At 69.4% G+C, this 56,654-nt stretch carries 55 protein-coding genes (1 of these 55 running past the window's edge); 25 read left to right on the top strand and 30 right to left on the bottom strand.

Going from position 1 to position 56,654, the window contains the following annotated elements; genetic code table 11:
• From FB560_RS14580 to pyrE, 3 genes are all read right to left on the bottom strand, one after another.
• Positions 1-370, bottom strand: a 370-nt coding sequence (locus FB560_RS14580; RefSeq protein WP_211349993.1) for an anhydro-N-acetylmuramic acid kinase, incomplete at its 3' end; no start/stop codon positions are given.
• A 116-nt stretch (positions 371-486) separates the two neighbouring features.
• Positions 487-1,359, bottom strand: a complete 873-nt coding sequence (locus FB560_RS14585; RefSeq protein WP_233444108.1) for an ROK family protein — start codon at positions 1,357-1,359, stop codon at positions 487-489.
• Positions 1,356-1,916, bottom strand: coding sequence for an orotate phosphoribosyltransferase (pyrE, locus tag FB560_RS14590; protein WP_141870484.1), 561 nt, complete (start codon positions 1,914-1,916; stop codon positions 1,356-1,358). Before pyrE ends, FB560_RS14585 begins: the two co-directional genes overlap by 4 nt.
• Before the next feature lie 156 nt (positions 1,917-2,072).
• Between pyrE and FB560_RS14595 the strand changes: the two genes are divergently transcribed.
• A complete protein-coding gene (locus FB560_RS14595; RefSeq protein ID WP_141870483.1) occupies positions 2,073-2,933 on the top strand; it encodes an exodeoxyribonuclease III in 861 nt (286 codons plus the stop codon).
• Between the two features lie 24 nt (positions 2,934-2,957).
• On the top strand, positions 2,958-3,767 hold the full coding sequence (locus FB560_RS14600) for a Cof-type HAD-IIB family hydrolase (protein WP_141870482.1): 810 nt from the start codon (positions 2,958-2,960) through the stop codon (positions 3,765-3,767).
• Between the two features lie 9 nt (positions 3,768-3,776).
• Here the strand turns inward: FB560_RS14600 and FB560_RS14605 are convergent, their stop codons facing one another.
• Genes FB560_RS14605 through FB560_RS14615 form a run of 3 tightly spaced genes read right to left on the bottom strand, consistent with a single transcriptional unit; the run spans position 3,777 to position 5,588 of the window.
• On the bottom strand, positions 3,777-4,424 hold the full coding sequence (locus FB560_RS14605; protein WP_141870481.1) for a dihydrofolate reductase family protein: 648 nt from the start codon (positions 4,422-4,424) through the stop codon (positions 3,777-3,779).
• A 35-nt stretch (positions 4,425-4,459) separates the two neighbouring features.
• Positions 4,460-5,146 (bottom strand): winged helix-turn-helix transcriptional regulator, encoded by a 687-nt coding sequence (locus FB560_RS14610; protein WP_141870480.1) that lies wholly within the window; start codon positions 5,144-5,146, stop codon positions 4,460-4,462.
• A 1-nt stretch (position 5,147) separates the two neighbouring features.
• Positions 5,148-5,588, bottom strand: a complete 441-nt coding sequence (locus FB560_RS14615; RefSeq protein ID WP_141873044.1) for a VOC family protein — start codon at positions 5,586-5,588, stop codon at positions 5,148-5,150.
• 169 nt (positions 5,589-5,757) lie between these two features.
• Here FB560_RS14615 and FB560_RS14620 point away from each other — a divergent pair, with 169 nt between their 5' ends.
• The 5 genes from FB560_RS14620 (at position 5,758) to FB560_RS14640 (ending at position 11,031) form a co-directional block, all read left to right on the top strand.
• Positions 5,758-7,014: a sensor histidine kinase gene (locus FB560_RS14620; protein ID WP_229673349.1), complete on the top strand. Its 1,257-nt coding sequence runs from the start codon at positions 5,758-5,760 to the stop codon at positions 7,012-7,014.
• Positions 7,011-7,709, top strand: a complete 699-nt coding sequence (locus FB560_RS14625) for a response regulator (RefSeq protein WP_141870478.1) — start codon at positions 7,011-7,013, stop codon at positions 7,707-7,709. The genes FB560_RS14620 and FB560_RS14625 overlap by 4 nt, the downstream gene beginning before the upstream one ends.
• A 29-nt stretch (positions 7,710-7,738) precedes the next feature.
• Positions 7,739-8,947 (top strand): benzoate/H(+) symporter BenE family transporter, encoded by a 1,209-nt coding sequence (locus tag FB560_RS14630; protein WP_141873269.1) that lies wholly within the window; start codon positions 7,739-7,741, stop codon positions 8,945-8,947.
• 96 nt (positions 8,948-9,043) lie between these two features.
• The gene (locus FB560_RS14635; protein ID WP_141873270.1) at positions 9,044-9,940 is read left to right on the top strand and encodes an ABC transporter ATP-binding protein; all 897 of its coding nucleotides are present in this window, start codon (positions 9,044-9,046) and stop codon (positions 9,938-9,940) included.
• Positions 9,937-11,031, top strand: coding sequence for an ABC transporter permease (locus tag FB560_RS14640; protein WP_141873271.1), 1,095 nt, complete (start codon positions 9,937-9,939; stop codon positions 11,029-11,031). Before FB560_RS14635 ends, FB560_RS14640 begins: the two co-directional genes overlap by 4 nt.
• 157 nt (positions 11,032-11,188) lie before the next feature.
• Here the strand turns inward: FB560_RS14640 and FB560_RS14645 are convergent, their stop codons facing one another.
• A complete protein-coding gene (locus tag FB560_RS14645; protein ID WP_141873272.1) occupies positions 11,189-14,650 on the bottom strand; it encodes a proline dehydrogenase family protein in 3,462 nt (1,153 codons plus the stop codon).
• A gap of 156 nt (positions 14,651-14,806) precedes the next feature.
• Here FB560_RS14645 and FB560_RS14650 point away from each other — a divergent pair, with 156 nt between their 5' ends.
• The 3 genes from FB560_RS14650 to FB560_RS14660 all read left to right on the top strand — a co-directional run bounded on the left by FB560_RS14650 (position 14,807) and on the right by FB560_RS14660 (position 18,062).
• The gene (locus tag FB560_RS14650) at positions 14,807-15,715 is read left to right on the top strand and encodes a LysR substrate-binding domain-containing protein (RefSeq protein ID WP_141873273.1); all 909 of its coding nucleotides are present in this window, start codon (positions 14,807-14,809) and stop codon (positions 15,713-15,715) included.
• 119 nt (positions 15,716-15,834) lie between these two features.
• Positions 15,835-16,422, top strand: coding sequence for a nitroreductase family protein (locus FB560_RS14655; RefSeq protein WP_141873274.1), 588 nt, complete (start codon positions 15,835-15,837; stop codon positions 16,420-16,422).
• A 128-nt stretch (positions 16,423-16,550) separates the two neighbouring features.
• The gene (locus FB560_RS14660; protein WP_141873275.1) at positions 16,551-18,062 is read left to right on the top strand and encodes an APC family permease; all 1,512 of its coding nucleotides are present in this window, start codon (positions 16,551-16,553) and stop codon (positions 18,060-18,062) included.
• 71 nt (positions 18,063-18,133) lie between these two features.
• Here the strand turns inward: FB560_RS14660 and FB560_RS14665 are convergent, their stop codons facing one another.
• Positions 18,134-20,341, bottom strand: a complete 2,208-nt coding sequence (locus tag FB560_RS14665; RefSeq protein WP_141873276.1) for an ATP-dependent Clp protease ATP-binding subunit — start codon at positions 20,339-20,341, stop codon at positions 18,134-18,136.
• A gap of 122 nt (positions 20,342-20,463) precedes the next feature.
• Entirely contained in the window at positions 20,464-21,678 is a 1,215-nt protein-coding gene (gene coaBC, locus FB560_RS14670) for a bifunctional phosphopantothenoylcysteine decarboxylase/phosphopantothenate--cysteine ligase CoaBC (protein ID WP_141873277.1), read from the bottom strand.
• Between the two features lie 67 nt (positions 21,679-21,745).
• Between coaBC and FB560_RS14675 the strand changes: the two genes are divergently transcribed.
• Together FB560_RS14675 and FB560_RS14680 are read left to right on the top strand one after the other, a co-directional pair.
• Positions 21,746-22,447, top strand: a complete 702-nt coding sequence (locus tag FB560_RS14675; protein ID WP_141873278.1) for an NRDE family protein — start codon at positions 21,746-21,748, stop codon at positions 22,445-22,447.
• A gap of 99 nt (positions 22,448-22,546) precedes the next feature.
• Positions 22,547-23,605, top strand: a complete 1,059-nt coding sequence (locus tag FB560_RS14680) for a LacI family DNA-binding transcriptional regulator (protein WP_141873279.1) — start codon at positions 22,547-22,549, stop codon at positions 23,603-23,605.
• On the opposite strand, the gene FB560_RS14685 is transcribed toward FB560_RS14680, so the two are convergent.
• On the bottom strand, positions 23,563-24,528 hold the full coding sequence (locus FB560_RS14685; RefSeq protein WP_141873280.1) for a GlxA family transcriptional regulator: 966 nt from the start codon (positions 24,526-24,528) through the stop codon (positions 23,563-23,565). The genes FB560_RS14680 and FB560_RS14685 overlap by 43 nt on opposite strands.
• A gap of 87 nt (positions 24,529-24,615) precedes the next feature.
• Between FB560_RS14685 and FB560_RS21060 the strand changes: the two genes are divergently transcribed.
• Genes FB560_RS21060 through FB560_RS14695 form a run of 3 tightly spaced genes read left to right on the top strand, consistent with a single transcriptional unit; the run spans position 24,616 to position 26,012 of the window.
• Positions 24,616-24,750, top strand: coding sequence for a hypothetical protein (locus FB560_RS21060; RefSeq protein WP_267901914.1), 135 nt, complete (start codon positions 24,616-24,618; stop codon positions 24,748-24,750).
• Between the two features lie 9 nt (positions 24,751-24,759).
• Complete coding sequence (locus tag FB560_RS14690) at positions 24,760-25,392, top strand: LysE family translocator (protein ID WP_141873281.1); 633 nt, start codon at positions 24,760-24,762, stop codon at positions 25,390-25,392.
• A gap of 41 nt (positions 25,393-25,433) precedes the next feature.
• Entirely contained in the window at positions 25,434-26,012 is a 579-nt protein-coding gene (locus FB560_RS14695) for a hypothetical protein (RefSeq protein WP_141873282.1), read from the top strand.
• A 28-nt stretch (positions 26,013-26,040) separates the two neighbouring features.
• Here FB560_RS14695 and FB560_RS14700 read toward each other — a convergent pair whose 3' ends face one another.
• Both FB560_RS14700 and FB560_RS14705 read right to left on the bottom strand, forming a co-directional pair.
• On the bottom strand, positions 26,041-27,276 hold the full coding sequence (locus tag FB560_RS14700) for a glycosyltransferase (RefSeq protein WP_141874559.1): 1,236 nt from the start codon (positions 27,274-27,276) through the stop codon (positions 26,041-26,043).
• A 2-nt stretch (positions 27,277-27,278) separates the two neighbouring features.
• On the bottom strand, positions 27,279-28,490 hold the full coding sequence (locus tag FB560_RS14705; protein ID WP_141873283.1) for a glycosyltransferase: 1,212 nt from the start codon (positions 28,488-28,490) through the stop codon (positions 27,279-27,281).
• A gap of 123 nt (positions 28,491-28,613) precedes the next feature.
• Between FB560_RS14705 and FB560_RS14710 the strand changes: the two genes are divergently transcribed.
• From FB560_RS14710 to FB560_RS14730, 5 genes are read left to right on the top strand one after another with little or no spacing between them, the layout of a single operon-like run.
• Positions 28,614-29,201, top strand: coding sequence for a hypothetical protein (locus tag FB560_RS14710; RefSeq protein ID WP_141873284.1), 588 nt, complete (start codon positions 28,614-28,616; stop codon positions 29,199-29,201).
• Positions 29,202-29,256: 55 nt separating this feature from the next.
• On the top strand, positions 29,257-29,826 hold the full coding sequence (locus FB560_RS14715; protein WP_211349994.1) for an RNA polymerase sigma factor: 570 nt from the start codon (positions 29,257-29,259) through the stop codon (positions 29,824-29,826).
• Positions 29,823-30,731 carry a hypothetical protein gene (locus FB560_RS14720; RefSeq protein WP_141873285.1) on the top strand — a complete coding sequence of 303 codons (909 nt, stop codon included), beginning with the start codon at positions 29,823-29,825 and terminating at the stop codon, positions 30,729-30,731. The genes FB560_RS14715 and FB560_RS14720 overlap by 4 nt, the downstream gene beginning before the upstream one ends.
• A gap of 59 nt (positions 30,732-30,790) precedes the next feature.
• Positions 30,791-31,222: a MarR family winged helix-turn-helix transcriptional regulator gene (locus FB560_RS14725; protein WP_141873286.1), complete on the top strand. Its 432-nt coding sequence runs from the start codon at positions 30,791-30,793 to the stop codon at positions 31,220-31,222.
• Positions 31,219-31,881, top strand: coding sequence for a hypothetical protein (locus tag FB560_RS14730; protein ID WP_141873287.1), 663 nt, complete (start codon positions 31,219-31,221; stop codon positions 31,879-31,881). The genes FB560_RS14725 and FB560_RS14730 overlap by 4 nt, the downstream gene beginning before the upstream one ends.
• Before the next feature lie 26 nt (positions 31,882-31,907).
• Here the strand turns inward: FB560_RS14730 and FB560_RS14735 are convergent, their stop codons facing one another.
• On the bottom strand, positions 31,908-32,318 hold the full coding sequence (locus tag FB560_RS14735; RefSeq protein ID WP_170198167.1) for an MmcQ/YjbR family DNA-binding protein: 411 nt from the start codon (positions 32,316-32,318) through the stop codon (positions 31,908-31,910).
• Positions 32,319-32,360: 42 nt separating this feature from the next.
• Here FB560_RS14735 and FB560_RS14740 point away from each other — a divergent pair, with 42 nt between their 5' ends.
• The gene (locus FB560_RS14740; protein WP_141873289.1) at positions 32,361-33,713 is read left to right on the top strand and encodes a DUF2252 domain-containing protein; all 1,353 of its coding nucleotides are present in this window, start codon (positions 32,361-32,363) and stop codon (positions 33,711-33,713) included.
• A gap of 31 nt (positions 33,714-33,744) precedes the next feature.
• Complete coding sequence (locus FB560_RS14745) at positions 33,745-35,037, top strand: glycoside hydrolase 5 family protein (protein WP_141873290.1); 1,293 nt, start codon at positions 33,745-33,747, stop codon at positions 35,035-35,037.
• On the opposite strand, the gene FB560_RS14750 is transcribed toward FB560_RS14745, so the two are convergent.
• The 4 genes from FB560_RS14750 to FB560_RS14765 form a co-directional block, all read right to left on the bottom strand.
• On the bottom strand, positions 35,034-36,071 hold the full coding sequence (locus FB560_RS14750) for a LacI family DNA-binding transcriptional regulator (protein WP_141873291.1): 1,038 nt from the start codon (positions 36,069-36,071) through the stop codon (positions 35,034-35,036). The two genes, FB560_RS14745 and FB560_RS14750, sit on opposite strands and share 4 nt — an antisense overlap.
• A 67-nt stretch (positions 36,072-36,138) precedes the next feature.
• Positions 36,139-37,770, bottom strand: a complete 1,632-nt coding sequence (locus FB560_RS14755; protein WP_170198168.1) for a fucose isomerase — start codon at positions 37,768-37,770, stop codon at positions 36,139-36,141.
• Positions 37,767-39,332, bottom strand: coding sequence for an FGGY-family carbohydrate kinase (locus FB560_RS14760; RefSeq protein WP_141873292.1), 1,566 nt, complete (start codon positions 39,330-39,332; stop codon positions 37,767-37,769). The genes FB560_RS14755 and FB560_RS14760 overlap by 4 nt, the downstream gene beginning before the upstream one ends.
• A gap of 103 nt (positions 39,333-39,435) precedes the next feature.
• Positions 39,436-40,422 carry a LacI family DNA-binding transcriptional regulator gene (locus FB560_RS14765; RefSeq protein ID WP_141873293.1) on the bottom strand — a complete coding sequence of 329 codons (987 nt, stop codon included), beginning with the start codon at positions 40,420-40,422 and terminating at the stop codon, positions 39,436-39,438.
• Between the two features lie 89 nt (positions 40,423-40,511).
• Between FB560_RS14765 and FB560_RS14770 the strand changes: the two genes are divergently transcribed.
• Positions 40,512-41,102, top strand: a complete 591-nt coding sequence (locus FB560_RS14770; RefSeq protein ID WP_141873294.1) for a hypothetical protein — start codon at positions 40,512-40,514, stop codon at positions 41,100-41,102.
• Between the two features lie 24 nt (positions 41,103-41,126).
• Here the strand turns inward: FB560_RS14770 and FB560_RS14775 are convergent, their stop codons facing one another.
• The 5 genes from FB560_RS14775 to FB560_RS14795 form a co-directional block, all read right to left on the bottom strand.
• Positions 41,127-42,047, bottom strand: a complete 921-nt coding sequence (locus FB560_RS14775; protein WP_141873295.1) for a dihydrodipicolinate synthase family protein — start codon at positions 42,045-42,047, stop codon at positions 41,127-41,129.
• Positions 42,041-42,874 (bottom strand): SDR family oxidoreductase, encoded by an 834-nt coding sequence (locus FB560_RS14780; RefSeq protein WP_141873296.1) that lies wholly within the window; start codon positions 42,872-42,874, stop codon positions 42,041-42,043. The genes FB560_RS14775 and FB560_RS14780 overlap by 7 nt, the downstream gene beginning before the upstream one ends.
• 27 nt (positions 42,875-42,901) lie before the next feature.
• Positions 42,902-43,774: a carbohydrate ABC transporter permease gene (locus tag FB560_RS14785; RefSeq protein ID WP_211349995.1), complete on the bottom strand. Its 873-nt coding sequence runs from the start codon at positions 43,772-43,774 to the stop codon at positions 42,902-42,904.
• Positions 43,771-44,736 carry a carbohydrate ABC transporter permease gene (locus FB560_RS14790; protein ID WP_141873297.1) on the bottom strand — a complete coding sequence of 322 codons (966 nt, stop codon included), beginning with the start codon at positions 44,734-44,736 and terminating at the stop codon, positions 43,771-43,773. The genes FB560_RS14785 and FB560_RS14790 overlap by 4 nt, the downstream gene beginning before the upstream one ends.
• 104 nt (positions 44,737-44,840) lie before the next feature.
• On the bottom strand, positions 44,841-46,133 hold the full coding sequence (locus FB560_RS14795; protein ID WP_141873298.1) for an ABC transporter substrate-binding protein: 1,293 nt from the start codon (positions 46,131-46,133) through the stop codon (positions 44,841-44,843).
• Positions 46,134-46,422: 289 nt separating this feature from the next.
• Here FB560_RS14795 and FB560_RS14800 point away from each other — a divergent pair, with 289 nt between their 5' ends.
• Together FB560_RS14800 and FB560_RS14805 are read left to right on the top strand one after the other, a co-directional pair.
• Positions 46,423-47,616 carry a hypothetical protein gene (locus FB560_RS14800; RefSeq protein WP_141873299.1) on the top strand — a complete coding sequence of 398 codons (1,194 nt, stop codon included), beginning with the start codon at positions 46,423-46,425 and terminating at the stop codon, positions 47,614-47,616.
• Between the two features lie 128 nt (positions 47,617-47,744).
• Positions 47,745-48,542, top strand: a complete 798-nt coding sequence (locus FB560_RS14805) for a DeoR/GlpR family DNA-binding transcription regulator (protein WP_141873300.1) — start codon at positions 47,745-47,747, stop codon at positions 48,540-48,542.
• Positions 48,543-48,561: 19 nt separating this feature from the next.
• On the opposite strand, the gene FB560_RS14810 is transcribed toward FB560_RS14805, so the two are convergent.
• From FB560_RS14810 to FB560_RS14845, 8 genes are all read right to left on the bottom strand, one after another.
• Positions 48,562-49,521 carry a ketose-bisphosphate aldolase gene (locus FB560_RS14810; protein WP_141873301.1) on the bottom strand — a complete coding sequence of 320 codons (960 nt, stop codon included), beginning with the start codon at positions 49,519-49,521 and terminating at the stop codon, positions 48,562-48,564.
• Positions 49,522-49,529: 8 nt separating this feature from the next.
• Positions 49,530-50,186, bottom strand: coding sequence for a class II aldolase/adducin family protein (locus FB560_RS14815; protein ID WP_141873302.1), 657 nt, complete (start codon positions 50,184-50,186; stop codon positions 49,530-49,532).
• Positions 50,183-51,685, bottom strand: a complete 1,503-nt coding sequence (locus FB560_RS14820) for an FGGY-family carbohydrate kinase (protein ID WP_141873303.1) — start codon at positions 51,683-51,685, stop codon at positions 50,183-50,185. Before FB560_RS14820 ends, FB560_RS14815 begins: the two co-directional genes overlap by 4 nt.
• Positions 51,682-52,572 carry a carbohydrate ABC transporter permease gene (locus FB560_RS14825; RefSeq protein WP_141873304.1) on the bottom strand — a complete coding sequence of 297 codons (891 nt, stop codon included), beginning with the start codon at positions 52,570-52,572 and terminating at the stop codon, positions 51,682-51,684. Before FB560_RS14825 ends, FB560_RS14820 begins: the two co-directional genes overlap by 4 nt.
• Positions 52,569-53,459, bottom strand: coding sequence for a carbohydrate ABC transporter permease (locus FB560_RS14830; protein WP_141873305.1), 891 nt, complete (start codon positions 53,457-53,459; stop codon positions 52,569-52,571). Before FB560_RS14830 ends, FB560_RS14825 begins: the two co-directional genes overlap by 4 nt.
• A 60-nt stretch (positions 53,460-53,519) precedes the next feature.
• A complete protein-coding gene (locus FB560_RS14835; protein ID WP_141873306.1) occupies positions 53,520-54,836 on the bottom strand; it encodes an ABC transporter substrate-binding protein in 1,317 nt (438 codons plus the stop codon).
• Between the two features lie 282 nt (positions 54,837-55,118).
• Positions 55,119-55,559, bottom strand: a complete 441-nt coding sequence (locus FB560_RS14840; RefSeq protein WP_141873307.1) for a DoxX family protein — start codon at positions 55,557-55,559, stop codon at positions 55,119-55,121.
• A gap of 172 nt (positions 55,560-55,731) precedes the next feature.
• A protein-coding gene (locus FB560_RS14845) for an exo-alpha-sialidase (protein WP_141873308.1) crosses the window boundary here: on the bottom strand, positions 55,732-56,654 show its 3' portion. 580 nt of this gene lie beyond the right edge of the window; 923 of the gene's 1,503 nt are visible here — the last part of the coding sequence; the start codon falls outside the window, past its right edge; the stop codon is at positions 55,732-55,734.

Below are 56,654 nucleotides of genomic sequence, written 5' to 3' on the forward strand. Positions count from 1 at the left end.
CGACGCGCTCGGCGATCCACGCCGGCTGCCCGATCTGCAGCGTGCCGAGCGCGTGCCCCGCGTCGACCCAGTGGTACACCGTCTGGCGTGGTGCAGACCGCGTCCACTCCCCCGACGGACGCGGGCGGGCGGTGGCGGCGACCTCGGCGAACGCCTGTCCGATCAGGGTGTCGAGTTCGCACACCTCGGCGAGGGTCGTCGGGGCGGGCGGAAGCGCGGCGACCAGACGTGCGCGGAGAGCGGGGGCGTAGGGGATGCTGTCCTCGAGCAGCACGGTGCCGCGGAGAGCGCCGTCGGTCTCGTCGAAGTCGACCACCGTGACGTCGATGCCGTCGTGTGAGGTGCCCGAGAGCAGGCCGAGTACGCGCATGCGCAGTCCTTCCGTCGTCTCCCACGAGCCTACGGCGTATTGTTAGGAGAGTGAACGGAATGACGGTCGTTCTTCGTACCGCCGTGCTCAGCGGATGACGAGCGCGGCGGCGCCGATCAGCGGCCCTTCGTCGCCGAGGCCCGAGCGCACGACGCGGGCACGCCGCGAATACTCGTGGGCCGCACTCGCGGTGAGCGCCTGCTGCCCAGGTCGATGTAGTCCGCGGAGACGCGCGAGAAACCGCCGCCGATCGCGACCATGTCGAGGTCCACGAGGGTCGCGGCATCCGCCAGCGCTTCTCCGACGGCCTTCGCCGAGCGTTCGATGGCCGCACGGGCGATCTCGTCACCGGCCGCGGCATCCTTCGCCAGATCCTCACCGGTCGCACCGGTCCAGCCCTGCTGCTGGGCCCAGGCGGCGCTGGCCGGACCCGAGGCGATCTCCTCGAGCGTCAGCCCGCCCTCACGGCGCACCTGTCCGAGGTGTCCGGCGTTGCCGGTGGCCCCGGGGATGTAGGCGCCGTTCGCCACGAAACCGCCGCCGACGCCGGTCGACACCACGATCGACAGCGAGGCGCCCGCCTCCTGCGTCGCGCCGAGCCAGGACTCCGCGAGCGCGAGCGCGCCGCCGTCATGGCCGAGAGTCGTGGGCACCTCGCGGCCCAGGATGTCGGATGCCGCCGTGCGCACCGCGTCCGCGAGGCCGAAGCCACGAGCGAGGGGCATGTTGACCGGCATGATGGCACCGGCCGCGCGGTCGATCGGGCCGGCACTGCCGACACCCGCACCGACGATGTCCGCTCCCACGGGAGCCGCGGCGAGCGCATGCGCGACGATCGCGCGCACCGCCGCGGTGAGCGAGTCGATCGTGGCCTCGCGCCCGGTGGCCTGCCTGCTGCGGCTGCCGTCCACGAGCGCGCCGTCCTCACTCACGAGGGCGGCCTCCATCTTCGTGCCGCCCACGTCGACGGCGAGTGCGTAGCGCGTCACTGCGGGTCGAGTCCGAGGTCGTCGAGGTCGAAGGCGGCGCGCCATTCGAGACCCTCGGCTTCGATCGCAGCCTGGGCCCCGGTCTTGCGGTCGACGATCACGGCGACGGCGACGATCTCGGCGCCTTCGCGACGCAGGGCCTCGACGGCCTTGAGTGCGGACTGTCCGGTCGTGGAGGTGTCTTCCAGCACCACGACCCGCTTGCCCTTGACGTCTGCACCCTCGATCTGACGGCCGCGGCCGTGGTCCTTCGGCTCCTTGCGCACGACGAACGCGTCGAGCGGGCGCTCGGTGGCGACCGAGGCGTGCAGCACCGAGTTCGCGATCGGGTCGGCTCCGAGCGTGAGCCCGCCGACCGCCACCACATCCAGGTCGCCGATCAGGTCGAGCATGATGCGGCCGATCGCGGGGGCGGCCCTGTGGTCGAGCGTGAGCTTGCGCATGTCGACGTAGTACGTCGCCTTCTTGCCACTGGAAAGGGTGAAGTCGCCGTGGAACACCGCCTCATCCTTGATGAGGTCGAGAAGTGTCTGGCGGTCTGCGTCGAGTGCGGTCACGACGTCCAGTGTAGAAGGCGCAGGCTCTGTGTTCCGCGGGAAGCGTGTTCTGCAGAAAGTCTGCGTGTCCGATGCCGCAACTCCGGTGTCCGATGCCGCAACTCCGGTGTCCGATGCCGCAACTCCGGTGTCCGATGCCGCAACTAGGCTGGAGGCATGCGCTTGGCCACCTGGAACGTCAACTCCATCCGCACCCGTGTCACCCGCACCGTCGAATTCGCCGTGCGCGAAGACATCGACGTGCTGGCGATGCAGGAGATCAAGTGCAAGCCCGAGCAGTTCCCCTACGGCCCGTTCGAAGAGGCCGGGTACCACGTCGAGGTGCACGGGTTGAACCAGTGGAACGGCGTCGCGATCGCGAGTCGCCTGCCGATCACCGACGTGCGCACGGCTTTCGACGGGATGCCGGGCTTCGCCAAGGGCCATGAGGGCCCGGATGCTCCGCTCGAGGCCCGTGCGCTCGGCGTGATGGTCGAGGGCGTGCGGGTGTGGAGCCTGTACGTGCCGAACGGCCGCTCTCTCGAGGACCCGCACTACGCCTACAAGCTGCACTGGCTCGAGGCGCTGCGCAATTCCACGGCCGCCGAGCTCTCGGCGAACCCCGACCTGCCGCTGGCCCTGGTCGGCGACTTCAACATCATCCCGTTCGACACCGACAACGGCGACCCCGACATCGTCGAGGGCGTGTCGACCCACGTCTCCCCCGCCGAGCGCCAGGCGTTCTTCGCCTTCCAGGACGCCGGGGTCACCGACGTCGTGCGCCCCCTCATCCCCGAGGGCTTCACCTACTGGGACTACCAGCGGCTCAAGTTCCCCCGCAACGAGGGGGTCCGCATCGACTTCGTCCTCGGCTCGCGCACGCTGTCCGACGCCGTGTCCGGCGCATCCATCCATCGCGAGGAGCGCAAGGGCGAGCAGCCGAGCGATCACGTGCCCGTGGTCGTCGACCTCGACGGCAGCCGTCTGGGGACCGGCGGCGCGGAGGACGACGACGATCTTCCGATGATCTTCTCGTGACCCTGATCTCGTGACCGTGCTCCCGTGACGCTCCGCCTGATCGCAACGGATCTCGACGGCACTCTCCTCGACCCGTCGTCCACGGTCACGCCGCGCACCCGCGCCGCGCTCGACGCCGCCCGCAGCCGCGGCATCCACGTCGTCCCCGTCACGGCGCGACAGCCGATCGGGCTGCGCACCATCGCCGCCGATGCCGCCTTCGACGGATGGGCGCTGTGCAGCAACGGCGCGTACGCGATCCACCTCACCGAAGGTCGGATGCTGTTCGCCGAGGAGCTCCCTGCCGAGACGATCCGCACGCTCGCCGCCGCGCTGCGCGCCAGCATCCCCGGACTGCTGTTCGCGAGCGTGCGCGAGGGCGGCGAGACCTTCGTCGCCCAGCACGGCTACGCCGAGATCGCGGACCTCTCCGACCACAAGCGCGACCCCGAGACGATGGGCGGCGTGCCGCTCGAGCAGGTGCTCGCGGCTCCGAGCCTGAAGTTCGTGATCCGTCACCCCGAGCTCGCGCCGGCCGCCCTGTTCGAGACGCTCAAGGATCTCGGTCTCACGGGCTTCGAGGCGACGCTCTCCGGCGCCCCGTTCGTCGAGGTCATGGCCGAAGGCGTCACCAAGGCCACCGGCCTCGCCCGCCTGTGCCGGCACCTCGATATCGACCGCTCCGAGGTCGTGGCGTTCGGCGATGCCCTCAACGACGTCGAGATGCTGCGCTGGGCAGGACGGGGCGTAGCCATGGCCGATGCGGAACCCGTGGTGCAGGACGCGGCAGACGAGACGACCGCGTCGAACGCCGACGACGGGGTGGCGCAGGTCATCGAGCGGCTGCTCGGCTAGGCGCGTCGCTCAGAACGTCCCGACCTCCGGCGTCCGGTCGGTGCGACCGTAGCGGAGCAGCGTCACGCCGCCCTCGTCGGTGATCGGGGGATGCAGCAGCCGGAGCACGGCGGGAAGCGCGTTGTCGTCGAAGACCTTCTTGCCTGCGCCGAGCAGCAGCGGGTAGACCCAGAGGTTGAGTTCGTCGAACAGCCCCTCCGCGAGCAGCGTGTGCACGAAGTCGAGGCTGCCGATCACGTGCACCTCGCGGTGCGACGCCCGCATCTGTGCGATCTCCGCGGCCAGGTCGCCGCCGACGCGCGTGCTGCCCTCCCAGTCCAGGGCGATGTCGGCATCCCGGGATGCCACGTACTTGGGCACCCGGTTGAAGAGCTGTCCGATGCCCCCCTCCGGCCCGTCGGTGTGGTGTGGCCAGTACCCCGCGAAGATGTCGTACGTGCGGCGGCCGAGCAGCAGTGCATCGAGCTGTCGCATCCCCTTGTCGATCTCGGATCCCACCCCCTCGGTCGGATAGCCGGCCTGCCAGCCGCTGAAGCGGAAGCCGCCCGAGGTGTCCTCATCGGTGCCGCCCGGCCCCTGGGCCACGCCGTCGAGAGAGGTGAACAGGTCGATCAGGATGCGGCCGGATGCGGGGGAGGTCGAAGCGTCAGTGCTCATGTCGTGCTCCTTGCGAAGGGATGCTGCCGTGCGGTTCAGCGCGCTGCCACCAGCGCCGGGATGTGGAAGGTCGTGGCGAACGAATCCAGCCACGCCTCCTCGCCGCGGACCACCGCGACGACGTCTTGTGCGAGCGCCTCGGCGGGAGTGAGCTCGCCGCCGATCAGCAGTCGGATGCCGGGACCCGCGACGATCACGGCATCCGGATCACCCGCGGGGGCGGTACCGCCCACGGGCGGGGCGGGCGGCGCGAGCTGTGCGACGCGGAGAGCGCCGCCGTGCACCGAGGCGCGCAGGGCGACATCGCCCACATGAAGCTCGTACTCGGCATCGGTCGCCGACTCCGCCCGGAAGGCGGTGCGCAGTGCCATCGTCAACGAGTCGGGGGTGACGACGTCGCCTTCTCTCGGGTCACCCATCGCCTGGAATCCCCAGCGTCCGATCGCGAGCATGATCGGCTCGAACGAGCGGCCGTACGGGGTGAGCTCGTAGACGAGTCCGCAGTTGTGCAGAGGAACCCGCCGCACGACCCCGCCCTCCTGCAGCTCCTTGAGCCGGGTGGAGAGGATGTTGGTCGGAATGCGCGGCAGGCCCAGCCGGAGGTCGGTGTAGCGGCGAGGGCCGACGAGCAGATCGCGCACGATGAGCAGCGCCCACCGCTCTCCGATCAACTCGACGGCCGTCGTCACACCGCAGTACTGGCCGTAGCTGCGCGCTGCCATGTCAGGAGCCGGTGCTCTGCTCCGCGACGTGCTCGGGTCCGTTCTCGACAGCCTCCTCGGTCATGAACAGGAAGCCGAGCGAGTTGCCGTCGGGGTCGTCCAGGTCGCGCGAGTACATGAAGCCGTAGTCCTGCGCCGGCTTGGGCTCGGTGCCACCGGCTGCGAGCCCCTTGGCGAGGATGTCGTCGACGTCTTCGCGGGAGTCGCGGCTGAAGGAGACGGACACCTGGGCGACCTCGTTCGGGTCGGCGATCGGCTTGTCGGTGAAGGTGGCGAAGAACTCGCGCTTGAGCACCATGAAGAAGATGTCCTCCGCCCAGACGACGCACGCGGCGTTCTCGTCGGTGAAGAGCGGATTGATCTCGCAGCCGAGTGCCGTGTAGAACGCCTTGCTGCGCTCGAGATCGGTGGTGGGCAGGTTGACGAAGACCTTGGTCACGATGACTCCTTTGTCGCTTCGCGGGCCGCGGAATGCGGCATCCGTCGATCGGGCACGAGACCCGTCGCCTGCATACTTGCAAAAAACAAGCACGCCGTCAACAGTCTGTTCCGGGGGAATCTCCCCCACGGGACGGATGCCGCGGCATCCCCCTCCGCCCTACGGTGGGAGGATGCCGTTCACCCGCACGCCGACCGCCCGCGAACGCCGCAACGATCTGCTGCTCGCCGCCGTGCTGTTCGCCGGAGCCGACATCAGCGCCGGACTGTCGTCGATCGCCCAGATCTACGGCGATCAGCAGGCGCCGTTGTGGACCGCTCTGGTCTACTCCGTCGTCGTGACCGCTCCCCTCGCATTCCGTCGCCGCTGGCCCGGCATCGTCGCCGTGGTGACCTCGACGGCCTACTTCGTCGCGGTGACCGTGAAGGTGCCGGAGCTCTACGTCGGCAACATCGCGATGTTCATCGGCCTGTACTCGGTGGGTGCCTGGATGAACGACCGCCGCCGCGCCATGATCGTGCGCATCGCGATCATCATCGGCATGTTCGCCTGGCTGCTGATCACCATGTACTACGAGGCCATCAAGCAGGCGGATGAGGCGGATGTCGTCGCCGGGGCGTTCTCCCCCTACATCGCCTTCATGATGATCCAGATCATGTTGAACGCGCTCTACTTCGGCGGGGCGTACTACTTCGGCGAGCGCGCATGGGCATCGGCCGCCGAACGCACCGTGCTGGAGCAGCGCACGATCGAGCTGGAGCGCGAGCGCGAGGTGACCGCCGCGCAGGCGGTCGCGCTGGACCGCGTACGCATCGCCCGGGAGCTGCATGACGTCGTCGCCCACCACGTGTCGGTCATGGGCGTGCAGGCCGGAGCGGCGCGGCTGGTGATCGAGCGGGACCCGTCCGAGTCGAAGCGGATCCTCACGGGGATCGAGTCCTCCGCGCGCGATGCGATCAGCGAACTGCGCCAGCTGTTGGAGACGCTGCGCACGCCCGGGGGCGACACGGCAGAACCGGCATCGACCCTCACCCTCGCCGACATCGCCGATCTCACCGCCTCCTCCACGGATGCGGGACTGCCCACCGCGTACACCGTGATCGGCGAGCCGATGCGCGTGCCGTCGGTCGTGGCCGTGAACCTCTACCGCATCGCGCAGGAGTCGCTCACGAACGCGCGTCGTCACGCCGGCGTCGGAGCGACCGCTGATGTGCGGGTGCGGTACGACGACGACGGCGTCGAGGTCGAGATCGTCAACACCGGTCGCACGGTCGGTCAACTCCGTCCGGGGCTCGGGCAGCTCGGCATGCGCGAACGGGCGATCGCCTCGGGCGGCACGATCGAGGTCTCACCGCGACCGCACGGCGGGTTGCGGGTGCGGGCACGCGTGCCGCTCTCCCCCACCGCCGCAGTGAAGGATCCCGCATGACCACCACTCCCATCCGCGTGCTGCTCGTCGACGACCACGCGATGCTCCGCGCCGGGTTCCGCACGATCCTCGAGACGCAGCCCGACATCACGGTGGTCGGTGAAGCGGCGACCGGCGCGGATGCCGTGGCGCAGGCATCCGCTCTACAGCCGGACGTCATCACGATGGACGTGCAGATGCCCGACATGGACGGCATCGAGGCGACCAGGCGCATCGTGGCCGACCCCGCGGTGGCCGCCGCGATCGCGATCGTCACGACCTTCGACCGCGACGACTATCTGCACCGAGCGCTCGAGGCCGGCGCCAGCGGCTTCCTGCTCAAGAACGCCGACGCCGAGGATCTGATCGCCGCCGTGCGCGCCCTCGCCGCCGGCGACGGGATGCTGGCGCCCGAGGTCACCCGCCGCGTGCTCGCCCGGTTCGCCGCGACCCCAGCCACCGGCCCGGTCGTCGCGGCCCCCGCCGCTCCCGCTCCCGCCACCGCTCCCGCCACCGTGCTCGCCGAGCCCCTGACCGAGCGCGAGGCCGAGGTGCTGGCGCTGCTCGCCGACGCCCGCAGCAACGCCGAGATCGCCGGAGCGCTGTACATCGGCGAGGCCACGGTGAAGACGCACGTGTCGCGCATCCTGCAGAAGCTCGGTGCGCGCGATCGCGTGCAGGCCGTCGTGCTGGCGCATCGCCTCGGTCTCGCGTGACGACGCCGCGCGGGCGCTAGCCTCGGAGCATGCCAGGCACCGCTCCCCCGTCCCACCCGAACGGAGCGCCCCGCCCCCACAGCGTGTCGCGCCCGGTCCTGGCAGGCGTCGTCACGGCGCTGGTGGGCTTCACGAGCTCCTTCGCCGTGGTGCTCACGGGTCTCAGTGCCGTGGGAGCCACGGCCGCGCAGGCCGCGAGCGGACTCCTCGCCGTGAGCCTCACGATGGGTCTCGCGTGCATCGTGCTCGCCTGGCGGTATCGGATGCCGATCACCGCAGCGTGGTCCACCCCCGGTGCCGCGCTGCTCGCCGCGACCGGCACCGTGGACGGCGGATGGCCTGCCGCGGTCGGCGCCTTCCTCGTGGCTTCCGCGCTGATCCTGCTGACCGCGCTCTGGCCGGCGCTGGGCGCGCTGATCGCCCGCATCCCGCCGTCGATCGCCCAGGCGATGCTCGCCGGGGTGCTGCTGCCGCTGTGCCTCGCGCCGATCACCGGCATCGTGGCGAACCCCTGGGGCGTCGTGCCGGTCGTGGTGACCTGGCTGATCTTCGCCCGATTCGCGCCGCGGTGGGCGGTCCCGCTGGCCTTCGTCACAGCGGCCGTGGTCGTCGCCGTCTCGCTCGTGCAGGCGGGGGCGCCCGTCGATCCGGCGCTGCTGCTGCCGCGGTTCGAGCTCACGGCACCCACCTTCACGGTCGGCGCACTGGTCGGCCTGGCTCTGCCGCTGTTCATCGTGACGATGGCCTCGCAGAACGTGCCGGGTGTCGCGGTCATGCGCAGCTTCGGATACGAGGTGCCCTGGCGTCCGGCGATGCTGGTGACCGGCCTCGGCACCGCGCTCGGTGCACCGGCCGGCGGTCACGCGATCAACCTCGCGGCGATCAGCGCGGCCCTCGCCGCAGGGCCCGATGCCGACCCCGATCCGCAGCGGCGCTGGATCGCCGGCGTCTCGACGGGCGCGTCGTACCTGGTGCTCGGCGGATTCTCGGCCGCGTTCGCCGCACTCGTCCTCCTCGCGCCGGAGGCCGTGATCCCCGCGGTCGCGGGTCTCGCCCTGTTCGCCGCGTTCGGGTCGTCGGTGCAGCAGGCGATCGACGACCCCGGCGAGCGGCTCCCCGCCGTCGTGACCTTCCTGGTCGCGGCATCCGGCATCGCGGTGCTCGGCGTCAGTGCCGCCTTCTGGGCCCTCGCCGCCGGTCTCCTGGTGCGCACGGTGCTCCACGCCGGCCGCCGCTGACCCCCGGTGTTCCCCCGACATCCACCGCACGGTTGATCGTCGCGAGTCCGCCGCAGGGGGGATGCCGCAGCGAGGGCATCTCCGTAGCGTGGAGCCATGACCACTGGACCCCTGGAACTGACGGGCATCACCAAGAGCTACGGCTCTCGGCGCGTTCTCGACGACGTCTCCTTCACCGTGACCCCTGGACGACTGACCGGTTTCGTCGGCGGCAACGGCGCCGGCAAGACCACGACCATGCGCATCGTGCTCGGGCTGCTGTCCGCCGACGGCGGGACGGTCGACCTGAACGGTACGCCGCTCACCACCGCCGACCGTCGCCGCTTCGGCTACATGCCGGAGGAGCGCGGCCTCTACCCCAAGATGAAGGTGCTCGAGCAGATCGTCTACCTCGCGCGTCTGCACGGCTTCGCCAAACCGGAGGCGACCGCGCGGGCGACCGAGCTGCTCACCGAGCTCGGCCTGGGTGAACGCCTGAACGACACGATCGAATCCCTCTCGCTCGGCAACCAGCAGCGGGCGCAGATCGCGGCCGCGCTGGTGCACGACCCCGAGGTGCTCATCCTCGACGAGCCGTTCTCCGGCCTCGACCCGCTCGCGGTCGACGTCGTCGCCGGGGTGCTGCAGTCCAGCGCCGCCAAGGGCGCAGCCATCCTGTTCTCCTCGCATCAGCTCGACGTGGTCGAGCGCCTGTGCGACGACCTGGTGATCCTCGCCGGCGGCACGATCCGCGCCTCCGGCTCGCGCGACGCACTGCGCTCCGAGCATGCGGGCAACCGCTACGAGCTGGTCTCGGCGGGCGACGCCGGCTGGCTGCGCACCGAGCCCGGTGTCACGGTCGTCGACTTCGAGGGCGGCTACGCGCTGTTCGACGCCGACGGCCCCGACACGGCGCAGCGTGTTCTCCGCTCCGCCGTCGAACGCGGCGACGTCGCGAGCTTCTCCCCCAAACATCCTTCTCTCGCCCAGATCTTCAAGGAGGTCATCCAGTGAGCACTCCCTCTCCCGTTCGCGGTTCCAACGGCATCTGGCTCGTCGCCGAGCGCGAGATCGGGTCGAAGCTGCGCAGCAAGGCCTTCATGATCTCGACCGGCATCCTGCTGCTGATCGCCCTGGTCGGCATCCTGCTGTCCGGCTTCGCGAGCAACAACAGCGCTGACGACAAGATGCCGGTGGCGGCGACCTCGCAGACCGAAGCGGCCGTCTCGGCGCTGCCGAACGTGACCGTGACCGCGGTATCGGACCAGGCCGCGGCCGAGGAGCTCGTGCGCTCCGAGAAGGTCGACGCCGCCGTGATCCCCGGCGACGGCCCCTCCGGCTACACGATCATCGCGCTGAAGGATGCCCCCGGCTCACTCGTGTCGGCGCTGTCGCAGTCGCCCGACGTCGTGATCCTGGACCCCGCGACCACCAACCCGCTGCTGCGCTACTTCATCGCGATCGGCTTCGGTCTCGTGTTCATGATGGCCGCGGCGACGTTCGGCGGCACGATCGCGCAGAGTGTCGTCGAGGAGAAGCAGACCCGCGTGGTCGAGGTGCTGCTCTCCGCGATCCCCGCCCGCACTCTGCTCGCCGGCAAGGTGATCGGCAACACGGTGCTCGCGATGGGGCAGATCCTCGCCCTCGCCGCGATCGCCACGGTGGGGCTGATCATCACCGGCCAGAACGAGATCCTCGCCACCCTGGGGGCGCCGATCATCTGGTTCGCGGTGTTCTTCCTGTTCGGGTTCATCCTGCTCGCGTCGATGTTCGCCGCCGCGGCATCCATGGTCTCCCGCCAGGAGGACATCGGATCGACCACGACCCCGATCACCATGCTGATCATGGCCCCGTACATCCTGGTCATCGTCTTCAACGACAACCCGCTGGTGCTGACGATCATGTCGTACGTGCCGTTCTCCGCCCCGGTCGGGATGCCGATGCGACTCTTCGTCGGCGAGGCGCAGTGGTGGGAGCCGCTGCTGTCGCTGGTGATCCTGCTCGCGAGCTGCGTGGCCGCGATCGTGGTCGGCGCCAAGATCTACGAGAACTCGCTCCTGCGCATGGGGACGCGCGTGAAGCTCAAGGAGGCGCTGCGCGGCTGACGCGCACGTGCCGACCCCGGGACCGGGCCCCGCGATCCAGCGAGACCCACCATCAACGCCGAGACCCACCACCGCAGACGTCTGCAGTGGTGGGTCTCGGCGTTGGTGATGGGTCTCGGGAACCGCGGGGAGCACGCGCGGAGGAAGACTCCTGCGCTCAGATCACGCCGTCCGTGAGGCCGGTCGGGTTGCCGAAGCGGTGGTTCGTGATCGACACGGCCTGCTCGTGCAGGAACGGCAGCATCTCCACCCGGCCGGCACCGGTCACGGCGTGCGACCAGACGGCCACGTCGGGGCTTCCACCCAGCGCGGCGAACAGCGCCGAGGCGTCGCCGCCGACCAGACGCACCCGCTGCCAGCTGCTCTGGCCCTTCGCCACCGCCTTGGCGTACCGCTTGGCCCAGGCGGCATCCTTGTCGTGCGTCACCGTCACGCCCTGGGCGCGCAGCACCTTCTCGACGCCGCCCGGAAGGCTCGCGGCCGAGACCGTGAACGGGCTGCCGCTGCGCAGAGCCGCGGCGAGCACGCGCACGCTCTCGACGAGCGGCGCATCCTCGGCGAGACGCACGTCGACGGCGACGGGACGGTAGCGGAACAGGTTGCGCTCGACGCCCAGCCCCGACTTGTCGGAGACGGCGCCGAACTCGGAGGTCCAGGCGCTCTCATCCGAGGCGGCGGCCCGCAGCAGCCAGTCGTTCTGCGCACCGTCGAGCTCGCCGTCCGCGGCGTGCAGCAGCGCGTCGACGGCCGGAGCCACCGCCGCACCGGCGACCACGGCCGGCAGCTCGGATGCCGTCCACTCGCCGAGTCCGAACAGGTAGTTCGGGCCACCGGCCTTGGCACCGGCGCCGACGGCCGAACGCTTCCAGCCGCCGAACGGCTGCCGCTGCACGATCGCGCCGGTGATGCCGCGGTTCACGTACAGGTTGCCGGCCTCGACGCGGTCGAGCCAGGTCGCGACCTCGGCGGAGTCGAGCGAGTGGAGCCCTGCCGTCAGGCCGTAGTCCACCGCGTTCTGCAGGCGGATGGCCTCGTCGAGGTCCTTGGCGTGCATGATGCCGAGCACCGGGCCGAAGAACTCGGTCATGTGGAAGTACGAGCCCTCGGCGACGCCGGTCTTCACACCCGGGGTCCACTGCTTGCCCTCGGCGTCGAGCCTGCGGGGCTTCACGAGCCACTTCTCTCCCTTGCCGAGCTCGGTCAGCGCGGCGAGCAGCTTGCCGTCGGCGGGCTCGATGATCGGCCCCATCTGCGTGCTCGGGTCATCCGGCAGGCCGACACGCATCGAGGCGACCGCGTCGACGAGCTGGCGCTCGAAGCGACGGGAGTCCGCGACCGAGCCGACCAGGATCGCCAGCGAGGCCGCGGAGCACTTCTGCCCGGCGTGGCCGAAGGCGCTGCGCGCCACGTCGGCGGCAGCCAGGTCGAGGTCGGCGGACGGCGTCACGATGATCGCGTTCTTGCCGCTGGTCTCGGCGAGCAGCGGCAGGTCGGACCGGAACGAACGGAACAACTGCGCGGTCTCGTAGGCACCGGTGAGGATGACACGGTCCACCTCTGGACTGGCGACCAGGCGGGTGCCCAGGTCGCGCGAGGCGAGGTCGACCAGGGCGAGCAGGTCGCGTGGCACCCCGGCCGCCCACAGTGCCTCGATCATGACGGCGCCGCACCGCTGAGTCAGCTTGGCGGGCTTGATGATCACGCCGGAACCCGAGGCGAGTCCGGCCAGCACGCCGCCGGCCGGGATCGCGACGGGGAAGTTCCACGGCGGGGTCACGACCGTGACCTTCGAGGGGATGAACGTGGCACCCGAGACGGTCTCGAGGTCCTTCGCCCGCTCGGCGTAGTAGTGCGCGAAGTCGATCGCCTCGCTGATCTCGGGGTCTGCCTCGGCGAGCGTCTTGCCCGCCTCGTGCGCCATGATCTCGAGCAGCTGACCGCGGCGTGCGGAGAGCTCGTCGCCCGCGCGATGCAGCACGGCGGCGCGGTCCGCGGCGGGAAGGGCCGCCCACTTCTCGGCAGCCGCGGTGGCGGCGGCGAAGATGCCGTCGAGCTGCTCGTCCGTCTCGACGCGTGCCGCGGCGATCGCGTCGACACCGAGCGTGGTGTCCACCGACCGCTGCAGGATCGCGCGACCCCAGGTGCGGTTGGCGCCGAGCGCGGGATCGGTGTCGGGCTGGTTGTGGAACGCGGTCGTCGGGGTGGCGGCTTCCGCCTCCGTGGCCCGGTTCTGCACGCGGTTCGAGGCAGGTACCGAACGGTCGGCCTCGAGTCCGGCCAGCGAACGCTCGAAGCGCTCCCGCTCGCGGGTGAGCAGCGTCGGGTTCGAGGCGAGCTCGAAGACGGCCGACATGAAGTTCTCGGAACTGGCGTTCTCCTCCAGGCGGCGCACGAGGTACGCGATCGCCACGTCGAACTCCGCCGGGTTCACGACCGGCGTGTACAGCAGCAGGCGACCGACGTCCTTGCGCACGGCCTCGGCCTGCCCGGTCGCCATGCCCAGGAGCATCTCGTACTCGACCAGCGAACCGCCGTCGACCCCGCGCGCCTGCGACAGCAGCCAGGTGTACGCGATGTCGAACAGGTTGTGGCCGGCGACGCCGATGCGCACGGCGTCCAGACGCTCCGGGGTCAGCGCCCAGTCGAGCACGCGCTTGTAGTTGGTGTCGGAATCCTGCTTGGTCGAGTAGGTCGCGAGCGGCCAGCCGTGCACGGCGGCATCCACATGCTCCATCGCGAGGTTCGCCCCCTTGACGACGCGCACCTTGATCGGCGCTCCGCCCTTCGCGCGCCGAGCGGTCGCCCACTCCTGCAGGTGCTGCATCGCCCCGAGGGCGTCGGGCAGGTACGCCTGGAGGACGATGCCGGCCTCGAGGTTCTCGAGGCCGGGCTGGTCGAGGATGCTCGTGAACGCCGCGATCGTCAGATCGAGGTCGCGGAACTCCTCCATGTCGAGGTTGATGAACTTCGCCTTGCCGGCCGCCTCGGAACGCGCGGCGAGCTCATACAGCGGAGTGAGGCGCGTGACGACATCGGCGACGGCCTCGTCGAACGACCACATCGACAGCTGGCTGACCACGCTGGAGACCTTGATCGAGACGTAGTCGACGTCGTCTCGGGCGAGGAAGTCGCTGGTCCCCTGCAGGCGACGGCCGGCCTCGCGCTCGCCGAGCACGGCCTCGCCGAGCAGGTTGAGGTTCAGGCGGTTGCCGCTCTTGCGCAGCTTCGCGATCGCCGGGCCGAGCTTGGCCGGCGTCGCGTCGAGCACCAGGTGGCCGACCATCGCGCGCAGCACACGGCGGGAGATCGGCACCACGACGCCCGGGAGCTTCGGGGCCATGAAGCCACCGGTCTTGATCGCGCTGCGCAGGTACCAGGGCAGCAGCGTCGGGGTGATCTCGGAGATCTCGGCGAGCTTGCGACCCGCGACGCTCAGGTCCTCCGGGCGCATGACACCGTCGACGAAGCCGACCGTGAAGTCGAGCCCGTTCGGGTCCTTCAGCACCTCGGCGAGACGCTGGGCCGCGGGCTCGACGGGGTGGGTCTCGCTCTCGGTGAGCCAGCGCTGCACGACGGCGGCGACGTCCGAGGTGCGGGGGGTGGTGTCGACGGCAGTCATCGGCGGGGAAACCTCCAGGTCGGGAGCGCACACCTCGGGATCGTGTGCGGCTGGATCATTGTCATCCCCGACGGTAGGCTCCGTCTATCAACCGATTCGAGTGGATTCTGTTCACTCAGACTGAACGAACTTCGCCGCCCGCCAGGAGGATCCCTCGTGCTCGACGTCAATCGCCTACGGATGCTCGTGGAGCTCAGCCGCCGCGGCACGCTCTCGGCCGTGGCCGACGCCCTGTCGTACAGCAAGGCCTCGGTCTCACAGCAGCTGAGCGCGCTGGAGCGGGACGTCGGCGTGCCGCTCCTGCGCCGCGTGGGCAGGGGGGTGCAGTTCACCCCGCAGGGGAACGTGCTGGTCGCGGAGGCGATCGGCATCCTCGATCAGCTCGAGCACGCCCAGGTGGCGGTGGCGGAGTCGCTGACCGAGGTGACCGGCACCGTGCGCATCGCGGTGTTCCAGTCGGCCGCGCACTCGCTGCTCCCCCGGGCGCTCGCATCCCTCAGGGACGACCACCCCGCCCTGCGCGTCGAGGTGACCGAGTGCGACCCCGAGACCGGGCTCGTCGGTGTCTCCAGCCGCGACTTCGACCTGATCCTCGCCGAGCAGTACCCCGGCGTCACCCGCCCGATCCACGCCGACCTGGACCGGGTCGCGCTCGCCCATGACGCGATCACGCTCGCGCGCCGCCCCGGCACCCCCGACACGGCGGATGCCGTCGCCGCGCTCTGGTCGACACGGGAACAGCCCTGGGTGCTCGAGCCCGCAGGCACCGCATCGAGGGCGTGGGCGGAGCAGCTGTGCCGCACCGCCGGGTTCGAACCGGATGTGCGCTTCGAGGTCGCCGACCTCACCGCGCACGTGCGACTCATCCGCGCCGGGCTCGCCACCGGGCTCCTGCCGGAACTGGTCTGGGCAGGCGAGACCCCGACCGTCGCGCTCACCGCACTGCCGGAGCAGCCGCGGCGCGAGATCTTCTCCTCCGCGCGACGCGTGTCGGCCGCGGCGCCATCGATCCGCGCCGTGCGCCGCGCCCTCGCATCCGCTGCCTCGCACAACCTGCTCGACTGAGTCGCAGCGTCCTCGTCCGTCATCCTGGAACTCATCGGGAATATGCATGCACATGCATCCGTTGTGTCCCGTGTAGCCGGACGAAGGAGTCCGATCCACTCCTTCTGAAAGGCACTTCCGTGAGCACTCCCGTGATCGACCGCACCGCCCCGACCGAGCACCCCGTCCTCGACGTCCTCGCCGGACGCTGGAGCCCCCGCGCCTTCGACGCGCAGAACTCGATCGACGAGGCCAAGCTCGCCACCGCCCTCGAGGCCGCCCGCTGGAGCCCGTCCGCCAACAACTCGCAGCCGTGGCGCTTCATCGTCGCCCGCCGTGGAACCGCGCTGCACGCGCAGGTCGTCGACGCGCTCATGGGCTTCAACCAGGCCTGGGCAGGGAACGCCGCCGTGCTGGTCGTCGCGATCGCCGAGACCGCGACCGCGGACGGCACCCCGATCACCCACGCCTTCTACGACCTCGGCCAGGCCGTCGCCCACTTCTCGGTGCAGGCGCACCACGACGGTCTCCTCGTGCACCAGATGAGCGGCTTCGACCCGGAGGTCGTGCGCGAGTTCGCCGACCTCGAGGAGCGCTTCGTGCCCGCCACCGTCTTCGCCGTCGGCGAGTTCGGCGACGTCGACTCCCTGCCCGAGGTGCTGCAGGAGCGCGAGGTCGCCCCGCGCGTGCGTCGCCCGATCGCCGAGACGGTCATCCTCAGCGCCTGAGCCCCGCGAGCACAGCTCGCTCCCGTCTCCCTTCTCGTCGCTCGCCACCGCGGGAGCGACGAGAAGGGAGACGGGAGCTTTCTTTTGGGAGGGGTGCGGCGGGGCACCCCCGACCTACAATCGACCGCATGGCGATTCAGCGCAGGATCAAGTCCGTCGAACGGTCCATGGCCGAGACGCACGATGAGAAACGCTCGCTGAAACGGTCGCTCGGCGTCTGGGACCTCGCCGTCATGGGCGTCGCCGTCGCCGTCGGCGCCGGCATCTTCTCGGTCGGCGCCGAGGCATCCGCCCGCCACGCCGGCCCCGCGGTGATCATCTCGTTCATCATCGCCGCCTCCGTCTGCGGCCTCGCGATCCTCTGCTACGCCGAGTTCGCCTCCTCGATCCCCGTCGCCGGCTCGGCCTACACCTTCACGTACTCGACGCTCGGGGAGTTCCTGGCCTGGATCATCGGCTGGGACCTGATCCTCGAGATGCTCATGGCCTCCGCCGTGATCGCGAAGTACTGGGGCGTCTACCTGGGCGATGCGGTCTCGCTGTTCAACCTCGAGATCCCCATGACGATCCCGATCGGGCCCCTCTCCTTCGACTGGGGCCCCGTCGTCATCGTCGCGATCTTCACCGTGCTGCTCGCCCTCGGCACGCGCCTGTCGAGCCGGGTCAACAGCGTCTTCACCGTCATCAAGGTCGCGATCGTGCTGTTCGTGATCGTGGTCGGGCTGTTCTTCATCAACGGGGCCAACTACACGCCGTTCGTCCCTCCGGCCGAACCCGGCGCCGCGTCCGAGAGCGCCTGGACCCAGTCGCTGTTCTCGCTCATGACCGGCTCCGAGCCCTCGATCTACGGCGTCTTCGGCATCCTCAGCGGCGCCGCCCTCGTGTTCTTCGCGTTCATCGGCTTCGACGTGGTGGCCACCAGCGCCGAGGAGACCAAGGACCCCAAGCGCACCGTGCCGCGCGGCATCATCCTCGGCCTCATCATCGTGACGGTCCTGTACGTGCTGGTCGCGATCGTGATCACGGGCATGGTCTCGTACACCGAACTCGCGAAGCTCGATGAACCCTCGCTGGCGAGCGCTTTCGAACTCGTCGGAGCGACCTGGGCGGCGCAGGTCATCGCGATCGGCAGCCTGGTCGGGCTCACGACCGTCGTCATGGTGCTGCTGATGGGCCTGGCCCGCGTGGTGTTCGCCATGAGCCGCGACGGCCTGCTGCCGCGCGCGCTCAGCGTCACCGACGCCAAGCGCGGCACGCCGATCCGCATCCAGCTGATCGTCGGCGTGCTGATCGCGATCATCGCCGGCTTCACCGACGTGCAGGTGCTGGGCGACATGATCAACATCGGCACCCTCTCGGCGTTCGTGCTCGTCAGCATCGGCGTGCCGATCCTGCGCAAGAGCCGCCCCGACCTGGAGCGTCCGTTCACGGTGCCACTCTCGCCGTGGCTGCCGTGGATCTCGGCGATCGCCTGCTTCTGGCTCATGCTGAACCTGAGCACCGAGACCTGGCTGCGATTCGCGATCTGGCTGGCCCTCGGACTCGTCATCTACTTCACGTATTCGCGCAGCCACTCGCTGATCGGACGTGAACTGGCCGAGGACGCGCTCGGGGGCATCCGGCAGAAGCCGTTGCGCTGAGCCCATAGAGAAGAAGAGCGCCGCCCGGGTTCCCCCGGAGCGGCGCTCTTCCTGTGTGTACTGCCGGACGATCAGTCGTCGAGCAGTTCAGCCTCGATCACGTCGTCGTCGAGATCCGGCTCCGGGGTGGCGCTGGTGAGCACCAGGCCGGAGCCGTCTGCGGCCATGTCGACCCGCACGGTGTCGCCATCGCGCACCCCGCCCGACAGCAGCGCGGTGGCCAGCTTGTTCTGCACTTCGGACTGGATCAGTCGCCGCAGCGGACGCGCACCGAACATCGGGTCGTATCCGCGCTCTGCGAGCCACGACCGCGCGTCAGGGGTGACCGCGAGGGTGAGCCGGCGGTCGCGCAGCCGCGTGTGCAGCTGATCGACCGACAGCTCGACGATCTGTGCGAGGTCGTCTTCGCTGAGCGCCTGGAACATCACGATGTCGTCGAGACGGTTCAGGAACTCCGGGCGGAACGCCTGGCGCACGAGGGCCATGACCTGATCGCGCTTCTCATCCGGCGCGAGCACCGGGTCGATCAGGATCGGCGAGCCGAGGTTCGACGTCAGGATCAGGATCACGTTCGAGAAGTCGACCGTGCGCCCCTGCCCATCGGTGAGCCGACCGTCGTCGAGCACCTGCAGCAGCACGTCGAACACCTCGGGGTGCGCCTTCTCGACCTCGTCGAGCAGGATCACGCTGTACGGGCGACGCCGCACGGCCTCGGTCAGCTGACCGCCCTGCTCGTAGCCGACGTAGCCCGGAGGAGCACCGACGAGCCGTGAGACCGAGTGCTTCTCGCCGTACTCCGACATGTCGATGCGCACCATGGCATGCTCGTCGTCGAAGAGGAACTCCGCCAGCGCCTTGGCCAGCTCGGTCTTGCCCACGCCGGTCGGTCCCAGGAACAGGAACGAACCCGTCGGGCGACCGGGGTCGCTGATGCCCGCGCGGGAGCGGCGCACCGCATCCGACACCGCCTTGACGGCATCCTTCTGTCCGATGAGCCGCTTGCCCAGCTCGGATTCGAGGTGCAGCAGCTTCTCGGACTCGCCCTGCAGCAGACGGCCGACGGGGATGCCGGTCCACGCCGCGATGACGCCGGCGATGTCCTCGTCCGTGACCTGTTCGTTGACCATGCGGCCTTCGTCCGGTTCGGACTGCTCCGACCGTTCTGCCTCGATCAGCTCCCGCTCGAGCGCCGGGATGTCGGCGTACAGCAGCCGCGACGCGCGCTCGAGGTTGCCCTCGCGCTGCGCCCGCTCGGCGTCGCTGCGTGCGGCGTCGAGACGCGTCTTCAGGTCACCGACACGGTTCAGCGATGCCCGCTCGCGCTCCCAGCGGGCCTGCAGCTCACCGAGCTTGGCCTCTTCGGTCGCGAGATCGGCGCGGAGGGCGGCGAGACGCTCCTTGGAGGCCGCGTCCTTCTCCTTCTTGAGCGCGAGCTCCTCGAGCTTGAGACGGTCGACGTGTCGCCGCAGCTCGTCGATCTCGACCGGCGCGGAGTCGATCTCCATGCGCAGCCGCGACGCGGCCTCGTCGATCAGGTCGATGGCCTTGTCGGGCAGCTGCCGCGCGGGCAGATAGCGGTTCGACAGCGACGCCGCCGCCACCAGAGCACCGTCCGAGATGGCGACCTTGTGGTGCGCTTCGTAGCGCTCCTTGAGCCCGCGCAGGATCGCGATCGTGTCCTCGACCGTCGGCTCCCCCACGTACACCTGCTGGAAGCGGCGCTCGAGGGCGGCATCCTTCTCGATGAACTCGCGATACTCGTTGAGCGTGGTCGCGCCGATCAGGCGCAGCTCGCCGCGGGCCAGCATCGGCTTGAGCATGTTGGATGCCGCGACCGATCCCTCGCCTCCACCGGCGCCCATCAGCACGTGGAGCTCGTCGATGAAGGTGATGACCTGCCCCTCGGACTCGGTGATCTCCTTGAGAACCTGCTTCAGCCGCTCCTCGAACTGTCCGCGGTACATCGCACCGGCGACGAGCGCCGAGATGTCGAGGGTGATCAGCTCCTTGTCCTTGAGGGACTCGGCCACGTCGCCCGCCACGATGCGCTGGGCGAGGCCCTCGACGACCGCCGTCTTGCCGACACCGGGCTCGCCGATCAGCACCGGGTTGTTCTTGGTGCGACGGGTGAGCACCTGGCTGACGCGACGGATCTCGCTGTCACGCCCGATCACGGGGTCGAGCTTGCCCTGGCGTGCACGGTCGGTGAGGTTGATACCGAACTGCTCGAGGGCGGACTGCTGATCTTGGTTCTGCGAACTGTTCTGCGGGTTCGTCATCTGTCCCTCCTGAGGAGACTCCTTCTGGCCGATCCGTCCGGACCTGCAGGCCGGACGGTAAAAGTTGAGTTGTGTTGACTCAAGTTTAGCAGGAGGCCGCCACTCCGGCAATGCCCTCCGGATCAGCGCGCGGCCAGCACCGAATTCCAGATCGCGCCCGCGACCTGGCGTTTTGTTCCGGATGACGTCGCCACCACCGCGCCGTCGACACCGATGACCTCGACCGCGTTCTCCGCCCGCTCGAAGCCGTGCTCGGCATCGGCGAGGTTCACCGCGAGCAGGTCGACACCCTTGCGCTCACGCTTGCGCCGCGCGCGCTCCCGGCGCTGCTCGGCGTCACGCAGGGTCTCCGCTGCGAACGCGACGATGGTCTGCCCATCCGGCGCGTGCCCGTCAGCTCGGGTTACGGCGAGCGCAGCGACGACGTCCTCGTTCTCGACGAGGTCGATGCGCGTGAGCACACCCTCCTCCTTCGTGAGCTTGTGGTCAGAGGCCACCGCCGGTCGGTAGTCCGCGACGGCCGCCGCCATGATCACGACATCGGCGGTGGCTGCGGCATCCTTCATCGCGGTCGAGAGCTCCGCGGCGGTGCCGACGTCGAGCACACGGATCGAGGGGTGGGTGGCGGCGGCGCGGACGGCGGGATCGATGTGCGCGGCGACGAGCACGACCTCCGCCCCGCGGGCTGCCGCCTCGGCGGCGAGCGCGACCCCCTGCCGTCCGCTGGAGCGATTGCCGAGGAAGCGCACCGGATCGATCGGCTCCCGAGTGCCGCCGGCGGAGATGGCCACGCGGAGGCCGGCGAGATCCTGCAGGGCCGCCACCGCCAAGGCCGCGGCGACGATCTCCTCGGGCTCCGACATCCGTCCTGGACCGGTGTCACCGCCGGCGAGCTCCCCCTCGTCGGGGCCGACGACGTGCACGCCCCGCGCACGGAGGGTCGCGATGTTCGCCTGCGTGGCCGGATGCCGCCACATCTCGGTGTGCATGGCGGGGGCGATGACGACGGGGGCGAGCGTGGCCAGCAGTGTCGTGCCGAGCAGATCGCTCGCGAGTCCCGCGGTCATCGACGCGATCGTGTTCGCGGTCGCCGGAGCCACGATCACCAGTTCCGCCGCCTGCCCGATCGCGACGTGACGCACCTTGGCGACATCGTCGTGCACGCTCGTGGTGACCGGATGCCTGCTGATCGCCTCCCACGTGGGCAGTCCGACGAAGCGCAGCGCGTCTTCCGTCGGCACCACGGTCACGTCATGACCGGCCTTCGTGAGCAGGCGCACCAGGTGCACGGACTTGTAGGCGGCGATGCCACCGGTGACTCCGACGACGATGTTCACGTTTCGATTCTGCCGCAGCGAGGTGACCCCCGGGGCCGTCACCTGCGAGCGCTCCTAGACTGAAACCGTGTGCACAGTCGTGATCGATGTCGAGGATGCCGGATCCGCACGACTGCTCGCGGTGCGCGACGAGGATCCGCAGCGCGAGTGGGACGGACTCGGCCCGTGGTGGCCGGAGCAGTATCCCGGCGTCAGCGGCATCCGCGACCGTCGCGCGGGCGGCGCCTGGCTCGCCGTGAACGCCGCCGAGCGCCGACTGGCCGTGCTGCTCAACCGCGCCGATGTGGGAGACCTGACGGATGACCGCGCGGTCTCCCGCGGCTCCCTCGCGCTCGAGTCCGTCGCAGGCCGCTCGCCGGAAGGCCCGCTCCCGATGCACGGGTTCAACCTGCTCGAGGTGCGGCCCGAGGGCGCACGGGTGCTCTCGTGGGATGGCGCGACGCTGCGCGAGACGCCGGTCGACGCCGGAACCCACATGATCGCGCACGACGATCTGGACGATGACGCGACGCCGCGCATCCACGCCTGGCTGCCGCGCTTCCGGGCGCTCGGTCCCGCCGCGGCGAGTGCCGAGTGGGCGGAGGAGTGGATCGCGCTGCTGGCCGAGGCCGCCGCCCTCTCCCCCGAAGACGACAGGGCGATCATCCGCGACAACCGCCCGCACGGCTACCCCACGCAGTCGCTGCTGTACTGCGTGGCGTCGGTCACGGGAGAGGGCGTCGAAGTGCACGATCGCGCGCTCCCCTCGCCCGCGCACTGGAACGCCTGATCGCCCCGGGGATCCGCTCGGTCGCCTCCGCCGCGACTGCGTAGTCATCCGCGGTTCCCGTCCGTCTACGATGGGAGTTCCGGACGGAAGAGGGAGACCATGCCGCCCAGATCGCGGGGAGTGACGAGCATCGACGTCGCCAAGGCAGCAGGCGTGTCGCAGACCACCGTGTCTCGCATCGTCAACGGCCACGAGGGGGTGTCGGAGCGCGTCAGGACCAAGGTCGAGAACGCCATCCAACAGCTCGGATACCGACCGAACCTCAGTGCGCGCAGCCTGGTCACCAGCCGCACGCACACGATCGGCGTCGTGCTCGGCGACCCGCGCAACAGCTACTACGCGGAGCTGCTGCACACGATCAGCGATGAGCTCACGAGGGCCGGCTACCGCGCACTCATCCTCAGCGGACGCGCCGACACCACGGAGGACCTGGCCAGGACGCTGTGGGAGACCAACGTCGACGCCGTGATCCTGACGACCACCCTGCTGCCGGCGGATGACGAGGGCCGCATCGTCTCGCTCGGCGTGCCTTCCGTCACGATGGGTCCGGGTACCGCCCCGGAGACGGCGACGATCTCGCCGGACAACCTGGAGGGCGGCCGGATCGCCGGACGCCACCTGGTCTCGCTCGGACACCGGCGCATCGGGGTGATCGCGGGGCCGTTGGGCGCAGCCTCCGTGCGCGACCGCCACGACGGCTTCCTGCAGGAACTGGCCGCAGCGGATGTCGCCTTCGACGACGATCTGCTCGAGGTCGCGGACCTCGACTACACCCGCGCCTTCGAGGCGACCACCCGCCTGCTGCAGCGCGCCAATCCGCCCACCGCCCTGTTCTGCCACAACGACCTCGTCGCGTTCGGCGCGATGAACGCCGCGAAGGCACTCGGCGTCGGGGTGCCGGAGGAGGTGTCGATCCTGGGCTTCGACGACGTGGCGATGTCTTCGTGGGAAGCGTTCGATCTCACGACCGTGCGCCAGCCGATCCTCGAGATGGCGCGTGGCGCGGTCGAGATGACGCTGGCCCTGCTCGACGAACCCGAGCAGGAGCGCGCGCACCTCGTGCTGCCCTGCACCCTGGTCGAGCGGTCGACGACGCGCGCGCTGACCGGTCCCCGTCAGGCCGCGGACTCCTCGGCGCAGGAGAAGCGGGCGCGGTAGGCCGTCGGGGTGAGGCCGAGCACACGGCCGAAGTTCTGCCGCAGCACGGCCGCAGAGCCGAAGCCGCACTCGTCGGCGATGTGCTCGAGCGGCATATCGGTGCGCTCCAGCAGCCGCTGGGCGTGGATGATGCGCTGGCGCGCGAGCCACGCCGCCGGGGTCGCACCGTACTCCGCCTTGAAGCGGCGGGCGAAGGTGCGCGGCGACATCAGCGCTCTGGCCGCGAGCTGATCGACGCCGAGGTCATCCCGCAGGTGCGCGACGGCCCAGTCGGCCACCGCCGCGAGCGAATCGCTCGGCACCACCGGGATGGGGCGGTCGATGAACTGCGCCTGACCGCCGTCGCGCTGCGGGGGCACGACCATGCGGCGAGCGATGCGGTTGGTGATCTCCGCGCCCACCTCCTGGCGGAGCAGGTGCAGGCAGGCGTCGATGCCGGCGGCGGTGCCGGCGCTCGTGATGATCTTGTCGTCCTGCACGTACAGGACGTCCGCGTCGATGTCGATCTGCGGGTACATCTGCGCCATGACGTCGGAGTACATCCAGTGCGTGGTCGCCCGGCGCCCGTCGAGCACGCCCGCGGCGGCCAGGATGAACGATCCGCTGCAGACGCTCATGACCCACGCACCACGGGCGACGGCGGCGCGGGCGACGTCGAGCAGCAGGGGGTCGATCCGGTCCCAGTACGCGCGCGGTATCGGGCAGAACACCACCAGATCGGCCTCGGCGGCGAACGAGAGGTCGTGCTCCACGTTCACCGAGAAGCCCATCTTGGACTCGACGACGCCGGGCCTGGGTGCCACGACGCGGAAGTCGAAGTTCGGCACTCCGTCATCCGATCGATCGAGCCCGAAGGCCTCGCACGCCACTCCGAACTCGAACGGGGCGAACCCGTCCTGGATGATGCAGGCGACCGTCTTCATACGCGCTCCCGAGGTTGGCAGTTTTCACACGATAGCAGTCATTTCTGCCACTCGTGGCCGATCGGCATCGATCGTAGCGTTTCTGCCATGATACTCCTCATCGCACTCGCCGCCCTCGCGGTCTGGGCAGCCATCGCCACCCTCGTCGAACTCCGCCGCGACGGATATCGAGCCACCCCCACGGACTGGAGCAGGGTCTTGGACCAGGATCGCCGGGTGTAACGTCGGCTCATGATCCCGTTCGACAGCCTGGTCGCCTTCGTCATCGCCTCTGTCGTGATCATCGTCATCCCCGGGCCCAGCGTGCTGTTCGTGATCGGCCGCTCCCTCGCGCTCGGTCGTCGCGCCGGAGTGCTGAGCGTCGTCGGCAACGCACTGGGCACACTGCCCGCCGTTCTGGCGGTGGCTTTCGGCGTCGGCGCCATCGTCGCCTCCTCCGTCGCCGCTTTCACCGTCATCAAGATCGTCGGCGCGGCCTACCTGGTGTGGCTCGGCGTCCAGGCGATCCGTCACCGCCACGATCACCGGACCGCAGCAGCACAGGTGCCCGCTTCTGCCGGGAAGCTCCTGCGTGAGGGCTTCATCGTGGGCGTCACGAATCCCAAGACCATCGCCTTCTTCGTCGCGGTGCTCCCCCAGTTCGTCACCCCGTCCGCGGGCCCGGTCTGGGCACAACTCCTGCTGCTCGGCCTGATCTTCCCGACCCTTGCGCTGGTGTGCGACAGCGTGTGGGCGCTCGCCGCCGGCACGGCCCGCACGTGGTTCGCGCGCTCACCGCGGCGTATGTCGACACTGTCCGGCACGGGCGGCGTGATGATGATCGGGCTCGGCGGCACGCTCGCGTTCACCGGCGCGAAGAACTGACGCCCCTCACCCTGCTCCGCAGCGGGACTACGCTCGACGTCATGAGCGAGCCGCAGCAGCCCCCTGTTCCGCCGTCCGCACAGCAGAGCACGACTCCGCCCGCCCCGCCTGCTGCCTCCCCGCTCTCTGCGCAGCCTCAGTACCCGGCATCCGGACAGCATCCGGCGACACCTCAGTACCCGGCCGCACCTCAGTACCCGGCCGCACCTCAGTACTCGGCAGCACCGCAATACCCGGCAGCACCTCAGCACCCGGCCGGACCGCAGTACCCGGCCGCCGCACAGCACCCGGCCGCCACACCCGTCCCGGCGCCACGCACGGGGAACGCGCTCGGCCGCGTCGCGCTCATCGTGGCGGTGCTCTCGGCGGGGATGCGATTGCTGACCTCGCTGCTCTACCCGCTCGTCTACCCCGGGGCCGATTGGACGATCGCCGTCTTCACCGCGGGCTCCACCGGAGTCGCGCTCCTGGGCTACATCACGGCGCTCGTGCTCGGAGTGATCGCCGCCCGTCGCCCGGGGCCGCACCTCTGGGCAGGCATCGCGATCGGACTCTCCGCGGCCTACCTCATCACACTCATGATCGAGTGGGCCTCGTCGACGCTCTACCGCTTCTTCTGACGGGGTTCGCCCCCCTGACGCACGACGCTCAGCGCGCGGTGGCGAGCACCCGGTCGTAGACCTCGACCATCGCCGCGGTGCGCGACGACTGGCGGAACCCCTCGACCACGGCGGGCACCGGCGTCGGTGCCACGCCGGCGGCGATGTCGGCCGCCGCGTCGCGTAGCGTGCGCGCGAGAGCCGCGATCCGCTGCGCTTCCTGCTCACGTGAGCCCGGCGCCGCCGAGGACTCCGCCACCGCCCAGAGCCCGCCGCCGAGCTCTGCCGCGATGTCGGGGTCGCAGACGACCGAGGGGGTGCCGAGCGTCGCCGCCTCGAACGGCGTCATCCCCTGCGTCTCGAAGCCGATGGAGGTCTGCACGAGCGCGTCGGCGGCCGCGATGCGCGCCAGCGTCTGCGGATACGTGAGCCGTCCGGAGAACCGCACGTGCGGCCGACCGGCGACGATCTTCTCTGCCGCAGCGCGCTGCGCGCCACCGCCGATGATCTCCAGTTCGGCATCCGCTCCCGAGGCGACGAACGCCTCGAGGAAGGGGAGCAGCCGCTTCTCCGGGCTCATCCGCCCGAGCCAGACGAAGCGGGGGCGTCCGGGCTCGCGCTCGGCCGGCGCCGCCGCGAGCGTGGCATCACGCACCTCGTCGTCGATGCCGTTCCAGATGACGTCGACCGGCGTGAACACGTCATGCTCCTCGAGCCTCCGTGCGAAGTGGGTGGAGGGCGCGGTGACCGCCGAGGCACCGGCCGCGAGTCCGCGCAGGAACGCCCAGCCGTCTGTGCCGGACACCGGAGCGCCGATGCCGCGCAGGGCCGCTCGCCGCCAGAGGTTGAGCACGGCGAGGACCGGCCGGTGCAGCGGGGTGACGGCGGCGATGCCGACGTCGACGCGGTTGTGCATGGTGTGCACCACGGGGATGCCGTGACGCGCAGCGTAGCGATGACCGATGTAGGCGCCCCAGAAGTCCGCCTGCACGTGCACGATGTCGACCGGCGGGCGGTGCGTCATGGCCCGGTCGAGGAAGCGGTCGGTCGCCCGTCCCGGCCAGCTCATCGAGTACTCGCGGTCGGTCGTGATCGGCATCGACGGCAGGTCCACGTTCCCCGCCGGTCGGGTCGACGGCGCCGCCGCGCGAGGCCCGTGCATCCTCGGCGCCACGACGGTCACGGTGTGGCCGGCGCGCTCCAGGAACTCCCGCTGCAGCCGCATCGACACCTGCGCCCCGCCGAGCGAGTCGAGGTGCTGATCGCCGAAGAAGACGATGTGCATCGTCACTCGGGCAGGGGCTCGTCGCGGTACAGCGCCTCGAAGGTGTCGAGCGTGCGGTTGATGTCGTGGATCGCCACCCCGTCGAGAGAGGCCTGCTGCATCCGCTCGAACTCGGCGGGCTCCGCAGTCAGCACATCCGTCAATCGGGCGGCGAGCGCGTCCGCGTCACCGGGAGGGAACAGGTAGCCGTTCTCGCCGTCGTGCACGAGGTGCGGCAGGGCGACGGCATCCGCCGCGACGATCGGCAGCGCGGAGGCCATGGCCTCCATGGTCGCGATCGACTGCAGCTCGGCGATCGAGGCGATCACGAACAGGCTCGCGCGCGACAGCAGGGCGCGGAGTTCCTCATCGGTCGTGCGACCGTGGAAGGTCACACGGTCGGCGAGTCCGAGCTTCATCGAGAGGGATTCGAGCTGCTTGCGCTGGTCGCCCCCGCCGACGATGTCGAAGGTCGCGCCGAGCGCGGGATCGAGCTTGGTCATCGCCTGCAGGATGACCTCGACCTGCTTCTCGGCCGTGAGCCGACCGACGAAGATGATGCGGTTCTGCTCACGCGACCCGAGCACCGGCGTGTACTGCGAGGCGTCGATGCCGCAGCTGACCGGCACGACGCCGGAGACGTCGATGGAGCTCTCGAGGAAGTCCGCCGCACGGCGCGTGGGGGTCGTGATCGCACGGGTGAGGTCGAAGGTGCGCTTGGCGTCGCCCCAGGCCCACTTCAGGATGCGGTCGTCGACGAACTTCGGGAACGTGCTGTGGTCGAGGATGTTCTCGGCCATCACATGGTTCGTCGCGATCACCGGGATGCCGCGTTCGTGCGCGATGTACGCCAGGCCGCGGCCGATGACGATGTGGGACTGGATGTGCACGACATCCGGCTTGACCTGATCCAGGATCTGGCGGGCGTAGTGCTTGGTACGCCACGGCCACACGAAGCGCAGCCAGTCGTGCGGGGGCCAGCGCACCGACGGCAGACGATGCAGTGTCATCGGCTCGCCCTCGATCACCTCGGTGTGCGGCTGGGCGCGGCGGTAGGCCTGGTTGGGCGCCACGACGTGCACGTCGTGGCCGCGCTGCACGAGCCCGGCGGCGAGGCGCTCGGCGAAGCGCGCGGCGCCGTTGATGTCGGGCGCGAAAGTGTCGCAGCCGATCAGGATGCGCAACGGTCGCTGCCCGGTCTCGGGAGCACTCGGATCGGAGGAGGAAGAAGACATGCTGCCTTACGGTACGGCGGCCAAGGAAAGCCCTGGTCGGGGCGTGGCCACTCTACCGGAGGGGTCTGCACGCGCGGCCCAGGCGTACCGGCATCCTCCAGGCTGACCCTCTAGCGTGGAGTCATGCGACTGACTGCCGACGCCGATCCCGCTCTGTGGATTCCCGTGACGGATTCGCTCGGGTGGCGAGGACGTCGCCACCGCAAGGCGGCGATCCGGATGCTGCTGGGCCAGGCCAACTCGGCTCTCGGCGCGACAGAGCGCCCCGGCTCGCGCTTCGGCGCCTGGGCGATGAGCCAGGCTGCCCCCTTCATGATGCGCCAGGCCGACGGCCGGGTGCTGGTGTGGACCTGGAAGGCGGAGCCGGAGCTCATCGTCGCCATGGCGACCGCGCAGCTGCTCACCCCGGACGTGCGCATCGCCCGCGCATCGATGCCGATGGACTACGACGACACCGTCTCGTTCCCCAACCGCCTCGGCGTCGGCGAGAAGCTGGTCGTGCCGGTGCCGGAGTCGCCGTCGGCACCGCCGTTCGCGACCTACACCTGGGACACGGGCACGCACCTGGTGACCGTCACCGCCGTGTGCAGCGACCGCGAGCGCTTCGGCACCGTGATCGGCGCACTCGACGAACTGGCACGCAGCATCCGCATCGCGGACGACCTCACCGGGGGCGAGTCCCCCGACGTGCTGCGGCTCCCGCCCGCCTGAGCCGATCGATTCACCGAGCGTGTGACCTTCGCGCAGCCTGCGGACATTATGAAGTGTGGAAGCGCTCGATGATCAGGCCCTGTGGCAGCGTCTCGTCGCGGGCGATGCGCACGCATTCGGCACCGTGTGGGACCGGCACCGCGACCGCGTCTTCCGCCACCTGATCGCTGCCGGCAACTCTCCGTCCGACGCCGAGGACCTCACCGCGGCGGCGTTCCTGGAGCTGTGGCGCCGCCGCGCGGCTGTGCGCTTCGTCGAGGGTTCGCTGCTCCCCTGGCTCCTGGTCACGGCTCAGAACGTGCATCGCAACGCCAGCAGGGCACGCCGTCGCTACCGGAGCTTCCTCGACCGGCTGCCCCACCCGGAGCCCGAGCCGGATCCGGCGGAGCTGATCGCCGAACGTGACAGTCCTCGCGCACGCCAGGTGCGGGCCGTGCTGTCGACCTCGCGCGCGCAGGACCGGCACCTGGCCGTGCTGACCACTCTCGAGGGCTTCACCGTCCGCGAGGCCGCGGCGGCGATCGGCATCAGCGAGTCGGCCGCCAAGATGCGCCTCTCCCGCCTGCGCGCCCGACTGTCGCAGGCTCTGCTCGATCCCGCCCGCACGGAAGGAACCCCCTCATGACCCTCCCTCCCTCCTCCGAGCCGTTCGCCTCGTTCTCCGGCGAGCGCTCGGCGGCGATCCGGAACCAGCTCATCGACACCGCGGCGCGGGCGCGGGCGCCACGACGACGTCCGATGTGGGCGATCGCGCTCGTGGTCGCCGGCGCCCTGGCGGGGGCAGGAGTGTCGACCGCGGCTTTCGCGGCCTCCGGGACGTTCACCCCGAACACGCCGGCAGCAGGTCGGGAACTCCCCGCCGCCACCGACGACGGCACCGGTGCCGCGATCACGGCCCCACCGGGCACCGCCCCGGGCAGCCCTGTGATCTCGCTGATCGGGAAGACGCAGAGCCTGCTGATCGATGCCCCGACGGAACTCTCGCTCGCGGATCGCCCAGGCGACGCGACCCATGTGCGCGTCACCCTGACGGCCGTGTCCGCCGCCTCGGTGTCGTGGGGGACCGATGCGGGCGGCAACAATCCGAGCGCCTCGTTCGACGCCGCCGATGTCGGCCGGGCGAGCGCGGTCACCTGGTACGACTTCCCTCTGGACGACACGACGACGACGTTCTTCTTCGACGTCGACGCGGACGGCGCGGTGACGGCGACCATGCAGTACCTGCGGCAGGTGCCGACCCATCTGGCCGTGAACGCGCGCGGCGAGACCTACGGCGTCGAGGGCGGACCGGATGGCACGCCCGACCTCATCTCGGTCGGGGGCGTCGCTCCGGACGGCTCATCGGTGGAAGGGTACGCCAGGAACACCGACCTGAACGCGTTCTCTCCGGATCACACGGAGCTGCCGTCGAATCCCGCGGAGGCGCTGGCGTGGCAGGAGGAGCGTGCGGAGAAGTATCCGAACGGCTGGGACGTCGACGTCTACGACAGCGACGGCGTCACCGTGATCGGGAGCTTCCACATCGGCTGAGCAGCCCGTCTCGTCCGCCACATCGTGAAGTTAGGTAACTATGTAGTAGCATCACGGATATGGAACCTCTTCTTCTCGACCGCCTGCTCCTGATCGGCGAGCTGTTCCAGAAGGACATGGCGCGCGCTTTCGACGGCACCGGACTCACCACCGCCCGCGTGCATCTGCTGTGGGTGCTGCAGCATGCCGGTCCCTCGACGCAGCAGTCGCTGTCGGCCCTGTGCGAGGTCACTCCGCGCAACATCACCGGGCTCGTGGACGCGCTGGAGCAGTCAGGACATGTCCGCCGCACTCCGCACCCCACCGATCGCCGCGCGGTTCTCGTCGAGCTGACCGACGATGCCGCCGCGACCATGCGCGGGATGCAGGCGGACCACACCCAGCTCAATGCCGAGCTCCTCGAGGCCGTCGCCCCCGCCGATCGTGCGGCCGTCGAGCGGGGTGTCGCCGCGATCGCCGCACACCTCGAGAAGCTGGTCGCCGAGGCATGAGCACCGAGACCCGCCCCGACCCCACGGCGCCGGCGTCGCGCAGCGCCCGAGTGCGCAGCATGCTCCATCGCGCCCTGACCTCCGAGGTCAGGGGCTACGCCAGCATCGGTCGCGCGATCGCCCGCCGCCCGGCGATCCCGCAGGGCGGTACCGGCCTCGGATATCACCGCCCCGTGCTGACGATCCTGATCGTCTTCATCGCGCTGTCCGCCGTCGAGATCCCGATCCTCGACCTGATCGTGCACCCGTGGCCCGCGGTGCGGATCCCGATCCTGATCCTCGGCATCTGGGGCCTGACCTGGATGGTGGGGTTGCTCTGCGCCATGATCATGCGCCCGCACACGGTCGGCCCTGACGGCATCCGGGTGCGCAGCGGGCTCGAGATCGATGTGGCCCTGGCGTGGGATGACATCGCCTCGATCGCGATCGACCGACGCGTGGACGAGCCCAAGACGCCGCGCATCACGGGCACGGAGTACGCCGAGCGGATGCAGGACGAGACGAACATCGAGATCGAGCTGGAGCGGCCGGTGACGATCCGGCTCCCCGGTCTCGCCCCACGCGGCGGTGCGCACGAGGTCACCCGTGTGCGCCTCTGGACCGACGAGCCGCGCGCCTACCTCGACGCCGCCCGACCGTTCCTCACCGCTGCGGCCTGACGATCCGGCAGGCTCCGCCAGCACCCTCAGTCGAGTCCGCGCTCCGCGAGCCACTCCCGCGCGACCTTCGCCGGGGCCCGCACGAGCCAGGCATCGGCGATGATCTCGGCCAGGCGGTCGCGCTCCACGGCGTCCAGCCGCACGAGCAGCCCCGGGTAGCCGTCGAAGTGCGGAATCGTGAGCAGCGCCTCGGGTTCGGCGGCGAGCAGCGCCTCCTTCTCCTCCAGGCCGCTCACGCGCACCGCCAGCACGGGACCAGCGGGCCAGGAGCGTCCGAGCTCGGTGAGCTGCCGCGCGTCCGTCGCGCTCGGACCGCGCATCCACGCGAACTGTCCGTTCTTCAGCCGCCACGCCGGCTCCCCGGTGTGCCCGCTCACACTCTCCACCGCGCCGGGGAGCGCGAGGGCGATCTCCCGCACGTCGTCGATGCCCGCCATCCCGACATCGTCCCGCACCCGCGCACCTGCCACAATGACCCCATGAACTCCGAGTGGGCCGCACCGGCCTCGCACCGCGACCTCCTCGACCGCGGCATCGCCGCCCGCAAACGCACGCCCCGCCGGGCCCTGGCCGAGCTGGCCGGCGGCACGCGTGATCCGCTCGGGATCCTCACCGCGCAGAATCGCGATCGCATCCCCGAGCTGGTCCCGTTGCGGGCCGAACGGATGGCGGTGAGTCCTTTCACGTTCTACCGGGGAACAGCGGCGCTGATGGCCGCGGACCTCGCGGACGCCCCGCACAGCGGCATCCTGGTCGCCTCCTGCGGAGACGCGCACGTGTCGAACTTCGGGTTCTACGCCTCGGCCGAGCGCAGCCTGATGTTCGACCTCAACGACTTCGACGAGGCCGCGTGGGCACCCTGGGAGTGGGACGTCAAGCGACTCGTCGCCAGCATCGTCGTCGGGGGTCAGGCGTCGGGGCGCGCAGATGACGTGATCGATGAGGCGGTGCGAGGGGCGGTCGCCGCCTACGCCCGCGGGATCGCGCGCGCCTCGGAGCTGAGCCCCACCGCACGGTACTTCACGCACTTCAGCGTCGCCTCGGCCCGCGGCCTGCTCGACAAGGCGTCGCAGAAGGTGATCCGCGGCGCCGTCAAGCAGGCCGAGCGCCGCACCGGCGAACGCGCAGTGCGGCGCCTCACGGAGGTGGATGCCACGGCTCGGCGGCGCTTCGTCCCCCAGGCGCCCACCACGACCCCGGTCGGCGCGGAGGTGCACGCCCTGGTCCACGACCTCGTCGCGCAGTACCGCGGCACCGCCAGCGCCGACATCGCCCTGCTCTTCGAGCACTTCACCGTCAGCGACATCGCCCGACGCGTCGTCGGCGTGGGCAGCGTGGGCACCCGCTGCTACCTCGTGCTGTTCCAGGACGGCGAGGGCAACACCCTGTTGATGCAGCCGAAGCAGGCGTCCCGCAGCGTGCTCGAGGAGTACGGCCGGATCGTGCAGCCACCCGCCTTGCAGGAGGTGATCGACGCATCCGGCGAGGGCGCGCGCGTCACGTCGATGCAGCGCATCCTGCAGGCTCTCTCGGATCCGTTCCTGGGACACCTGCGCGGCCCGAACGCGGACTTCTACGTGCGGCAGTTCCACGACATGAAGGGGAGCATCGACGTCGAGGAGCTCGAAGACGGCCCCTTCGTCACCTACGCGCAGGCGTGCGCCGCGACGATCGCGCGGGCGCACAGCCAGTCCGTGACGGCATCCGAAGTGGCCGGCTACATCGGCAGCGGACGCGTGGTCGGGCAGGCGCTGCTCGACTGGGCACGCGCATACGCCGAGGTCTCGCTCGCCGACTATCGGGCGTTCCTGGCCGCATCCGGCACACCGTGACGCTCCCGAACTAAATCGGTATAGTGTCCGCATGGACGCCCCTCTGCGCTTCGGCGCCAACTACACCCCGCGCTCGCAGTGGATGCATGCCTGGATGTCGCTCGACCTCGATGAGGTCCGTCGTGACTTCGGTGCCCTCGCCGAGCTCGGCCTCGACCACCTGCGCATCTTCCCCCTGTGGACGGTGCTGCAGCCGAACCGCACGCTGATCCGCGCGGAGGCCGTCGACGACGTGCGCGCCGTGGTCGACGTCGCCGCCGAGTTCGGGCTCGATGCGAGCGTCGATGTGATCCAGGGTCACCTGTCGAGCTTCGACTTCATCCCCTCGTGGCTGTTCACCTGGCACGACAAGAACATGTTCACGCACCCGGATGCGCTCAGCGGCCAGGCCGAGCTGGTCACCCGTCTGGGCGAGCGCCTGGGCGATGCCTCCAACTTCCTCGGCTTCACGCTGGGCAACGAGACCAACCAGTTCTCGGCGCAGACCCACCCCTCCCCCTGGCCGGTCACCGAAGCCGAAGCCGCGAACTGGATCACGACGCTGCTCGACGCGGCGCACGCCTCGGCTCCTGCCCAGCAGCACGTGCACAGCGAGTACGACGCGGCCTGGTACATGGACGGCCACGGCTTCACGCCCGCGCTCGCCTCCCGCCTGGGCGACGTCACCACCGTGCACTCCTGGATCTTCAACGGCACCGCGCAGCGCTACGGCGGCCGCTCGGTCGCCTCCGACCGCCACGCCGAGTACATGATCGAGCTCGCCCGCGCCTTCTCCACCGACCCGGACAAGCCCATCTGGCTGCAGGAGGTCGGCGCCCCGTCCAACTGTCTGACGCCCGAGCAGACGCCCGACTTCCTCGAGGCCACGCTGCGCTCGGTCGCACGCACCGACAACCTGTGGGGCGTCACGTGGTGGTGCTCGCACGACGTCAGCCGCAGCCTCGCCGACTTCCCCGAGCTCGAGTACACGCTCGGGCTGGTCGACCAGAACGGCGAGGCGAAGCCGATCGGCCGCCGCTTCGCGGAGCTGATCCCCGAGCTGCGCGAGCGTCAGCCGGCACCCCCGCGTCCGCTCGGCATCGTGGTCGAGGTCGATGAGGCCGAGACGCCGATCAGCCGCGGGGCGATGAGCCCGGGCGGCGCGATCTTCCAGGCCTGGGTCGATGCGTGCGAGGCCGGGGCCGACCCGGCGTTCGTGACGTCACGGGATGCCGCGAACCCCGACGTGCTCGCCGCGCGCGGCATCACCGAGCTCGTGCGCCCCGCCGTCGAGCCCTGGAACTACGCCTCGCAGAACACGGTGGTCGAACACCGAGCGGTCTAGCGCGGGCTAGACCGGCGGGGCGCCGCCGTGCTGTCGCGCACCGTGAGCTGCGGCACTGCGGCGGCGCGGTCGGGCAGCACCTCGGACGACTCGATCTGCGCGAGCAGGAAAGCGGCGGCATCCGCTCCGAGCCCGAAGGTGTCGCGCGTGGCGCTCGTGATCGACGGATGCACGAGAGCCGCGACGACCGAGTCGTCGAACGACGCGAGTGACAGATCCTGCGGCACCGGCACACCTCGCTCCTGAGCGGTGCGCAGACCGGCGATCGCCATCACGTCGTTGTCGAACACGACGGCCGTCGGGGGTGCAGCGCCGTCGAGCAGGCGGTGAAGGGCGGCGGATGCCGCGGCCGGAGAGGAGTCGGTCGGGATGACGGCACCGGCGACCCCGTGATCCGCGAGCGCTGTGAGCTCCACAGCGCGCAGGCGGGTGTGCTGGAACTCCTCCGGCCCCGCCACGTACGCGATGGACCGGTGGCCGAGCCCCGCGAGATGGTCGAACAGGTCGCGGGCGACCTGGCGGTCGTCGATCCAGAGCGTGGCCGGTTCGTGTCCACGCGAGGCGACGCTGCCGATCACGACCGCCGGGAGCCCGAGCTCTCGCAGCGCCGACAGACGCGGATCGCCCTCACGCGGGTCGATCACGATCACGCCGTCGACCTGGTGCGCACGGCGCCAGCGGCGATAGGTCGCCACCTCCTCCTCGACCGAGGAGACGAGCACGGTCTGCAGGGCGATGCGCGGCGGCGCGAGAGTGGACTGCACCCCGGCGATCAGATCCGTGAAGAACGTCTCGGCTCCGAGCGTGCGGGCGGGGCGGTTCACCGCGAAGCCGATGACTCCCGCCCTGGCTCCGGTGAGCGCTCGGGCGGTCGAGCTGGGCAGCCAGTCGTGCTCCTCGGCGATCGCGAGGATGCGCTGGCGCGTCTGCTCGCTCACCCCGGGGCGGCCGTTCAAGGCGAACGACACCGCCCCGGGTGAGACGCCGGCCAGGCGCGCGATATCCGTGATCGTCACGCGCTTCACCGGGGGCATCCCCTCACTGTAGCGAGCAGGCAGCGAGCGGATTCCCCCGGTCCGACGGGGATGCGTGGCCGAGCTCTCAGACGGCGACGTCTCCCACCAGGTTGACCTTGATGCCCATGCCGGCGAACATCGCGGCCTTCGCGATCAGGGCCTTGTCGGCGGTCTCGGCGTCGGGCGCGTAGACCGTCTGCGCGTGGTTGGCCTTGTGGCGGGCCATGAACTGGTCGCGCGAGATGCCGTGCAGCACCACGTGCGCGATCGGCCACTCCGGGTTCGTCGCATCCTTCCGGCGCTGGGTCTCCTCGGCGGGCAGCTCCACGACCGAGGCGCGGAAGATGTCGGCCTGCAGGATGCCGTCGGCGATGAAGACACGCGAGAGCACGAGCTCACCGGGCTTGGAGACGCCGTTGATCGTGGCACCACCCGCCGGGAAGAACACGTGGCCCTGACGCCATCCCTCGGCGTTCTGCCATCCGCCCAGGTGCGAGGCCGGGACAGAGCCCGAGATCTCGTAGACCCACACGAACTGTCCGTCGAAGTCCTCGCCCCAGCGCACATCGTGCAGCGTGTTGTCGGGCACCAGGCCCATGGCACGCCACACGCGGTCCGTGACGAGCGCGTCGACCGCGACGCCCTCATCGGCCTCGTTGAAGTGCGGGAAGGCCCGCCCCTCGTGCAGCACGCGCGAGCCGTCGCGCGAGGTCACGGGCGGGCGCTCGGTGGAGTTCAGGATGCCCTCGGCCAGGTCGGATGCCGGCACCAGATCCTTCAGACCCTGTTGGTACTGGATGCCGACCGCGTCGAGGCCGAAGTCGTCGGCGATGCGGAGAGCGGCGATGTACATCTTCAGCTGCCACTGCACCTGCTCGCGCGTGAGCTCGGTGGCGGCGTCCTCGCCGTACTGGAAGGTCATGCCCGCATCGATCAGCCAGTCGTAGGCGGCATCCGCCTCGTCCTCGCCGACGTTCAGCATCTCGGCATACAGCGCCGACTGCGACAGACGCTCCTTGTAGATGCCGGTCTTGTTGAGCAGCTCGTCGTCGAAGATCGCGTTGTACATGCCCATGCAGCCCTCGTCGAAGACTCCGATGATGGCCTTCTCCGCGAGGAGCTCGGCGGCGAGCGCCTCACCCAGCTGCTTCTCGGGGCTGTCGGGCAGTTCGGGCAGGGCGCGCACATGCGAGGCGTCGTGCGTGATGGCGCCGGTCTCGGTCCACTCCTTGATGCCGTTGCGGAACCACTCGTCACTGAAGTCCACCGACCAGATGGATGCGTAGGGCTTGTCCATCTTCGTGAGTCCGGCGTTCAGACCGAGCAGCCCGACGAGTCCGGGCCAGTCGCCCGCGAAGTTCGCGACCGTGAGGATCGGACCCTCGTGCGTGCGCAGACCCGCGAGCACGTGGTGCGAGTACTGCCACACGGCCTCGGCGACGATGAGCGGGGCGTCGACGGGGATGTTCTTGAAGACCTCGAGGCCCATCCGCTGGCTCGAGATGAAGCCGTGTCCGGTCTCGGGGTCGACGTCGTTGGCACGGATGACCGTCCAGCCGAGATCGTTGAAGACCCCGGTGACACCGGCCTCGAGCTCGACCTGCACGGGCCAGCCGCCGGTGTTGGCCGCCTCGCGCAGGTCGCCTGAGGCGATCAGGTACGCGGTCTTCGGTGCGGATGCCGGACGGGGTGCCGGTGTGGGCAGGGTGTAGGTCATGATTCCTCCGATGTGGAAATGGTGGATGAGGTCGTGGGGCGGGTGTGAGCCGCGGAGCCTGTCGAAGCGCGCTGATCGGCGGCGAGTTCGTGCACGACGTCCGCCGTGGCCGCGTACAGGCGCACGTACCGGTCGAACAGGGTGTCGTAGGTCGGGCGCAGTGCGGCGTCCGGGGTGATCGTCTGCGCGACAGGGTTCCAGTCGGTGATGAGCGGCGCTTCCCCGTCTGCGGCGATCGCGGTGGCCGCGAGGAACGCGGCGCCGTAGCTCGCGCCGATGGTCGTGGCCGGCACCTCCTGGACGAGGCCGGTCACGTCGGAGACGATCTGGAGCCAGAGCTGACCCTGGGTTCCCCCGCCGACCGCGACGATGCGGCGGATGTCGGCACCGGCGGCACGCATGGTCTCGACGTTGTGGCGCACGCCCAGCGCCGTCGCCTCGAGCGCCGCGCGATACAGGTCGCCCCGGCCGTGCTCGAGCGTCAGGCCGGCGATGACACCGCGGGCGTCGGGATCCTGGATCGGAGTCCGTTCTCCGGCGAAGTACGGCAGCATCAGCAGGCCGCGAGCGCCCGGGCCTGCTGCCTCGGCCTCGGCGAGCAGCTGCGGATAGTCGGCATCCGTCAGGTCCTTGAGCCAGGCGGTCAGCGCGCCGGAGGTCGAGAGCCCACCGGCGAGGTTCCGCGTGCCGGGGAACGCGCCGGCCGTGGTCCACATCGACGGCGTGCGCAGCGTCTCCGCGCCGGTCGCCACGCTGTTCGTGAAGACCATGAACATGGTCGTGCCGTACATGAGCATGAGGTCGCCGACCTCGTGCGCGCCGACGCTGACCGCCTCGGTCCAGGCGTCGATCGTGCCGGTGATCACCGGGGTGCCCGCGGCCAGGCCGGTGCGTGCTGCCGCGTCGTCGGTGACGGAACCCGCGATCTCCCCGGCCCAGGCGAGCGACGGCTGCGCGATGGTCGCGGCGTACTGCTCCCAGAACGGGTCGTGCCACTGCTCGTTCTCGATGTCGTAGAGCGGCGAGACCTGGCTGGCCGACTGGTGGTCGAGCACGTAGGCGCCGGTGAGCTTGCGGGCGAGCCACGATGCGGGCATGAACAGCCGGCGCGCGCGGGCCCAGGAATCCGGCTCCTCGTCGGCGACCCAGGCGATCTTCGGGCCTCCGGCCTGCGAGGTCAGGGTCGAGCCGCCGACACGGGTGATCTCGGCGGTCCCGAGCTCAGCGGTCATCCGTTCGATCTGCGCGCCGGCGCGGGTGTCGACGCCGTAGAGGATCGCGGGGCGCACCGGCTCGTCGTCCTCGTCGGCGAGCAGCACGCACGGCCCCATCCCGCTCACTCCGACCGCGACCACCTCGGCGTCGGGGTGGACGCTCAGCAGTTCGCGGGCGATCGAGACGAACTCGTCCCACCAGATCGCGGCATCCATCTCGACCCAGCCGGTGCGGGGCCGGGAGACGTCGTGCGCGCGGGTGGCCGAGGCGAGGATCGCACCGTCGGCGGCGACCAGCACGCCCTTGGTGCTCGACGTGCCGACATCCACTCCGAGAGTGCATCGCATGGCGTCCTCCTTGATCGCGCTGGCCTTCCGAAAGCGTAGCTGAAATCGATTTCATGACGCAAGTGCGGATGCGCGGGGCAGAAGATCCGGAGAGGGCCCCGGCTCAGACGCGCACGGCGCTGGCGTGCTGCACGTCGCCGCGCAGCACCACGGTGCGCGCGGGCTGGGCGTCTCCGCCGATGCGCTCGAGCAGCATGCGGGCCGCTGTCACGCCCATGTGCCTGGCGGGCAGGCGCACCATCGTGACGGCGGTGGGAGAGAGCGTGGTGAACGGCAGCGAGCCGACCACGGCCACCCCGATCTGCGGCGGAGTGAGCCCCCGCTCGGTGAGCACCTGGATCGCCCCGACCCCGATGAGGTTGTTGCCGGCGACGACGGCGTCGGGCGGCTCGGGAAGAGCCAGCAGCTCCTCCATCGCGGCGCGGGCCCCGTCGACGCGGAAGGTCGCGAAGCGCTGCAGCGCACCGATGTCGGTCTGCGTCTCTGCGGCAGCGAGCGCGGCCCGCCACCCGGCGGCACGATCGGCCGCGGTGTCGATGTCCTCAGGGCCGCCGATGTACGCGATGCGCCGGTATCCGGCCTCGATCAGCGACTCGGTCGCCGCGATGCCCGCCGCGCGGTTCGCGATCACGACGCCGTCGACGTCGTAACGCGTGGCGCGGTCCACGGCCACGACGGGGCGACCGGTGGAGAGGATGCTGTCCAGACTCGTCGTCTCGGATGCCGTCGCGATGATCACGCCCGACATGTGCTCGGCGATCGCGATCTGCAGGTACGTCGCCTCCTTCTCGGTCTGCGAGTCGGAGTTGCACAACACGACCGAGTATCCGGCCTCGGAGGCCACATCCTCGACCCCGCGCGCCATCTCCGTGAAGTACGGGTTCTCGATGTCGGGGATGACGAGGGCGATGACCTCGGAGCTCTGCGTGCGCAGCGAACGCGCCGTGCGGTTCGGGGTGAAGTTCAGATCGGCAGCGGCTTTGCGCACCGCGGCGACCTTCTCGGCCGAGACGCTGGTGCCGTTGAACACCCGTGAGACCGTCGCCGGCGAGACGCCCGCTCGTTCCGCGACATCGTAGATCGTCGTCATGGGCACTCACTGTAACCGATTTCAGCACGTTCTCGGCCGAGGAGACCCTGCCAGGCAACAGCGGGCATCGGATCTGACATGCTGGAAGCATGGAACCGGAGTCGCACGCATCACAGGGCGACACCGACGCACGACTGGCGAGAGCACGGGACTCCGTGACGTCCTCGGCGATCCAGATCAAGAACGCCCTGGGCAGCATCCTCGCACTCATCGGCACGCCGCCCCCGGCGAATCAGCCGCTGTGGCGACGAGTCGACGTCTTCGCACGGACGGACCTCAAGGACCTCCTCCGCGCCGACGCTCAGACGGACATCGCCGACTGCCTCCGCGTGCTCGTGTCCCTCCACAATCGACTCACCGATGCGCGATGGGAGATCTCGACGGCGCGTGATTCCGCGGGCCGCGACATCCTCACGGGTCGGGGCAGCGGCATCACCACCACCACGACGACCACGACGACGACCACCACCGAGTCGATCGAACTCCTCGCCGAGGTCTTCACCACCGTCGCCGACGCCCTCACGTCCCTCGACACCCGCTTGACCGCGCAGACCGTGTTCACGGCACCGATCCCGATCTCGATGCGCGCGTACGTCCGTGAGATCCAGGCCAGCACCGCCCGCATCTCCGCCCACCCGGACCCGGCCTGGACGTGGGAGTCGCACCTCGACGCGAACTGACCGCCACACGAGCGTCAGCTCGGATCAGGCGGCGGCATCCTCCTCCGCCGTGACGGCGATGTGCTCCTGCAACCGGGCGAACACCGAATCCAGGCGCGTGCGCCCGTCGTCGTCGAGGGCGGGCAGCGGTGCGCGGCAGTCCCCCAGAGGTACGGACAGACGACCGCCGAGGTACTTGGCCGCGCCGAAGACGCCGACCTCGACCATGCCCTCGACCGTGTCGTTGATGCGCACCTGCACCGCGCGTGCTCCGGCGAGATCGCCCTGTGCGAAGCGGCGGCGGAGCGAGAGGAACAACTCGATCTGCAGGCTCACCGTGGTGCCGATCGCTCCGCGGGCGCCGATCGAGAGAGCCGGCAGGTAGAACTCGTCGAAGCCGTTCACGAGCGTGAGATGCGGGTAGCGGCGGATGATGCGCTCGGCCCCGTACAGGTTGCGCGAGGTGTGCTTGACGCCGACCACCTGCGGCAGGGCGAGCAGTTCGTCGAAGCCGCCCTCCGAGATGTCGCGCCCGGTGAACTGGGGGATGTTGTAGAGCACGAAGGGCAGGTCGACCGCGTCGATCACGGAGCGGAAGTGCCGCACCACATCGGGGGTCGAGTAGCCGTAGTAGAGCGGCGGGATCATCGAGATCGCCCCGACTCCCGCGTCCTTCGCGGCGGTCGCGATGCGGATCGCCTCTCCGGTCGACATCGCGCCGACGTGCGACACGACGGGCACGCGTCCCGCCGCCGCGGCGACCGCCGTCTCGGCGACCGCGATGCGCTCGGCCTCGGAGAGCAGCACGCCCTCCCCCGACGACCCGCACACGTAGAGCCCTTCGACCCCGCGGCGGATGTCGCTGTCGAGCATCGCGGAGAGCGCGGTGTGATCGATGCTCTCGTCGGCGCGCATCGGGGTGACTGCGGCCGTGAAGAGGCGTTCTCCCAGGACGTCGGTCACCATGCGGTCCACCCGCCGTCGACGACCACATTGGATCCGGTCATGTACGCCGAGGCGTCGGAGGCGAGGAACACCAGGGCCCCGTTGTACTCGTCGGCCTCGGCCATGCGGCCGATCGGCATGCGCTCGATGTAGTTCGCCTGGAACTTCGCGTCCTGCGTGTCACGGCGCACACCCGACGGGGTGAGCGTGTTGACGCGGATGCCGGCACGACCCCAGTACGTGGCGCAGTACCGGGTGAGGTTGTACAGGCCCGACTTGGCCGCGGAGTACGCGACCGGCTTGATGAAGGGGATGCCGGTGTCCTCGGCCTTGTAGGCGTAGATGTCCTGCACCGGAGAGACCATGCCGTAGATCGACCCCACATTCACGATCGACCCTCCGACGCCGGCATCCCGCATCCGACGACCCGCGGCCTGCGTGACGAGGAAGGTCCCGACGAGGTTGGTGTCGACGACTTCGCGGAACACCTCGACGGGGAACTCCTCGAACGGTCCGGAGACCTCGGGCGGGGCGCTGGGCTGCGTGTCGAGTCCGGCGTTGTTCACGACCACGGTCGGCACGCCCCAGGTCGCGAGCACCCGGTCGAAGCCGGCATCCACGCTCGCCTGGTCGGTGATGTCCATCGCGACCGCGAGCAGCCGACCGTCCGGGTCGTCCAGCCCGAGCCGGGCGGCGGGGTCGGTCACCTCACTGCGGGAGGTGACGGCGACGCGCGCGCCGCGTTCGTGCAGCGAGCGGACGAACTCCGCGCCGATCTGGCCGAAGCCGCCGGTCACGACCACCACCTTGTCTCGCACGGAGAACAGCGGATCGAGTACTTCAGACATGTAGGAGAACTCCAGATTGCAGGGCGTTCAGCCCTTGACGGATCCTGCGGTGAGACCGGAGACGATGCCCCGCTGCGCCCACAGGAAGAAGATGATCGCGGGGAGGGCGAACAGCAGCGCACAGAACATCACGACGTTCATGGGCGTGTAGAACTGGCCGAGGAACGACGACAGCCCCACGGATGCCGGCCACAGGTCGGACGACGAGATGAACGTGTTCGCGAACATGAACTCGTTCCAGCCGTCGAAGAACGCGATGACCGCGGCGGCCGCGATGCTCGGCATGATCAGCGGCAGCACGATCGTGGTCAGGATGCGCACGCGAGAGCATCCGTCGATCCGGGCCGCCTCCTCGATCTCGAACGGGATCTTGTCGATGCCGCTCTTGATGATGAACATGGCGACCGGCATCACGAACGCGGTGTCGGCGAGGACGAGTCCCCAGTGGCTGTTCAGCAGGCCCGCACCCGCGAAGATCGCGTACAGCGGCACGATGATGAGCGCCTCGGGCAGCATCTGCGTGCTGAAGAAGATGAATCCGGCGACGCCGCGGCCGTGGAAGCGGTAGCGGCTGAGCGCGTAGGCGGCCATGGTCGCGAGCACCAGGCTGAGGATGGTGGTGCCCGCCGCGATCACGAACGAGTTGCCGAGCCAGCGGAAGATGGGGATCTCGGAGAGGAACCCGCCCCACTGGCCGATGTTCTGGAACTCGGGGATCAGCGGCTGCCCGTCGCGGTAGAGCGAGGCCTCGGTGCCGAGCGAGGTGCCCAGCATCCAGTAGACCGGGAAGCCGGCGAACACCACGAGCAGCGTGATGAGCACGGCCTTGCCGAGGCTGCCGAACTTGGCTCCGACGCCGCGGCGACGCGGCAGGTCGGTGGGGATGCGCATGGTGGTCATCGCTGGCTCTCCTGACGTTCCTGGATCTGCTCGACGATGAAGTAGACGACCGTGACCAGCAGCGACAGCACGAGCCCGAGGGCGCCGATCGCGGCAGCCCGGCCCAGGTTCTGGTCCTGGAAGGCGGTGCGGTAGACGTTCACGACCAGCGTGTTCGTGACGTCGAGTGGACCACCGCCGGTGATGAGGAAGATGATCTCGAAGCGCCGGATCGACCAGATCGTCATGAGCAGGGTGATCACGCGCAGCGTGGGCATGAGGTGCGGCAGGGTGACCGCGAGGAAGGACTGGAACCGGGTGGCGCCGTCGACCCAGGTCGCCTCACGCAGCTCCTGCGGCACGCTCTGCAACGCGCTCAGCATGACCAGCATCACGAGCGGGGTGAGCTTCCACACCGTGGCGAGCGTCACGGCGAACAGTCCGTACTGCGGATCGACCAGCCAGCCGTGCTGGCCCATGCCGAGCGCGGAGGTCGTGCGGTTGAGGATGCCCTGCTCGTTGTTGTAGATCCAGACGAAGATCAGTGCGGCGGCCACGGTCGGCACCGCCCACGGGATCGTGGCGATCGCACGGATGATGCCGCGACCCTTGAAGGCGGTGTTCAGCAGCAGGGCACCCGCGGTGCCGATGCCCACCGAGAAGATGACCGTGAACAGCGTGTACAGCAGGGTCGTGACGACCGAGGTCCAGAACTTGTCGCTCGACAGCAGGTACTCGTAGTTCTCGACGCCGACCGGCTTGCCGCCGGCGGGATTGACCAGCTTGGTCGCGGTGAACGACAGCAGGAGGCCGCGGATCAGCGGGAAGACCGTGAAGATCGCGAGGTACACGATCGCCGGGAAGAGGAAGAGGTAGGCGCCGTTGCGCTCGATGAAGCGCCCGACGGCTCCGCTGCCTCGCGGCCGCTTCGGCGGCGCAGCGCGAGGCGTCGACCGTGGCGCCTCGAGTGTGCTGGTGGCCATGCTGAGGGTCCTTTCACGTGGGGGGTCGAGGGGCGGGACGGGGGTTCCCGCCCCTCGGGTGCGCAGTCGGGCCTGCGCTGTTCAGCCGGGTTCGGCTGTGATCGCTAGCCGAGTTCGGATTCGAGGGACTTCTGCACCTCGGCGAGCTTGCTCTTGACGTCGCCGCCGTTGACCCGCAGGTCTTCGACCGCGGTCAGCACCTCGCGCCAGATCGGCTTGCTCTCGGTCTCGAAGCCCTCGACGAGCGTCGACTTCGAGGTCTTCGCGGCCTCGAGGAACTGCGTGGCCCAGGGGTTCGCGGCCAGGAACTCGGCGTCGGGCTCGACGTCGGTCGCCATGGCGGAGGCACCGAGGCCGGCGCGGATCGCCGTCTGCCCCTCTTCGCCCAGGACCCAGCGCACGAAGTCCTTCGCGGCCTCCACGTTGTCGCTGTTCGCGTTGACGGCGATGATGAGCTGGGAGTTCGATCCGGCGTTCGCGAGCGGCAGCGGGGCTGCGCCCATGTTCTCGCCGTTCACGACGTTGTCGGGGTTGCTGGTGATCGTGGTCGCGACACCCGAGTTCTCGAACAGCATCCCGACCTGACCCTGGCCGAACTTGGCGCGGAAGGTCGAGGCGTCGTCGCCGATCGGCGCGACTCCGGACTCGAAGGTCTCGAGGAACGCCTCGACGGCCTCGACGTTCTCGGCCTTGTCGATCGTCAGCTTCTTGCCGTCGCTGAGCTCGCCGCCGAATCCGTAGATCCAGTTCGCCATCTCGAGCGTCCAGCCGTCGATCTCGGCGGTCTGGTGACGGCCCGCGAACCCGGCGATGCCGAGCTCGCTCTTGATGGTCTCGGCCGTGGTCAGGAACTCCTCGAACGTGGTCGGGACCTCGAGGTCGAGCTCTGCGAAGATGTCCTTGTTGTAGATGACCGTGTTGTAGGTCGGGCGCTCCCAGTTGAAGCCGTACTGGCCGTCCTGGAAGAAGCCGGCCTCGTTGGTGTTGTTGAGGCTGTCGCCGAGCTCGTCGGCGATGTCGTCGAGCGGCTCGAGCACGCCGGCGTCGACCAGGGATGCGAACTGGCTGTCCTGCAGGACCATGACGTCGGGGCCGCCACCGGCGCCGAGCTCGGTGCTGAGCTTGTCGGCGTAGTTGGCGAACGGGATCTCGACCTTGGTGAGCTCGATGTTGTCGTTCGGACCGGTGTAGCCCTTGACCGCATCCCAGATGATCGGCCCCTTGCCGTCTTCGAGGAACTGCCAGTTGGAGAAGGTGAGCTCTCCTCCGGCGTCTCCCCCGTCACCCGTGTCGCCGGATGCGGAGCATCCAGCGAGCGCGATGGCGGCGACGGCGGCGATACCGGTGATCCGCAGTGCACGAGCACGGCGGGACGGGTGTGCGTGGTTCAACTTCACTGTTCACTCCTTTGGGCAGCAAGTTCTTTGCGACGATGCAGTCGATTTCTCCGTCGGGATACGTGAAATCGATTTCGCTACCGTAACCCGCCTGTTTGAGCGGTGTCAAGCAAAAATGGTTACGTAACTATTTTGATACCTGAAACCTACACGACCGCGCGTGGCGCCGATCACGAAGGACCTCCGGGATCCCCTCCGCCAGGTCTCGGAGATCTGCGGAATCACGGATGCCGAGCGCGCGGAGCATCCGTGATCTCGCACATCTCCGCAGTATCGCTACCATGTGCTGGTGCTCGAACCGCCCGGAATTCTCTGGCTTCCTCTCCGGCTGCCGCCGTCCGAGACGAATCAGGCCGAGGAACTCGCCGCTCTCCTCGAGTCGCTCCGTGTTCCTGCCGCCGTGCGTCACAGCATCATGTATCACACCGGCACGTTCGCACTCGTTCCCAGCGACGGCGCCTCGATCCTCATGGTTCCCGACGAGTACGCACCGGCCGTGTCCTGGAGCAGGATCCCCCTCGACGATTTCTCCTCCGCACTGGCGGAGCGGTTCGGCCCGGGGATGCACCTCGACGGTGAACAACTCATCTCCGATGCGGACCATCCGCACCCGAGCCCGGCGCCCCCGAGCCCGGCGGCCTCCATGGACGCCATCGCGTGGACTTCACGAGAGGAACCAGACTTCATCGCGATGCTGGGCGCGCGATTCGGGATGAGCTTCGACTCCGTCGACGCGGGCGATCTGGGGCGCGCCCTGAGACCGCACTTCGGCGCGGACCGTGACACGGCCTTCGACGACGGGCTGTGGGCGATGACCGACGGTATAGCACTGTGGCGTCGGGGTTCGGAATGCGCGGCGGCGTTCGTGAGTCGACGGTATCGACCGAACATCGCGTCATGGCGCAGCCCATGGGTTCAGGTGGATCCGAGCAAGCCGGGGCAGCTGATCGATGGCGCTCTCGTGCGCACGTGGCTCGACGAGGTCATTCCGCCCGACCGAGATGTCGACGCCTGGATCGCGCACTTCGATCTCGACTCCGCGAAGGCGAGTCGACTGCGCGCACTGTTCCGTCGCGACCCGGACGAGAGCACCCTCGACGACCTGTTCGACATTCTCTCGCTCGACACGGCCTGCCTGAGACTGGTCCGAGACCATCCCCCGCTCGACAGCGACTTCGAGGTGATCCGCCCCCGCAACGCCCGCGAACAGTTCGGTGATGGGATGCGTTCGGAGATCGATGCCATCGCCGCGCGCCCAGAGGGGTTCCGACATCGCCATCCGCGCCTGTGGCTCACGATCTCGCTCGTCGCGATCCTCGGCCTCGCCGGCTTCGCGGCCGCCGGACTCGCCGCGGGCAGGATGACGGCGATCCTTCCTGGAATCGTCTGCCTCGTCTGGACCGCGAGTCTCTTCATCGACCGCGCTGCCGCACGGGCGAACGCCCGCGTACCCGACGACCTCCCGGACGGTCTCGACGGCTGACCTGCGGATGCCCCGTTCGCCGGGTCTCGGAGATCTGCCGAATCACGGGCACGGGCGGGCGGAGGCATCCGAGATCGCGCAGATCTCCGGAGCGTCGCCGGCCGGGTCCCTCCGACTACGCTGAGGGGATGCCAGAGTGGTCGCAGACGGTCCCCGCCGCGGTGCGGCGCGAGCAGATCGTGTCGATCATCGAGCGCCAGGGCTTCGCCCGCGTGCAGGAGCTGAGCCGCGCGCTCAGCGTCTCCGAGGTCACGGTGCGCAGCGACCTCGATCTGCTCGCCGAGGAGAACATCATCCAGCGCGTGCACGGCGGGGCGATGTCCGGCATCAAGTCGACGGCGCACTCCCCCGACTATGAGCGCGCGCTCACCCGAGCGGTGACCGAGAAACGACGGATCGGCAACGCCGCCGCGGCACTCGTGGAGAGCGAGATGGCGATCCTCCTCGACGCGGGCACCACGACGCTCGCGCTCGCCCGCGCTCTGCGCGCACGGGAGGATCTGCGCGGCGTCGTCGTCTTCACCAACTCGCTCACGATCGCGCTCGAGCTGGGCGTGGCGGAGCCGCACCACATCACCGTCGTGGTCACCGGCGGCACCGTGAGCTACAAGCAGCGCTCGCTGATCGATCCGCTGGGCGACATGTTCCTCGGCTCGGTGCACAGCGACCTGTGCTTCATCGGATGCAACGGCGTCTCGGTCACCGGCTTCACGAACTCGAGCCTTCCCGAGGTCACCATGAAGCGCCGCTACCTGGATTCCGCCGCTCGACGCATCGTGGTCGCGGACAGCTCCAAGATCGGCAAGAGCCAGATGATCCAGGTCGCACCGCTCGACCGCATCGACACGCTCGTGACAGGCATCGAAGCGCCTCCGTTGGAGCTGGAGGCGCTTCGAGAGGCCGGGCTGACGATCGAGCTCGCCTGACGATCCGTCCGGATGCGGATCAGGCCCGTCCGGACGACCCGAACTCGCGCATGCGCTGCGCGACCATCGCCCGGAAGCCGCCGATCGCCGGACGCAGCTGCTCGCTCGGCTCGACCACGGCGGGGTTCTCCTGCAGGAAGCGGCGCAGCTCTGCACTCCAGGCGAGGTGCGAGTCGGTGCCCTGATTGATCTTGCGGATGCCGGCGGCGACCCCCCGCGTCTTCTGCGCCGGGGAGATGCCGTACGAGGGGCGCACGACGCCGCCATGCGCGTTGATGACGGAGACGGCCTCGGCCGGCACCGACGATGAGCCGTGCAGCACGAGGAAGGTCTCCGGCAGGCGGCTCTTGATCTCGGCGATGAGCTCGAGGCGCAGGCGCTGTCCGCCTGCCTCATCCGTGAACTTGACCGAGCCGTGGCTGGTTCCGACGGCGACCGCGAGGGCGTCCACTCCGGTCTGGGCGACGAACTCGACCGCCTGATCCGGGTCGGCGAAGACGATCTCCTCGACGATGCCGCTGACGCCGGCCTCCGCACCCCCGATCGTGCCGAGCTCGCCTTCGACGCTCACGCCGGCCGGAGCCGCCGTGTCGACCACCCGGCGGGTCGCAGCCACGTTCTCCTCGAAGGAGGCCGGCTCGTCCGTGTCGGTCGAGCGGCTCGCGTCGATCATGACGCTGGTGAACCCATGGTCGATCGCCCGCACGCAGTCGTCGTACGTGCGGCCGTGGTCGAGGTGCAGCACGACCGGCACCGCGGTGTACTCCTCGACGAGTCCCCGCAGACGTGTCCACCAGCGCGACTCGTCGTCGTAGGCCGACATCCCGGCGATCGACTGCACGATCACGGGCGAGTGCTCGGCCTCGGCGGCATCGAGCACGGCGATCGCCTGATCGATGCTCGACACGTTGAAGGCACCGACGGCGTACTCGCCGGCTTCGGCCTCGGCGAGCGCGGCCCGCAGCGTCTGAAGTGTCATCCCGAGCCTCAGAGCGACTCGGTGATGCCGAGGGTGTCGTAGTCGAGCACGATCGGGGTGTCGGTGAGGGCACGGGCGTAGGCCTGCACCTTCGCGGCGGACTCCACGGCCACGCTCGTCTTGAAGGCGTCGCGCAGGTTCGGTCCGACCGTGAGCAGACCGTGGTTCGCCCACACGACCGCGTTCAGGTCGCCCATCGCGTCGCACATGTGCTCGCCGAACTCGGTGTTGTTGCTGAGCTCGAACGGCATGATCGGAACGTCGCCCTTGGTGTAGATCACCATGTTGACCAGCGTGCCCAGGATCGGGGAACCCACGACGCCCCACACGTTGGAGTAGATGGGCTCGGAGTGCACGATCGCGTTCACGTCGGGGCGGCGCTTGTACACCGCCATGTGCACCGTGACCTCGCTCGACGGGCCGAGGCGTCCCTCGATGAGCTCGCTGTCGCCGTTGACCAGGACGATGTCCTCGGGGGTCATCTTGTCGTACTCGAGGTCGGTGGGCGTGATGAGGAAGCGGTCCTCGACACCGGGCACGCGGATGCTGATATTGCCCTGCGTGTTGAAGTTGAGCCCGTACTCCATCGAGCGCAGGCAGTAGTCGAGGATCTCCCTCTTCGCGGCGGCGATGTCGAAGTCGACCTGCAGCGTGGTCTCGGTCATGTCATGTTCTCCTTCTGATGTGGCTGGGGTCGTGAGGTCAGGTGGGGGTTGAGGGAGCGCGTCGCCTCGTAGAGCGCGACGTAGGCGGCGCGTTGGCCGGTGTACCAGTCGGCGTAGGCCCCGTCGGAGCCGGCACCGGCACGCGTCGCCCCGGCGGGTTCGACGCGCAGCGCCGCCGGGTCTCCGCCGATGCCGCGAAGCGCGAGCATCGCGGCACCCCGGGCAGAGGCGTCGCGGGCGACGGGGGTCAGGGAGGCACCCGCCGCCGCCGCACGCGCGTCGAGCGCCGCAGCGTTATCCGCTCCCGCTCCGGTGACGTGCAGGTCGGAGACCTCGACGTGGTGCGCACGCAACGCGGCGATGATCTTGTGGAACTCGAACCCTGCCGCCTCGACGACAGCGCGGGCGAGCTCGGGCACCGTCGTGTCCAGCGTCAGGCCGTGGATCGTGCCGCGTGCGGACGGGTCGTTGTCGAGCGTGCCGGAGCCGGCGAGGTACGGCAGCACGAGAAGCGCAGGAGGCGTCTCGGCGAGCCTGCCGAACACATCGGCGACGTCTCTGCCGAGCAGCCCGGAGAGCCACTCCAGGGCCCACCCTCCTGCTGCTGTGCCGGCGAGCGTCACCCACAGCTCCTCGTCCACCCGGTAGCTCGCGAAGCCCGTGGAGCCCAGCCCCTGGGGGCGCACCCGTGCGCCGACGGTCAGGCAGTCGCTCGAGCCGAGCGCGATCACGGAGCGCACGCCGGGCTCGCCTCCCGCGCCCAGGAAGGCCGCGGCCTGATCGTGTGTCCCCGCCACCAGCGGGGTGCCCGGTGCGACGCCGAGAGCATCCGCGGCCTCCTCCCGCACGACGCCGATGACGCTGCCGGATGCGACGGGCACGGGCAGGCGCTCTGCCCGAACCCATGGCGCCGAGACCGCGGCGGCACGAAGGATCTCCGCGCTCCACTCCCCGCTGTCCACGTCGAGCATGCCGGTGCGCGCCGCTTGACCGAGATCGATCGCCGCGACGCCGCTCCAGCGCTCGGCCAGCAGGTCGCCGATGCAGCGGTAGCCTGCGGCATCCGTCCAGCCGGTGTCGCCGGCCATGATCTTGAACAGCGAGAACATGCCGTGCAGGGGTTGCCCGGTGATCGCGGTGAAGCGTCCGTCGCCCAGGATCTCGCCGACCGCGGCTGCTGCTGCCGTGCCGCGGGTGTCCATGCTCACGGCGACCCGGGCCACCGGTGCGCCCGCCTCGTCGATCGGCACGACGGCCTCGCCGAGGACGCTGAAGCCGATCGCCTGCACCGGGTCGCCGGCCCCCGCGGCCTGCGCGGCCGCGCGGCGGACCACGTCCTCCGCCGCGGTGATGATCTCCCCGGCTTCGAGCTCCACCCGGCCCGTGCCGTCGCGCCGCAGCGTGAGCGCCGCGGAGGCGGCGCCGTGCACATCGCCGTCGGCGGAGAAGGCCACGGCGCGCACACCACTGGTGCCGAGGTCGAGTCCGATGACGCTCATTTGATCGCCCCCGAGAGGCCGTTCACCAGGTACTTCTGGATGAAGAGGAACAGCAGCACGACCGGGATCGAGATCAGCACCAGGATCGCGAACAGCGCTCCCGGCTGCGAGAGGTACATGCCGCGGTACGCGAGAGGCACGAGGGTGAGCGGCTTGAGGGCGTTGTCACCCAGCGTCACCAGCGGCAGCAGGAAGTCGTTCCAGCTCATCATCGTCTGCCACACCGCGACCACCGCGAGGGCGGGCTTGCCCAGAGGCAGGTAGATGCGCCAGAAGATCTGCCACGCGCTCGCGCCGTCCAGACGCGCGGCCTCGTAGGTCTCGAGCGGGATCGCCAGATACGAGGTGCGGATGATGATCACCGCGAACGGCAGCCCGAGAGCCGTGTACACCAGCACGAGGCCCAGGAGGTTGTTGTACAGCTGCATCGACTGCAGGATCCGGAAGGTCGCGACCACGATGCTCGACATGGGCAGGATCAGCGCGAGGATCAGGATGCCGAAGATCAGTGCCTTCAGCGGCACGCGCAGCCGAGCCAGCGCGAACGCCGTCATCGAACCGAGCAGGCACACCAGCAGTACCGAGGGCACGGTGATCAGCAGGCTGTTGAGCAGGTGCAGCAGGATCGGGTTCTGCGCCCAGATCGTGAGGTAGTTCTTGATGCTGAACTCCTCGGGGAAGATCCCGAAGAACTGGGTGCCGGGGTTGTTCGGCGGCATCATCGAGAGGCCGATCACCATGATGATCGGCACGAGCCACAGCACCGACAGCGGGATGAGCACGAAGTGGAGCCAGCCGACGCGACGACCGGGCGCCCCGTGACGGGAGCGGGTCTTCGCCGCCTCCTTCGGGACGATCAGGTTGCGGGTCTCGTTCATCGCGGTCATTTCTCGTCTCCTGTGATGAATCCGGCGCCGAACACCCGCACCATCGAGAGCGAGCTCACGACGGCGATCACGAGCAGCACCACGCTGATCGCCGAGGCGTAGCCCACGTTCTGCAGCTGGAAGGCCTCGAGGAACGCGAAGGTGGGCAGCATCTCGGACGCATGGTTGGGTCCGCCCTGCGTGAGCACGTAGACGAGCTCGAAGGTCTTGAGCGAGCCGATGATCCCGAGCAGCACGAGCGAGAGCGTCGTGGTCTTCAGGAGAGGGAAGGTGATGCGCACCATGGTCTGGAACCCGCTCGCTCCGTCGATGCGCGCCGCCTCCATCAGGCTGGGGTCGATCAGCTGGAGGCCGGCGAGGTAGAAGAGCATCGAGAACCCGGTCCACATCCACACGTTCACGAAGATCACGGCGAAGATCGCGGTCTGCGGATCGGCGAGGTAGTTGCCGCCGAGGAACTCGAGCCCCGTGGCCTTGCCGATCGCGGTGAGCACACCGTTGAACGGGTCGAGGATCCGCTGCCAGACGATGCCGACGACCACGGGCGAGAGGATCGCGGGGATGAAGAAGATCGCCCGGTAGATCGTGCTGCCCCGCAGTCCCTGGTTGAGGGCGACCGCCAGGAGGAAGCCGATCACCCCCTGCGGGATGATCGTGAGCACGATCCAGAAGGCCGAGTTGCGGAGCGTGATGAGGAACGTCGGATCCCGGAACAGCTCCAGGTAGTTGTCGATCCCGACGGCGGTGCCGACGTTCACGCCATCCCATTGCAGCGTGCTCGCCTGCACGTTGTAGAAGATGGGGTAGACGACGAATACGCCGAAAAGGATGAGGGTCGGGGCCAGGAAGGCCAGTCCCACCAGCCTCTCTCTCGTCAGGATCTTCATGCGCGCTCCTCTCAGGCAGGGTTCGGGGATGGCGCCCCGAACCCTGCACGAATCCGGTTGTTACAGAGTGTCCTGGACAGCCTGCACGGATTCCGCGGCCTCCTGCGGAGTGGCGTCGCCGGTCGCGATCGCGGCCAGCGCGTCGGCGACCGCCTGGTCGAGCTTGGGAGATTCGAAGTAGCGCGACCACTTCACCTGCGGCAGCCACTCGTCGACGAACAGGTTCCAGATCTGCTCCTGCTTCTCGCTCGTGAACTTCTCGGGAGCGAGTCCGGTGACGGCGGGCACGTCGTTCATCGTGTTGACGAGCTTCTGCGCGGCGGAACCGGCGATGAAGTCCGTGAGCACCTTGCACGCCAGCTCGGGGTTGGCGGTGTTCTTCGAGATGCCGAGGCTCACGTCGATGCCGCCCACGAACTGCGACTCCGCCGCTCCTCCCGGGATGGTCGGGAACAGGAACGGCTCGTAGCCGGACATGCCCTCCGACAGCGGCGGGATATCGGACTTGGTCGGGTCCGACTGCTGGATCCACCAGGCACCCAGCGGGATCATGGCCGCGTTGCCCGCCTCGAACTGGTTCACGGCCGAGGGGTACGCGTCGAGACCGATCGCGCCGTCCTGGGCGATGCCGTCGGAGAAGAGCTTGCCCCAGTACTCGAACGCCTTCACGATCGCGGGGTCGGTCCACTTCGTGGTGCCGTCCTCCGCCTCGTACACGGTGCCGGGTGAGACGTTGTTGGCGATCTGCAGGAAGACCACGTTGCGCAGCCAGGAGTCCTTGGCCGGCAGCAGGAACGGCGCGGCGTCACCACCGCTGAGGTCCTCGGTGGTCTGGACGAGCTCGTCCCACGTCTTCGGCACGCTCAGTCCCGCGTCGTCGAAGATCTCGGAGTTGGCCCAGAGGTTGACGGTCTGGGTGAGGATCGGCAGCGAGTAGAAGTTGTCGTCGCCCTCGGGGTTGCCCATGCGGGCCTGCTCGATGCCGATCGGGTAGAACTTGCTCTGCCAGTCATCGCCCCAGGTCTCGGCCGCGCAGTCCTGCAGCGGCATCAGGTTCTCGCGGTACTGCTGAGTGAGCGCCCCGGGCTGCAGGCCGAGCACGTCGGGCATGGTGTTCGAGCTCGCGCGGCTCTGCAGGTCGACGAGGTACTCCGGGTAGTTGAAGATCGTCGCGTCGATCTTCGCGCCCTCGTTCTCGGCCTGGAAGGCGTCGATCATCTGACGCGTGGTCTGTTCGATCGGGCTCCACGAACGGAACGTGATCGCGTCCCCCGACGCATTGCCCGATTCCACCGGCGCTGCGCCGCCGGCGCACGCGGTGACCCCCAGTGCAGTGATGACTGTCGCCACCCCTGCCAGGCTCCTCTTGAGCTTCATCTGCAATCCCCTTACTTCGCTGTAAAAGTCCGCGGCGGATGCCGGCTGCGCTCAGTTTAGGTTTATTTGCGTATTGAGGGCCAGGATTACAGGGAAGCTCGGCGAAAGTCTTTCTCCTTTTGTGTTTTCATATGCTTCTGCTTGCGTAAACGCAAGTGGACGTCCCGCCGCGGGCCGCAACGACGCGAAGCACCGGTTTCTCTTCCGCAACACGGCGCAGAGACGACGGATGCCGCGACCCCTCGGCCACGGCATCCGTCGTCATCGTGCGCGCTGTTCAGGTCAGCTCAGCCAGGCCGGCGCGCGGCCGCGCAGCACGGCCCCGTCGACCGAGAAGCGACCGGCACCCGTGAGAGCCAGCGCGAGGGCGGCGACACCGAGCACCGCGACGAATTCGTATCCGCCGTCGCCGACCCAGAGGCCGGCGGGCAGGTGCACCAGGATCAGCGCCACCGCCATGTCGATCGCGAGGACGATGCCGACCGGACGCGTGAGGAGTCCGAGGATCAGGAGGATGCCGCCGATCAGCTCGACGAACGCGACGACGGGGGCGGCGATCTCCGCCAGGGGCACCCCCATGTCGGCGAAGCTGCCGATGGTGCCGGGGATCGTGTATTCGAAGATCTTCTGCGCACCGTGCGCGGCGAAGATCGCACCGACGACGACGCGGAGGACCAGGAGTCCCAGCGAGGCGGCGGAAGAGGGGGCGTTGGTGTTCGTCATGAGGAGTTTCTTCCTTCGTGGCAGGACACCCGCGCGCCAGGCGCGGAGCAGGGTCGTTCCCTGATTCCACGCTAGGGAGCGGACCTTTCCCTCTCCTGTGCCCGATACACGCCCGGACACAGCGGATGCCGCGGGGTCTCCCCCACGGCATCCGAAGTCGTGCACGCCGCCGTCAGCCGCGGCTCCCGTTGACATTGGTCCATCCGGACGGGGCGGACTGTGCGCCCTCACCGAATGCGTTCACAGCCGTCACGGTCACCCGGTAGCGGCCGGGATGCACTCCCGTGAGCGTGGTGCTCGTCTGTCCGGCGGCCACCTCGACGCGGACTGTCCGCCCCGACTTCGCCACCGCCTCCACGATGTATCCCGTGAGAGCGCCGTCGCCCTGATCGGCCGGCGCCGTCCAGGTCACGTGCAGCGAGCGACCCGCGCCGACGGCGCTCGGCTGAGGCACCGCGCCAGGGACGTCTCGTTGGGTGAGATCGCCCACCGGGATGCGGGTGAACTCGACATCCTCCTTGTTCGTCCCGTAGGAGACGTAGAGGTAGTCGCCCCAGACGACGCTCTTCTGGTAGCTGTATCCGAGGTTCTTCGACTTGCCCTCGTAGCGACGCGGCTGCAGATCATCCGCATCGCGCAGCACGTATCCGTCGTCGAAGGTCTGCCCATCGGCGCTGAGCACGATGACGAGCGGATACCGCGTCTTCGTACCGGTGAGGCTGCCGACCAGGTAGGCCGTGCCGTCCGGCAGGTTCCCGGCGCTCTGCTTCGTGCGGGAGTCCGGCACGTTGGTGACGACGGAGTCCGACCACGTCTCCCCGTCGTCCTCGCTCACCGATGCGAGCTTGAACATGGAGCTGCCGCCCTGGTCCCGGAAGGTCATGACGATCGAACCGTCCTGCCGGACGTGCCAGCTCGGCTCGAGCTCACGTGACATCTCGTCGGGGAGATAGGCCTGGTTGTCGAACTCGCCCTGCGTCCAGCCGGTCACTCCGAGGGGGTCGTCCGTGTAGTACGGCTTCACCTGCAGCCCGGGCTGCACGTGGAACGCCGTGAGCACGCGACCGCTCGGCAGCGCCTTGACATCCTGCTCGA

It is taken from the genome of Microbacterium saperdae (assembly GCF_006716345.1).
Taxonomy (GTDB): domain Bacteria; phylum Actinomycetota; class Actinomycetes; order Actinomycetales; family Microbacteriaceae; genus Microbacterium; species Microbacterium saperdae.

Coding starts and splice junctions, on each gene's coding strand:
- FB560_RS14595 (WP_141870483.1), top strand. CDS start 2,073: ATGCGCTTGGCCACCTGGAACGTCAACTCCATCCGCACCCGTGTCACC.
- FB560_RS14605 (WP_141870481.1), bottom strand. CDS start 4,424: ATGAGCACTGACGCTTCGACCTCCCCCGCATCCGGCCGCATCCTGATC.
- FB560_RS14610 (WP_141870480.1), bottom strand. CDS start 5,146: ATGGCAGCGCGCAGCTACGGCCAGTACTGCGGTGTGACGACGGCCGTC.
- FB560_RS14620 (WP_229673349.1), top strand. CDS start 5,758: ATGCCGTTCACCCGCACGCCGACCGCCCGCGAACGCCGCAACGATCTG.
- FB560_RS14625 (WP_141870478.1), top strand. CDS start 7,011: ATGACCACCACTCCCATCCGCGTGCTGCTCGTCGACGACCACGCGATG.
- FB560_RS14630 (WP_141873269.1), top strand. CDS start 7,739: ATGCCAGGCACCGCTCCCCCGTCCCACCCGAACGGAGCGCCCCGCCCC.
- FB560_RS14635 (WP_141873270.1), top strand. CDS start 9,044: ATGACCACTGGACCCCTGGAACTGACGGGCATCACCAAGAGCTACGGC.
- FB560_RS14645 (WP_141873272.1), bottom strand. CDS start 14,650: ATGACTGCCGTCGACACCACCCCCCGCACCTCGGACGTCGCCGCCGTC.
- FB560_RS14660 (WP_141873275.1), top strand. CDS start 16,551: ATGGCGATTCAGCGCAGGATCAAGTCCGTCGAACGGTCCATGGCCGAG.
- FB560_RS14665 (WP_141873276.1), bottom strand. CDS start 20,341: ATGACGAACCCGCAGAACAGTTCGCAGAACCAAGATCAGCAGTCCGCC.
- FB560_RS14680 (WP_141873279.1), top strand. CDS start 22,547: ATGCCGCCCAGATCGCGGGGAGTGACGAGCATCGACGTCGCCAAGGCA.
- FB560_RS14685 (WP_141873280.1), bottom strand. CDS start 24,528: ATGAAGACGGTCGCCTGCATCATCCAGGACGGGTTCGCCCCGTTCGAG.
- FB560_RS21060 (WP_267901914.1), top strand. CDS start 24,616: ATGATACTCCTCATCGCACTCGCCGCCCTCGCGGTCTGGGCAGCCATC.
- FB560_RS14690 (WP_141873281.1), top strand. CDS start 24,760: ATGATCCCGTTCGACAGCCTGGTCGCCTTCGTCATCGCCTCTGTCGTG.
- FB560_RS14695 (WP_141873282.1), top strand. CDS start 25,434: ATGAGCGAGCCGCAGCAGCCCCCTGTTCCGCCGTCCGCACAGCAGAGC.
- FB560_RS14700 (WP_141874559.1), bottom strand. CDS start 27,276: ATGCACATCGTCTTCTTCGGCGATCAGCACCTCGACTCGCTCGGCGGG.
- FB560_RS14705 (WP_141873283.1), bottom strand. CDS start 28,490: ATGTCTTCTTCCTCCTCCGATCCGAGTGCTCCCGAGACCGGGCAGCGA.
- FB560_RS14710 (WP_141873284.1), top strand. CDS start 28,614: ATGCGACTGACTGCCGACGCCGATCCCGCTCTGTGGATTCCCGTGACG.
- FB560_RS14720 (WP_141873285.1), top strand. CDS start 29,823: ATGACCCTCCCTCCCTCCTCCGAGCCGTTCGCCTCGTTCTCCGGCGAG.
- FB560_RS14725 (WP_141873286.1), top strand. CDS start 30,791: ATGGAACCTCTTCTTCTCGACCGCCTGCTCCTGATCGGCGAGCTGTTC.
- FB560_RS14730 (WP_141873287.1), top strand. CDS start 31,219: ATGAGCACCGAGACCCGCCCCGACCCCACGGCGCCGGCGTCGCGCAGC.
- FB560_RS14735 (WP_170198167.1), bottom strand. CDS start 32,318: ATGGCGGGCATCGACGACGTGCGGGAGATCGCCCTCGCGCTCCCCGGC.
- FB560_RS14740 (WP_141873289.1), top strand. CDS start 32,361: ATGAACTCCGAGTGGGCCGCACCGGCCTCGCACCGCGACCTCCTCGAC.
- FB560_RS14745 (WP_141873290.1), top strand. CDS start 33,745: ATGGACGCCCCTCTGCGCTTCGGCGCCAACTACACCCCGCGCTCGCAG.
- FB560_RS14750 (WP_141873291.1), bottom strand. CDS start 36,071: ATGCCCCCGGTGAAGCGCGTGACGATCACGGATATCGCGCGCCTGGCC.
- FB560_RS14755 (WP_170198168.1), bottom strand. CDS start 37,770: ATGACCTACACCCTGCCCACACCGGCACCCCGTCCGGCATCCGCACCG.
- FB560_RS14760 (WP_141873292.1), bottom strand. CDS start 39,332: ATGCGATGCACTCTCGGAGTGGATGTCGGCACGTCGAGCACCAAGGGC.
- FB560_RS14765 (WP_141873293.1), bottom strand. CDS start 40,422: ATGACGACGATCTACGATGTCGCGGAACGAGCGGGCGTCTCGCCGGCG.
- FB560_RS14770 (WP_141873294.1), top strand. CDS start 40,512: ATGGAACCGGAGTCGCACGCATCACAGGGCGACACCGACGCACGACTG.
- FB560_RS14775 (WP_141873295.1), bottom strand. CDS start 42,047: ATGGTGACCGACGTCCTGGGAGAACGCCTCTTCACGGCCGCAGTCACC.
- FB560_RS14780 (WP_141873296.1), bottom strand. CDS start 42,874: ATGTCTGAAGTACTCGATCCGCTGTTCTCCGTGCGAGACAAGGTGGTG.
- FB560_RS14785 (WP_211349995.1), bottom strand. CDS start 43,774: ATGACCACCATGCGCATCCCCACCGACCTGCCGCGTCGCCGCGGCGTC.
- FB560_RS14790 (WP_141873297.1), bottom strand. CDS start 44,736: ATGGCCACCAGCACACTCGAGGCGCCACGGTCGACGCCTCGCGCTGCG.
- FB560_RS14805 (WP_141873300.1), top strand. CDS start 47,745: ATGCCAGAGTGGTCGCAGACGGTCCCCGCCGCGGTGCGGCGCGAGCAG.
- FB560_RS14810 (WP_141873301.1), bottom strand. CDS start 49,521: ATGACACTTCAGACGCTGCGGGCCGCGCTCGCCGAGGCCGAAGCCGGC.
- FB560_RS14815 (WP_141873302.1), bottom strand. CDS start 50,186: ATGACCGAGACCACGCTGCAGGTCGACTTCGACATCGCCGCCGCGAAG.
- FB560_RS14820 (WP_141873303.1), bottom strand. CDS start 51,685: ATGAGCGTCATCGGACTCGACCTCGGCACCAGTGGTGTGCGCGCCGTG.
- FB560_RS14825 (WP_141873304.1), bottom strand. CDS start 52,572: ATGACCGCGATGAACGAGACCCGCAACCTGATCGTCCCGAAGGAGGCG.
- FB560_RS14830 (WP_141873305.1), bottom strand. CDS start 53,459: ATGAAGATCCTGACGAGAGAGAGGCTGGTGGGACTGGCCTTCCTGGCC.
- FB560_RS14835 (WP_141873306.1), bottom strand. CDS start 54,836: ATGAAGCTCAAGAGGAGCCTGGCAGGGGTGGCGACAGTCATCACTGCA.
- FB560_RS14840 (WP_141873307.1), bottom strand. CDS start 55,559: ATGACGAACACCAACGCCCCCTCTTCCGCCGCCTCGCTGGGACTCCTG.